Consider the following 40,816-nt stretch of genomic DNA (forward strand, 5'->3'; position numbering starts at 1 on the left):
GCGCGCTGCGGCACAGGTCCTCCTCCTGGGCGCGGGCGCCGCGCAGGTAGCCGCCGCCGGGGTTGCGCGCGGAGGCGAAGTTCAGCACCCCGACCGGCCCCGCCCCGGCCGCGACCAGCCGGCGGGCGGCCTGGATGCTCCCCTCGGCCGTCACCTCGATCCGCCCGGCCGCGGGCCCGGGACCGGCCTCCCCCGCGGCCAGCAGCGCCGCCAGCCCCTCGGGCGCGTACGACACCGTACCGGCCTTCGCCGCCGCCAACTCCTCCCCCACCTGCACGAGTTCGCCCCCGGTCGTCCGGTAGCTCCCCCGCTCGGCGATCCCCTCGTTCACCCGTGCCACTTCGTGCAGTCTGCTGCTCATGGCCGCGACGCTACGGGACCGCCGCGCCCGCGCGCCACAGGTTATTCTCACCCCCAGAACAACGCCTCGGGGCGCCCCGGGGAAACGCGAAGGGCCCGCTCCGGGGTACGGAGCGGGCCCTTCGTGCGTTTCAGCCGGGTCGGCGGTCGACTACCGCCGGTGCGGCGTCAGTTCTTCCAGCGCGGCTTGCGGTCGTCGCGGTCGAAGCCGCCCGAACGGCGGTCGTCGCGGTCACGGCCGGCGCCGAAGCCGCCACGGTCACGGTTGAAGCCACCGCGGTCGGACTGCGGACGGCCGCCGGAGCGGTGGTCGTCGCGGCGCGAGAACGGACGGCTGCTGCCGCCGCGCTCGTCGCGGTCCCGGCCGAAGGCCGGGCGGTCGCCGAAGGAGCGGGCCGGACGGTCGCCGAAGGAACGGCCGCCGCGGTCGTCGCGGTCACGGCCGCCACCGAAGCCACCGCGGTCGCGGTCGAAGCCGCCCGAGCGACGGTCGTCGCGGTCACGGCCGGCGCCGAAGCCGCCACGGTCACGGTTGAAGCCACCGCGGTCGCGGTCGAAACCACCCGAACGGCGGTCGTCGCGGTCACGGCCGGCGCCGAAGCCGCCACGGTCACGGTTGAAGCCACCGCGGTCGCGGTCGAAACCACCGGAACGGCGGTCGTCACGGTCGCGGTCGCGGCCGCCACCGAAGCCACCGGAACGGCGGTCGTCGCGGTCACGGTCGCGGTCCCGGCCGAAGCCGCCCGAACGGCGGTCGTCCCGGTCACGGTCACGGTCACGGTCGCGGTCACGACCGAAGGCCGGGCGCTCGCTGCGCGCCTCGCGGTACGACGGGGCGCGGTCCTCGGCCTGCGGCGCGGCGGCCTCGGCGGCGGCCGGAGCGGCCTCGGTCCGCTCACCGGACTCGGCCTCGGCCTCGGCGGCCGGCTCCTCGTCCTCGATGCCCAGCTCGGCCCGCTCGCGCGCCGCACGGGCGGCCAGACGGTCGGCCTCCTCGCGCAGCTCGGTGGCGCGGCGCTGCGCGCGCTCCAGCTGGCGGGTCATGTCGGCGAGCTCGCGCTCGGCGGCACCGGCGATGTTGGCGGCGCTCTCGGCCTGGACCTCGGTCAGCGAGCGGGCGCCGGTGATCTTGGCGACCTCCGCGTCGAAGGCGTGGTCCAGGATGTGGCGCGAGGCGTCGACGCCCGCGTCCTCCATCAGACGGAAGACGCCGCGGCGCTGGTGCGGCAGCACCAGGGTGACGACGGCGCCGGAGCGGCCGGCCCGGGCGGTGCGGCCGGAGCGGTGCAGGTAGTCCTTGTGGTCGCCGGCCGGGTCCACGTTCAGGACCAGGTCGATGCCGTCGACGTGGATGCCGCGGGCGGCGACGTCGGTGGCGACGACGACGTTGGTGTAGCCGTCCTTGAAGTCGCCGAGGACGCGGGTGCGGGCGCCCTGGGTCATGCCGCCGTGCAGCGCGTCGGCCTTCACACCGGCCTCGATCAGCTGCTCGGCGACGCGGTCGGCGCCCATCTGGGTGCGGACGAAGATGATCGTGCGGCCCTTGCGGGCGGCGATCGCGTTGGTGATCGGCGCCTTGTCCTTGGGCTTCACCACGAGGATGTGGTGGGTCATCGTGGTGACGGCGCCGGCCGACGGGTCGACCTCGTGGGTGACCGGGTTCTTCAGGTAGCGCTTGACCAGGGTGTCGATCTCGTTCTCCAGGGTGGCGGAGAACAGCAGGCGCTGGCCGCCGGCCGGCACCTTGTCGAGGATCTCGGTGACCTCGGGCAGGAAGCCCATGTCGGCCATCTGGTCGGCCTCGTCGAGCACGACGGTCTTGACGTCGTCCAGCTTGGCGGAGCCGCGGTTCAGCAGGTCGCGCAGACGGCCGGGGGTGGCGACGAGGATGTCGACGCCGCGCTCCAGCGCGTAGATCTGGTTCGACATCGAGGTGCCGCCGCAGACGACCTTGAGGCGCAGGCCGAGCACCGAGCCGAACGGCTCCAGGGCGTCGGCGACCTGCATGGCCAGCTCACGGGTCGGGACCAGGATCAGGCCGCGCGGGTGCTTCGGCTTGGTGCGCTCGCCGTCGGCGAGGCGGGTCAGCAGCGGCAGACCGAAGCTGAGGGTCTTGCCGGAGCCGGTGCGGCCGCGGCCCAGCACGTCCTTGCCGGCCAGGGCGTCCGGGATGGTCGCGGCCTGGATCGGGAACGGGGTGGTGACGCCGCGCTTGGCGAGGGCGCGCACGACGTCGTCGTGCAGGCCCAGGTCGCCGAAGGTGACGGTCGGCTCGGCGGCCGCCTCCTCGGTGGCCTCCACGGCCTCGGCGATCACCTCGTCCGCGGCGGTGTCGAGGGTGTCGGTGGCGTCGGTGACATCGGCGGCGGCCTCGTTCGCGGGCATGGCGAAGCGGGCGTCGTCAACGAGAGACATGCAAAACCTTCCGGAAGTGGCACGCGCCAAAGTCCGGGGTTCTGTTTCACAACCGCCTCTATGCGGTCAGCCACGGATCGCCGGAACGCGCCAAGGGCGCCAGATGGGAGTAGGGCGCCAGTCAAATGGATCAAACGAACGATCTACCACCATAGACGAGCCTGGGGATCGGAGGCAAACTCCCTGCTCAATCCGCTAATGCCCGAGCACGCGAGGGCTCGGGGCCGAGGAACCGGAGCTGCCGGAGGACGGGTCCGGAGCCGGCGGGACGGTCGCGGCGGGCGAGCTGTGCTCGGGCGCGGGAGTGCCCGACGGGCGGCTGCTGGGGGTGGACGAGGGCGACCCGGCCGAACCGCCGCCGGAACGGCCCTCGCCGGTGCCGCCCGCCCCGCCGGCACCGCCGGAGCCCGCCGCACCGCCGGACCCGCCGACGCCACCGCCCGGGTGCGGCGCGGGACTTGTGTTCGCACCGCCCGCCGCACCGCCGCCCGCACCGCCGTCGGGAGCGCCCGGCCCCGGCACCGGGACCACCCCGGCCCCCGCGCCGCTCGACCCGGGCGCCGAGTCGCCGGGCGCCGGGGCGGTGGCCCCGTTCGACCCGGCGTCGCCCTGGAGGCCCCCCGGCCGCTCGGGGTGGCCCGAGGCCCCGCCCGCACGCCCCGTCCCCGGGGAGGCCGAGGACCCGCCCGTCGCCCCCGGCCGGACCGCCGGACCTGCCTGCCCGACCGGCGCCACGCCGTGCTTCTCCTCCGCGGCCGGGCCGACCGACATGCACCCCGTCAGCCCGAGCCCGGCCATCGTCAGCAGCGCCGCCGCCCGTACCGCGCGCGAGCGCGGGACCGCCGCCGCCCGCACCGGAGCCGTACGGGCGGCGGCCAGCCGCACCCGCACCGCCCGTACCGCCCGCACCGTCCGCGCCGCCCGCACCGAAGCCACTGAGGTCCCTCTCTACCGCCCCACCCGGGCCGCCCACTCGCGCGCGGCCGCTTTCGGTGCCCAACGCGCGCCCGGCCCGGCGGGACACGGGCAGCGGGCAAGCTCGCCCGGCGGAGGCGGTGCGGGGCGCGCCCTCCGACGCCCGCTTCGGCTCCCGCTCCGGCGCCCGCGCCGCCGGCCGCCTCGGCGCACGCTCCGGCGCCCCGTCAGCCCCAGAGCGCCGAGGCCAGCTCCGCGCCCGCGAAGACCGCGGCCAGCCCCGCCGCCACGCTGCCGGCCACGTTGGCCAGCGCGTACCGCCCGGCGCCGGTCTCGGCCAGCCGCAGGGTCTCGTACGAGAAGGTCGAGTAGGTGGTCAGTGCCCCGCAGAGCCCCGTCCCCAGCAGCAGCTGGACCTGCGAGGAGGCCGCGCCCGCCGCCACCGCGCCGGTCACCAGCCCGAGGATCAGGCAGCCGACCACGTTCACCGTGAACGTGCCCCACGGGAACACCGAGTCGTGCCGGGACTGCACCGCCCGGTCGGTCAGGTACCGCAGCGGCGCGCCGACCACCGCGCCCGCCACCACCAGCAGCCAGTTCACTCCGCCGTCTCCCCGGGGCCCGCCGTCCCCCCGCGGCCCGGTCCCCTGCCCGGGTCCCGGCCCGGGTCCCGGCCCGCGTAGGTGACCACCTCGCAGCGGTCCAGCAGCACCAGGCCCTCCGCCACCATCCCGTCCAGCTGCGGCAGGAACGCCCGCACCCGCTCCTCCTCGTCCACGATCACCACCGCCACCGGCAGGTCCTCGCTCAGCGACAGCAGCCGCGTGGTGTGCACCAGCGACGACGCCCCGAACCCCTCGATCCCCCGGAACACGCTCGCCCCGGCCAGCCCGGCCGCCCTGGCCCGGTGCACGATCTCGCTGTACAGCGGGCGGTGGTGCCACCGGTCGCTCTCCCCGACCAGCACCGTCAGCCGCAGCGCGGGCCCGCCCAGCCGGCTCACCGCGCACCCCGCCCGGCCCCGCGGCGGACCGCCCGGTGGATCAGACGCCGGGTCAGCCCGGCCGCCGCCCACACCGCCACCAGCGCGCCCACCAGCGTCAGCCCGAGGTAGGCCAGGGCCGGCCCGGGCCTACCGCCCTCCAGCAACCGGCGGATGTCCACGGCGTACGTCGAGAAGGTGGTGAACCCGCCCAGCACGCCGGTGCCGAAGAACGGCCGCACCAGCGGATGCGGCTGGCGCCCCTCGGTGATCACCACCAGGAACACCCCGATCACCGCGCAGCCCACCACGTTGACCAGCAGCGTCGTCCACGGGAAGGCCGACGGCCCGGTCTGCCAGGCGAGCCCGGCCGCGTACCGCGCGGTCGCCCCGATCGCCCCGCCCGCGGCGACCACCGCCACCGCCCGCCCCTGCCCGCGCAGCACCGGCGGCCGGCCGGGACTGCGGCCAGCGCGGGCCCGCACCGCGGCGTCGTTCACGGCGCCCTCCGAGGTCGTCACAGCCCCATCAAACACCGGGCTCCGCCACCTGGCACACCGTCATCCGACACCGGACAATGATCCGGTGGAGATGACCCGGGAAGAGTTCGAAACGCTGGTCAGCGATGCCCTCGACCAGATCCCCCCGCAGCTCGCGGCCATGATGGACAACGTCGCGGTCTTCGTCGAGGACGAACCCGACCCGAGCGACCCGGAACTCCTCGGCCTCTACGAGGGCACCCCGCTCACCGAGCGCGGCGAGTGGTACGCGGGCGTGCTGCCCGACCGCATCCTGATCTACCGCGGCCCCGCCCTGCGCCACTGCGAGACCCGCGAGCAGGTGGTCGAGGAGGTCCGCACCACGGTCATCCACGAGGTCGCCCACCACTTCGGTTTCGACGACCACGAGCTCGACGAACTCGGCTGGTCCTGACCCCGCCACGGACCCGCACGCTCACCCGGGCGAAACCCGTTTTGGCGATCCGCCCCGAATCCCATATGCTTCTCGACGTCCCCGAACGCTGGGAAACAGCGGGACAGGCCACAAGCCCTCATCGTCTAGTGGCCCAGGACGCCGCCCTTTCAAGGCGGTAGCACGGGTTCGAATCCCGTTGGGGGCACGCAGTACCGTAGTAAAGTGCAGTGCGCAAGACCGCAAGACCCTGAGTGGTTCGCCACTTCTAGGTCCCGTGGAGCAGTTGGTTAGCTCGCCACCCTGTCAAGGTGGAGGTCGCGGGTTCAAGTCCCGTCGGGATCGCTCGTCTCGCAAGAGACGGTGCAGTACGGCCAGGTAGCTCAGTTGGTACGAGCGTCCGCCTGAAAAGCGGAAGGTCGCCGGTTCGACCCCGGCCCTGGCCACAACCGGGAAGCCCCCGTAGCGAGTTCGCTACGGGGGCTTCGCCGTTCACGCCCCTCGTCGCCGCGCCGGACCTCGACCGGCTCCGGACGCCGGCCGGGCCGCGCTCCGCCCGTGGAGGCCCGCCCGCGGGCGGCTCAGGAGGTCCGGAGCCAGTGGTCCGTGGTGCGCACCTCCGAACCGTCCGCCCGGTAGTAGGTGACGGTTGCGGCGTCGGTGCCCGGCTTCGCCGCGAGGCCGAAGTAGCGGAACGGGGAGTCCCCGACCGTGACCGTCGCCGCCTCGGTGGTGCCGCCGGTCTTCCAGGCGACCACGACCCTCGTGACCTCGGCCTGGACCCCTTCGATCACCACCGCCGGCACGCCCGCGTCGTGGTGGAGGCCGAGTGAAGCCCCTCCGACGGCTCCCGGGTACCCGCCCGGGGCGGAGACCGCGTGCAGGGAGTCGTCGACCTGCCGCCGGCCGTCGACGGTGAAGTAGTAGTTCACCAGGTCGGTGCCCGGGCCCCAGTTGCTCTCGACGTCCTTCGGGACGACCTGTTTCACGTCCGGGGAGGCGGCGGCCCGCTCCTCCCGGATCAGCCGGGCCTGCTTGACGGCGTCCTCCTTGGCGGCCGGGGTCGGCCACAGCGCGGCCCAGGCCTGCCAGGTGTGGCCGTTCGCCGTGCCCTCGGCGACCTTGACCCGGACGGGGGTGAACGGGTCCCGGGTCGCGGACGCGCTCGCCGCCGAAGGAGTGGCCGAGGCAGCGGCCGAAGCGGTGGCCGAACCCGCGGCCGGAGCGGCGGCCGAAGCAGTGGCCGGAGCGTCCGGGGAGCCGGGGGCGGCCGCCGCGGAGACCGAGGCCGTCGCCACCGCCACGGTCGAGACCGCCTGCCGACCGCGCTCGCCGAGCGCCGCCGTCCCCCCGGCGATGCCCGCGACCAGCACCGCCGCCGCCCCGGCGGTCAGCAGCCGCCGTCGCCGCAGCCGCCGCCGGCCGCCGGCGATCAGCCGGTCGTACGGCACCGCGCCGGTCTCGACGCTCCCGGCCAGTTCGCCCAGCGCCCGTACCGCCGCCGGCGCGTCGCCGCCCTGCGTGTCCCCGGGCAGGTACCCGTCGCTCATCTTGTCCCTCCGGTGCTCGTCAGTCCGATGAGTGAGGAGGCCCCGCGGAGTTTGGCCAGCCCTCTGGCGGCCTGGCTCTTCACCGTCCCGACCGTGCAGCCCATCGCCGCCGCGGTCTGGGTCTCGCTGAGGTCCTCCCAGTACCGCAGCACCACGGCCTGGCGCTGGCGCGGCGGCAGGGTGTCGAGCGCGGCGAGCAGCACGGCCCGGTCGTCGGGGTCGGCGCCGGCCGGCGCGGGCCGGTCCGGGAACGCGGTGACCGGGTGCTCGACCAGCCGCCGCCGGAACCGTCTGGCGTGCTCGTTGAAGACGATCCGGCGCACGTAGGCGTACGGGTCGTCGGCGGCACGAACCCTGTTCCAGGCCGCGTACGCCCGTTCCAGTGCCTGCTGGACCAGGTCCTCGGCGCCGTGGCGGTCCCCCGCGAGCAGGTACGCCGTCCTGAGCAGCCGTGACCACGTGCTGCCGACGAACGCCCGGAACTCCTCGTCCCGGGCGGTCTTGTGGGCTCCCATGAGCACCTCCTCACCCTTCCGGAGCCCGGGACGCCCGCGGACCGTTGCCCGTCGTTCGCGATTCGCCGCCGACGGCTGTGACACTGGAGGGGCTCGAAAACCGAGGTGCGCGCCGCCGTGCCTCCTTGCGAACCTAGAGGGATGCCCGCAGTGAGTTCTCCCGCAGTCCAGTCCGCCGCCGTACCCGCCGAGGGTCCCGGAATCGGCGAGCTGGCCGTCCGTCTGCCCGAGCTGACCCTGCGCGACCAGGTGCGGATCGGGCGCCGGCTGGAGGGGGCCCGTCGGGTCCGCAAGCCCGAGGCCCGGCAGAAGATCGCCACCGAAATCGCCGCCGACATCGACCGCGCCGAGCTGGTCGTCGAGCGCCGCCGGCAGGCCGTCCCGAAGATCGGCTATCCCGCCGAACTCCCGGTCAGCCAGAAGAAGGACGAGATCCTGGCCGCGATCCGGGACCACCAGGTGGTGATCGTCGCGGGCGAGACCGGTTCCGGCAAGACGACCCAGATCCCGAAGATCTGCCTGGAACTCGGCCGTGGCGTGCGCGGCCTGGTCGGCCACACCCAGCCGCGCCGGATCGCCGCCCGCACCGTGGCCGAGCGGGTCGCGGAGGAGCTGGACAGCCCGCTGGGCGAGGCGGTCGGCTGGAAGGTCCGGTTCACCGACCAGGTCGGCCCGGACACCCTGGTCAAGCTGATGACGGACGGCATCCTGCTCGCGGAGATCCAGACCGACCGCGACCTGCACCAGTACGACACCCTGATCATCGACGAGGCGCACGAGCGCAGCCTCAACATCGACTTCATCCTCGGCTACGTCAAGCAGCTGCTCCCCCGCCGGCCCGACCTCAAGGTCGTGATCACCTCGGCGACCATCGACCCGGAGCGCTTCGCCCGGCACTTCGGCGACGCCCCGATCATCGAGGTCTCCGGGCGCACCTACCCGGTCGAGGTCCGCTACCGGCCGCTCGTCGAGGACGGGGCCGAGGAGGACGAGGACACCACCGAGGCCGACCGCGACCGGGACCAGGTCCAGGCGATCTGCGACGCCGCCGAGGAGCTCCAGGCCGAGGGCCCCGGCGACATCCTGGTCTTCCTCTCCGGCGAGCGCGAGATCCGCGACACCGCCGACGCCCTCGGCAAGCTGAAGCTGAAGAACACCGAGATCCTGCCGCTGTACGCCCGGCTCAGCTCGGCCGAGCAGCACAAGGTCTTCCAGCGCTCGCGCAGCCGCCGGATCGTGCTGGCCACCAACGTGGCCGAGACCTCGCTGACCGTTCCCGGCATCAAGTACGTGATCGACCCGGGCACCGCCCGGATCTCCCGCTACAGCCACCGCACCAAGGTGCAGCGGCTGCCGATCGAGGCGATCAGCCAGGCCAGCGCCAACCAGCGCAAGGGCCGCTGCGGCCGCACCTCGGACGGCATCTGCATCCGGCTCTACTCGGAGGAGGACTTCCTCTCCCGCCCCGAGTTCACCGACGCCGAGATCCTGCGCACCAACCTGGCCTCGGTGATCCTCCAGATGACCGCGGCCGGCCTCGGCGACATCGCCGCCTTCCCGTTCCTGGACCCGCCGGACTCGCGCAACATCAAGGACGGCGTCCACCTGCTGCACGAGCTGGGGGCGCTCGACCCGGACGAGAAGGACCCGCGCAAGCGCCTGACCCCGCTGGGCCGCAAGCTCGCCCAGCTCCCGGTGGACCCGCGGATGGCCCGCATGGTGCTGGAGGCGGACCGCAACGGCTGCGTCCGCGACGTCATGGTGATCGCCGCCGCCCTCTCCATCCAGGACCCGCGCGAGCGCCCGGCCGAGAAGCGCCAGGCCGCCGACGAGCGGCACCGCCGGTTCAACTCGGAGACCTCCGACTTCCTCTCCTACCTGGCGATGTGGCGCTACGTCCGGGAGCAGCAGCGGGAGCTCTCCTCCTCGGCGTTCCGCCGGATGTGCAAGGCGGAGTTCCTCAACTACCTGCGGATACGGGAGTGGCAGGACATCTACGTCCAGCTGCGCACCGTCGCCAAGCAGTTGGGCGTCACGATCGAGGAGCCGCACCCGGACGCCGAGCCGGACGCCGACCGGATCCACCAGTCGCTGTTGGCCGGCCTGCTCTCCCACATCGGCCTGTACGACGTGGAGAAGCGCGAGTACGGCGGCGCGCGCGGCGCCCGCTTCGCGGTCTTCCCCGGCTCCGGCCTGTTCAAGAAGCCGCCGCGCTGGGTGATGTCGGCGGAGCTGGTGGAGACCTCCCGGCTGTGGGCGCGGATCAACGCGAAGATCGAGCCGGAGTGGGTCGAGCCGCTGGCCGGCCACCTGATCAAGCGCAGCTACAGCGAGCCGCACTGGGAGAAGAAGGCCGGCGCCGTGCTGGCGTACGAGAAGGTGACCCTCTACGGGATGCCGGTCGTCGCCCAGCGCAAGGTCAACTACGGGCGGATCGACCCGGAGCTCTGCCGCGAGCTGTTCATCCGCAACGCGCTGGTCGAGGGTGACTGGGAGACCCACCACCGGTTCTTCGCGGAGAACCGCAGGCTGCTCGGCGAGGTCGAGGAGCTGGAGAACCGGGCCCGCCGCCGGGACATCCTGGTGGACGACCAGACCCTGTTCGACTTCTACGACGCCCGGCTGCCCGAGGACGTCGTCTCCACCCGGCACTTCGACTCCTGGTGGAAGAAGGCCCGGCACGAGCAGCCGGACCTGCTGAACTTCGAGAAGTCGATGCTGATCAACGACGCCGCGGACGGCGTCACCGAGGCCGACTACCCGGACCACTGGCAGCAGGGCAAGCTCCGCTTCAGGCTGACCTACCAGTTCGAGCCGGGCAGCGACGCGGACGGCGTGACGGTGCACATCCCGCTGCCGGTGCTCAACCAGGTCACCGCGGAGGGCTTCGACTGGCAGATCCCCGGTCTGCGGGAGGAGCTGGTCACGGCGTACATCAAGTCGCTGCCGAAGGCCCTGCGGCGCAACTTCGTCCCCGCGCCGGACTTCGCCAGGGCGGCGCTGCGTGCCGTGAGGGACCGCCAGGCTGATGGCACGTTCGGCTCCGCCGAGGGGCTCCTCCCGGCCCTGGAGCACGCCCTGAAGCGCCTGACGGCGGTCACCGTGCCCCCGGAGGCCTGGGACGACGAACGGGTGCCCGAGCACCTCAAGGTGACCTTCCGGGTAGTGGACGGCAAGCGCCGGCTCGCCGAGTCCAAGGACCTGGAGGAGCTGCGGCTGAAGCTCAAGCCCAAGCTCAAGGAGACGCTCTCCTCGGCCGCTTCCGGCCAGGGCATCGAGCAGAGCGGACTGACCGCCTGGCCGGCCTCCCTGCCGGTGCTCCAGCGCACCTTCGAGCAGCGCTCGCGCGGCCACTCGATGCGCGCCTACCCGGCCCTGGTGGACGAGGGCCAGTCGGTCGCCGTGAAGCTGTTCGACACCCCGCAGGCGCAGGCCCAGTCGATGTGGGAGGGGACGCGGCGGCTGCTGATGCTGACCACCAACTCCCCGGCCAAGTCGATCCAGGGCCGGCTGGGCAACCAGGCGAAGCTGGCGCTCTCGCACAGCCCGCACGGCTCCATCGGCGCCCTGTTCGAGGACGTCGTGGCGGCGGCGACGGACCGGCTGATGACCCTGGCCGGCGGCCCGGCCTGGGACGAGGCGGCGTTCGGCAAGCTGCACGACAAGGTGCGCGCGGACCTGTACGAGCTGTCCGCGGACACCACGCTGAAGACGGCCACCGCGCTGATCGCCTTCCACAAGGCCTCGACCCGGCTGAAGACGGTGAGCAGCCCGGTGCTGCTGAACGCGGTGAACGACATCCGGCTGCACCTGGCCTCGCTGGTGCACCCGGGCTTCGTGACCGCCACCGGCTGGCAGCGGCTGCCGGACCTCAAGCGCTACCTGCTGGCGGTGGACCGCCGCCTGGAGGCGCTGCCCAACCACCCGCAGCGGGACGCCCAGCAGCTGCTGAAGGTGCAGCAGGTGCAGCAGGCGTACGGGGAGCTGCTGGCGGCCGTCCCGGCCGGGCACCAGCCCTCCGCGGAGGTGCGGGCGATCCGCTGGATGATCGAGGAGCTGCGGGTCAGCTTCTTCGCCCAGTCGCTGGGCACGCCGAGCCCGGTCTCGGAGAAGCGGATCGTGAAGGCGATGGAGGCGGCTCGGGCGACGCTCTGACCCGGGCGGTGCCGCGGCCTCCCCGGGCCGCGGCCGTGAGCTGCGGGTGGGCCTTCGGGAGCCGGTTCGACCTGGGGGCCCACCATGGGCTACAGTCTGTCTTGTTCGCAGCGCGGCAAGCGAGTGAACGAGATCAGGAAAACCTGGTCCCGTGGAGCAGTTGGTTAGCTCGCCACCCTGTCAAGGTGGAGGTCGCGGGTTCAAGTCCCGTCGGGATCGCCGCAACGCGAGAGGCCCGGAACCGTTCAGGTTCCGGGCCTCTCGCTTTTGGCCTTTCGGCCCTTTACCCCGGCCAGGTCTAGACCACAAGTGACAGACGGTGTGACAGTCGTCACGGTAACCCCTCCGGAGCCGGCCCTTCGAAGCCCCCTCCAGAACCTCACTAATTTAATATGTAAAATTGTACAGGTATTCACTGTAAATCCCCCCCGCCCCGGGCGCATCAAATCGTTATCCGGAGTTCAGGATTCCGACCACTTGACCGACGCCGAACACCCGCGCGCGGGCACGACAAAGGGGCCGCTTACCGGACCCGGCGGAGTCCGGTAAGCGGCCCCTTTAAAGAGCCTTTGGCCTATCAGGCCTCAGTGCGCTGGGCGGGAATCCCAGCAAGCAGAGCGCGCACCTCCGCCTCACGGTAACGGCGGTGACCACCGAGCGTGCGAATCGACGTCAGCTTGCCCGCCTTGGCCCAGCGGGTGACCGTCTTCGGGTCCACGCGGAACATGGTGGCAACCTCTGCCGGCGTCAGCAGCGGCTCAGCATCAGGGGTACGAGCGGTCATGAGCGGCCTCCTCGGGAGAACCGAACCAGGGCGGTTCTATCCTTCAAATTCTGCACCTTGGCCCGCGATGCCCGAAATGGCATAGACGGGCCGAGTCGGTTATAGGACGAACGGCTTGTCCTGGTGTCTACAACTACACCATCCGTCCAGCCCTATCGACCAAACCGCCAAAATTGACCCCTCACGGGTTCAAGGCCGACGGATGGCGATGGACCACCCCATAACGGACAGTCACATAGTGATGACATCCGGTTACGAGGGGACCAGACCCTCCGTTTCCCCGCAAAGCACGCATCGACTCCAGAACCACCCAAAAGTGGGCACGCTCACGTGAAGTTGGGCTGGTTGTCCCATTTTTGCACATAGGGGTAAGTTCGCGTCAACGGTGAGTAGTGTCACGTTCGGCAGCTATTGACCCGAACCAGGACCTTGGTCATCACCCTCGCAGTGCCAAGGACCCTTACAGTCATACACGCGCGGTCGGACGTCAGTTCGCGTGCCGAAGTGCCAGCACCCGACGCCAGCGCACCGTCAGTTCCCCGTACACGCGCAGTGCCTCGGCCGTGTCCCCCGCCCGCAGCGCGCGCAGCCCCTCCTCCAGTTCCCCCGCCGAACGGTCCGCCAACAACCGTTCCGGGCCCAGCAGATGCACCAGGCCCCCGTAGTCCAGCTCCACCAGCGAACGCGGGTGGAACTCCTCCAGCCAGCGCCCGACCCGCTCGGCCCCCCGCACCAGCTCCCCGTCCGGCACCGCCTCGCGCAGCGCCCGGAAGGCCCGTGCCACCCGCCGCCGCGCCTGCGCCATCGGCACCAGGTAGAACAGCGCCGCCGGCCGGCCCCCGTGCTCCCCTCCCCCCTCCCCCACCCCTTCCTTCCCACCCGGCGGACCGTCCACGCCCCCGTCCACCACCCCGTCCGCCGCCGCGCCCCCGCCCGGCACGAAGCAGCGGTCCTCGTCCCCGAACGGCAGGAACCAGCGCACCGGCACCTCCCAGCGGCTGGTCAGGATCCACGGCCGGGCGTCCGGGTGCTCGGCCCGCCAGCGCTCCCGGTCCGCCTCGGCGGCCGCCCGGGCCACCGGCGGCAGCGCGGTGTCCAGCAGCGCCACCGGCGCCCCGGCCCGCAGCTCCTCCAGCGCCTGCCAGCTGCGCAGCCTGGTCGCCCACGGGCAGACGTACAGTACGCCGTCCACCACCCGCAGGTACGCCCGCCCGCTCTCCCGCTCGGGCAGTGCCCGGGGCGTGCGGGCGGCCAGCCCGACGAGCGCCTCCCGCTGCTCCTCCAGCACCGCCGCCGCGACCGGCTGGGCCGCCTCCGCGGCGTCCGGCCCGTGCTCCGCCGCCCAGGCCTGCCAGTGCGCCCGCTCGGGCTCCGGATAGGCGGCCAGCGGCTCGTAGACCCGCAGGTGGGCGGCGTAGGGCGGCTGTACGGAAGTACGTACGACGGTCACGTCCTGCATGGTCGCACGCGCCGCCCGGCCCGGGGAGAGCGCGCCCTCGAACCGTTCGCGTCCGCACCCGCGCACCCCTTCCCGTCTCACCCCTCGGACGACCGGCCCCAGCTCGGACAAGACAGCGGATCGACGGCCTCCGCGCGGCTACGCTTCGCCCTAGGCGCCCGCACCACAGCAGCGGGCCTTCATTACTGGAGTCACCACAGTGACCGACGTACAGACCCCCGCCACGCACCCCGCACCCGGCGTGCTCAGCAGGATCTTCCGTACCGAACAGGACGGCGCCCCCGGCGACGGTCACGAGCAGGTCGTCCTCTGCCACGACCGCAGCTCGGGTCTGAAGGCGATCATCGCCATCCACTCGACCGCCCTGGGCCCGGCCCTCGGCGGCACCCGCTTCTTCCCGTACGCCTCCGAGGAGGCGGCGCTGGAGGACGCGCTCAACCTGTCCCGCGGAATGTCCTACAAGAACGCGCTGGCCGGACTGGACCTCGGCGGCGGCAAGGCCGTCATCATCGGCGACCCGAACAAGGACAAGAACGAGGCGATGCTCCGGGCCTACGGCCGCTTCGTCGAGTCCCTGCGCGGCCGCTACATCACCGCCTGCGACGTGGGCACCTACGTCCAGGACATGGACGTCATCGCCCGCGAGACCGAGTTCGTGACCGGCCGCTCGCCGGAGCACGGCGGCGCCGGCGACTCGTCCATCCTGACCGCCTTCGGCGTCTTCCAGGGCATGCGCGCCACCGCCCAGGCCCGCTGGGGCCAGCCGACCCTGCGCGGCAAGCGGGTCGGCGTCGCGGGCGTCGGCAAGGTCGGCCACTACCTGGTCGGCCACCTGGTCGCGGACGGTGCCACCGTCGTCGTCACAGACCCCTTCGAGGCCGCGGTCAACCGCGTGCGCGCCGCCCACCCCGAGGTGGAGGTGGTCGCCGACACCGCCGCCCTGCTCCAGGCCAAGCTGGACGTCTACGCCCCCTGCGCCCTCGGCGGCGCGCTGACCGACGACACGGTCGCCGCACTGGGCGAGTTCGGCACCTCGATCGTCTGCGGCGCGGCCAACAACCAGCTGGCCCACCCGGGCGTCGAGAAGGACCTGGCCGACCGCGGCATCCTCTACGCGCCGGACTACCTGGTGAACTCCGGCGGCGTCATCCAGGTCGCCGACGAGATCGACGGCTTCAACTTCGAGCGGGCCAAGAACAAGGCCACGAAGATCTTCGACACCACCCTGGAGATCTTCACCCGGGCCACCGCCGACGGCGTCCCGCCGGCCGTCGCCGCCGACCGCCTGGCCGAGAAGCGGATGCGCGAGATCAGCGCCCTGCGCACGGTGCTCCTGCCGAGCGCCCGCCGCGCCTGATCGGGCCGGCGACCGACCGCGTGATGCGCGGGGGGCAGTCACCACGGCCCCCCGCGCATCACGATGTGGAACCGGATTCTCACTTCTCCGCCCGAACGGGTGATCCGAGGTCCCCCTTGGGGGGATAATCGATCCCGGAACGACGGAGCCAAGCCACCACCGAACAGCGCGCAAACCGCCGCAAAACCTCCGCTGACCTGGGAAGACCCGGTCGCGGGCGCGGTCTGTGCGCGCCACGTCACACCGACGACGTACCGTCCGGCGGCGGAAACAGGTACCGTTAATGCTCCAGGGGACGGCTTCTCCACTTCGGGCAGGCCGATCCCGAACATGAACACGTGTCAGACTCGGGGCCGTGAGCCCCGCCGTTGAGGGGGTCGACCCATGGGGCGCGGCCGGGCCAAGGCCAAGCAGACGAAGGTCGCCCGCCAGCTGAAGTACAACAGCGGCGGCTTCGACGCTAACCGTCTGTCCAACGAGCTGGGCGTATCGCCGTCCACCGCTTCGATCGAGCCTGAGCCGATCGAGGAAGAGGACGACGACGACCCGTACGCGGAGTACGCAGCCCGCTACGGCGACCTCGACGACGAGGACGACAACGAGCCGGGCGCCGGGCCGTCGCGGGCCTCCCGCCGCTCGTAACCACAGCATTCCCGCAGGCCGGTCCGGACGCCCAAGGCGCCGGGCCGGTCTTCGGCGTTCCCTCGTCCGGGACCGGCCCCTGTCCCCCCGGTGGCCCCCACCGCACGCGAGAGGGCCCCTCCGGTGCTCCGGAGGGGCCCTCTCGTCGTCACGTGCGGGTCAGCTCGCCCGGAAGCCCTCGTAGGCGTTGTAGAGGGCAGCGCCGTCCTCGTGCTCGTCGGTGCGCTCGACGATGTCGCCGAGCAGCCAGGCCTCCACGCCGCGGTCCTCCAGGATCGACAGCACGACGTCCACCGAGTGCGGCGGGACGACCGCGACCATGCCGACGCCCATGTTCAGCGTCTTCTCGATCTCCAGGGTGGCCACCCGGCCGACCTCGGCGACGGTCTGGAAGACCGGCAGCGGGGTCCAGGTGCCGCGGTCCAGGCGGGCGTGCAGGCCGGCCGGGATGACCCGGGCCAGGTTGGCCGCCAGGCCGCCGCCGGTGACGTGCGAGAAGGCGTGCACCTCGGTGGCGCGGGTGAGCGCCAGGCAGTCCAGCGAGTAGATCCGGGTCGGCTCCAGCAGCTCCTCGCCGAGGGTGCGGCCGAACTCCTCGACCTTGCGGTCCAGCTTCCAGCCGGCCTCGTTCAGCAGCACGTGGCGAACCAGCGAGTAGCCGTTGGAGTGCAGGCCGGAGGCCGCCATCGCGATCACCACGTCGCCGGCCCGGACCCGGTCCGCGCCGAGCAGCGCGTCGGCCTCCACCACGCCGGTGCCGGCGCCCGCGACGTCGTACTCGTCCGGGCCCAGCAGGCCGGGGTGCTCGGCGGTCTCGCCACCGACCAGGGCGCAGCCGGCCAGCGCGCAGCCCTCGGCGATGCCCTTGACGATCGCGGCGACCCGCTCCGGGACGACCTTGCCGACGCAGATGTAGTCGGTCATGAACAGCGGCTCGGCGCCGCACACGACCAGGTCGTCGACGACCATGCCGACCAGGTCGTGGCCGATGGTGTCGTGCTTGTCCATGGCGGCGGCGATGGCCACCTTGGTCCCCACGCCGTCGGTGGCCGAAGCCAGCAGCGGCCGCTCGTAGTTCTTGAAGGCGGACGCGTCGAAGAGGCCGGCGAAGCCGCCGAGACCGCCGACCACCTCGGGGCGGTTGGCCTTCTTCACCCACTGCTTCATGAGCTCGACGGCGCGGTCGCCCGCCTCGATGTCGACACCGGCGGCGGCGTAGGTGGCGCCGTTCTGGTTGCTGGTCACTGCGTGCGGCCCTCTCGGGTCAGGTGGGGGTTGGAACAGCGGTGGGGCCCCGTTTCTCGGGACCCCACCGTGAGAACGCTTACGGCCGGCGCAGCGCGTCGGCCGCGCCCGCCCCGCCGAGCAGCGACTGGACGCCGTCCAGGTCGCTGCCGCTGGTCGGCTTGCCGCGGACGGCGGGCTGCGCCTGGCCGCCCTTGATCTCGGCCTCCAGCAGGAGCTTGCCGAGGAGCGCCGGGTCCGGCAGCTCCATCGGGTACTCGCCGTCGAAGCAGGCCCGGCAGAGCTTGTCCTTGGGCTGCTTGGTGGCCTCGATCATGCCGTCGATCGAGATGTAGGCGAGCGAGTCCGCGCCGAGGGTGCGGCCGATCTCCTCGATGGTCATGCCGTTGGCGATCAGCTCCGCGCGGGTGGCGAAGTCGATGCCGAAGAAGCAGGGCCACTTCACCGGCGGCGAGGAGATCCGGATGTGGACCTCGGCGGCGCCCGCCTCGCGCAGCATCTTCACCAGGGCGCGCTGGGTGTTGCCGCGCACGATCGAGTCGTCCACGACCACCAGGCGCTTGCCGGCGATGACCTCGCGCAGCGGGTTGAGCTTGAGCCGGATGCCGAGCTGACGGATGGTCTGGCTGGGCTGGATGAAGGTGCGGCCCACGTAGGCGTTCTTCACCAGGCCGGAGCCGTACGGGATGCCGCTGGCCTCGGCGTAGCCGATCGCGGCGGGAGTGCCGGACTCGGGCGTCGCTATCACCAGGTCGGCCTCGACGGGCGCCTCCTTCGCCAGCCGGCGGCCCATCTCCACGCGGGAGAGGTGCACGTTGCGGCCGGAGATGGAGGTGTCGGGGCGGGCCAGGTAGACGTACTCGAACACGCAGCCCTTGGGCTTGGCCTCGGCGAACCGGGAGCTGCGCATGCCGTTCTCGTCGATGGCGATGAGCTCGCCGGGCTCGACCTCGCGGATGAAGGACGCGCCGCAGATGTCCAGCGCCGCCGTCTCGGAGGCGACCACCCAGCCGCGCTCCAGCCGGCCGAGCACCAGCGGGCGGATGCCCTGCGGGTCGCGGGCGGCGTAGAGGGTGTGCTCGTCCATGAAGACGAGCGAGAAGGCGCCCTTGACCTTGGGCAGCACGACCTTGGCCGTCTCCTCGATGGAGAGGTCCGGGTGGCCGGCGAGCAGGGCCGTCACCAGGTCGGTGTCGTTGGTCGCGGCGGTCCGGCCGGAGCGCGAGACGTGCTCCTCGCCGGGCAGCTCGGCGACCATGGCCGCCAGTTCGGCGGTGTTCACCAGGTTTCCGTTGTGCCCGAGGGCCAGCGAACCGTTGACGGTCGCCCGGAAGGTCGGCTGGGCGTTCTCCCAGACCGAGGAACCGGTGGTCGAGTAGCGGGCGTGTCCGACGGCGATATGCCCGTGCAACGACCCCAGCGAGGCCTCGTCGAAGACCTGGGAGACGAGTCCCATGTCCTTGAAGACGAGAATCTGGGAGCCGTTGCTCACTGCGATGCCCGCGGATTCCTGACCGCGGTGCTGCAGGGCGTAAAGGCCGAAGAACGTGAGCTTGGCGACCTCCTCGCCGGGAGCCCAGACACCGAAGACGCCACAAGCGTCCTGGGGGCCTTTCTCACCGGGAAGAAGATCGTGGTTGAGTCTTCCGTCACCACGTGGCACGCCTTCGAGTCTAGGGCAGTTGACCAGGGCTTCCGGACCCCGGGACTGGGGGTTTGTCCGCCGACCCGGAGTTAACGCGCGTAGACAAAACCCCTTACAGGTCCGGGATTTCGGGTGGGGGGAATTCCGGCGGGTGGCGGTTGGCCTTGCGGTTCGCGCCTGTTGGGAGGTTCGGTGCGTGCGGCGGAGGGGTTCGGGGCACGGAGGAACGTGAGCCTGCTCACCCGGGCTTCCCCCGCCGGTCGCCTGCCGGTCACGTCTCCTTCGCCGCCGCCGTCACGCCGCCGGCAGCAGCAGGCCCCAGGCCCCCGGGTGCACCGTCCAGGTCCGGGCCCGGACCGGGCCGACCGGGCGGCCGTCCGCCTCGTAGCCGAAGCCGCGCCCGACCACCGAGACGCTCGCCGCCCGGGCGCGCACCAGGTCGCCGGAGGCGGCGACCACCACCTCCATCTCGCCCGTCCCGTCCGAGGCACCGGACGGGAGCGTGACCTGGACCAGCCGGACCGGCCGGTGGACGTCGGCGAGCAGCCGGCCGTCGGCCTCGACCCGGACCCGGGAGCCGTGGTCGGTGCCGTCCGGGGTGAGCACGTTCGCCTGCTCGGCCGCAGCCAGTTTCGCCCATAGCGAACGCCAACCGCCCGTACGGCCCACCAGCCGACGCGTGCCCCCGCCGGTGATCCGGACCCCGCCCAGGGCCACCCCGCCGCCGTCGTCCACCAACAGGTCCAGCCGGCGCGGCGCGCCCGACAGCACCGCCCGCGCGGCCCGGACCGGCTCCCCCGGCACGCCGAGCGCACGGGCCGCGACCAGCTCCTCCGAGCGCCCGACCGGAACCATCCCCACCGGTTCGGCGCCCAGCTCACGCTGGCGATGCAGGGCCTGGAGCACCCTCTGCAGCGCGAGGTCGGAACCGATCACGACCGGTCGCCTCCGACCCCGGTGCGAAAGCACCCGGTCGAGCTCCGACGGGTTCTCCGGAAAGGCCACCTTGGCGTCCGCACCCCCGCAGAGCACGTCCTTCGCGATCCGCACCGACTCGCCGTCGGTCTGCCGGGCCACCGGGTCGAGGAGCAGCAGGAGCGGCTCCGGGCCGCCGGTAGCAGGCGTGGACAGGGACGACACGACCGGTCCTTCCTCAGGTAATCTCTCGGTGCAAGAGCCCCTTGCGCCATTGCGCCAGGGGCTTCGTCTATCTCGGGGCAGACTGCGGCCTACGCAGGATGCCCCAACCGGAAGGGGTGTACGCCTGTGCCGGCACTCGTGCTCGTTGGCGCTCAGTGGGGAGACGAGGGCAAGGGGAAGGCCACCGACCTCCTCGGCGGCTCCGTCGACTACGTGGTCCGCTACCAGGGCGGCAACAACGCCGGTCACACGGTGGTCATCGGCGACCAGAAGTACGCCCTGCACCTGCTCCCTTCCGGAATCCTCAGCCCGAACGTCACGCCGGTCATCGGCAACGGCGTCGTGATCGACCCGGCCGTGCTGCTCTCCGAGCTGGCCGGCCTGAACGAGCGCGGCATCGACACCTCGAAGCTGCTGATCTCGGGCAACGCCCACCTGATCACGCCGTACCACCGCACCCTGGACAAGGTCACCGAGCGCTTCCTCGGCAAGCGCCGGATCGGCACCACCGGCCGCGGCATCGGCCCGACCTACGCGGACAAGATCAACCGCGTCGGCATCAGGGTCCAGGACCTGTTCGACGAGTCGATCCTGCGCCAGAAGATCGAGGCGGCGCTGCACGACAAGAACCAGATCCTGGTCAAGCTGTACAACCGCCGCACCATCCCGGCCGACCTCGTGGTCGAGGAGTACCTGGGCTACGCGGAGAAGATCAAGCCCTTCCTCTCCGACACCACCCTCGTCCTGGACGAGGCGCTGAAGGCGGACAAGGTCGTCCTGCTGGAGGGCGGCCAGGGCACCCTGCTCGACGTCGACCACGGCACGTACCCCTTCGTGACCTCGTCGAACCCGACGGCGGGCGGCGCCTGCACCGGCGCCGGCATCGGCCCGACCAAGATCGACCGGGTCATCGGCATCCTCAAGGCCTACACCACCCGCGTCGGCTCCGGCCCGTTCCCGACCGAGCTGCTCGACGAGGACGGCGAGGCGCTGCGCCGGATCGGCGGCGAGCGCGGTGTCACCACCGGCCGCGACCGCCGCTGCGGCTGGTTCGACGCCGTCATCGCGCGCTACGCGACCCGGGTCAACGGCCTCACCGACTTCTTCCTCACCAAGCTGGACGTGCTGACCGGCTGGGAGCAGATCCCGGTCTGCGTCGCGTACGAGATCGACGGCAAGCGGGTCGAGGAGCTCCCCTACAACCAGTCGGACTTCCACCACGCCAAGCCGATCTACGAGACGCTGCCGGGCTGGACCGAGGACATCAGCAAGGCGAAGTCCTTCGCCGAGCTGCCGAAGAACGCCCAGGCGTACGTGAAGGCGCTGGAGGAGATGTCGGGCGCCCCGATCTCGGCCATCGGCGTCGGCCCGGGCCGCGACGAGACGATCCAGATCAACTCGTTCATCTGAGCCCGAGCGCTTCGAGGGCCCCGCAGGGACGCACCGTCCCTGCGGGGCCCTTCGCTTCGCCCATCCTCCGAATTTTGCACTAGTTCAAACATCTATTGCCTCTAGTGCAGAGCCGGACTACTTTTGGATCATGACCGCGAAGCTGCCCTCACCCGTCGTCCTCACCGGCCGCCACATCCGCCTGGAGCCCCTGGAGCGCCGCCACCTCGCCGACCTCTGGGCCGCCGTCGGCTCCGAGCCCGAGGTCTGGCGCTGGACCATGCACCTCCCGCCGGCCTCGGAGGAGGAGCTCGGCGCGATCATCGACACCCGGATCGCGGAGGCGGCCGCGGGCGAGTCGGTGAACTTCGCCGCCGTCGACCTCGCGACCGGCCGGGCCGTCGGCGCCACCGGCTACCACGACTTCACCGCACAGGACGAGTTCGTGGAGATCGGCGGCACCTGGTACGCCCGCTCGGTCTGGCGCACGGCGGTCAACACCGAGGCCAAGCTGCTGCTGCTCGACCACGCCTTCGAGGACCTCGGCATGGGCCGCGTCTTCTGGAAGACCGACGCCCGCAACGAGCGCTCCCGCACGGCGATCCAGCGCCTCGGCGCCCAGTACGAGGGGACCTTCCGCCGCCACCGCCGGCGCCCCGACGGCACCTGGCGGGACAGCGCCTACTTCTCGATGCTCGCCGACGAGTGGCCGGCGGCCAAGTCCCGTCTGACCGAACGGCTCTCCCGGGGCTGAGGCGCGGCCCGGGCCGCGCCCCGGCGGCCCGGCCCGCAGCGGCTACTTCCGCTTGCCCCGCGCGGCATGGGCCGCGGCCAACTCGCGTTTCGCCGCGCGGAGTTCGTAGGGCTGGATGTTCACCAGCCAGACCAGCCAGCCGACGAACAGCACGGCGAGCAGGAGCGCCGACAGTCCGGCGACGAGAAGCGCATTCACCGGGATGCGGAAAAGCGCTGGGGAGGGTGGGGCCGGCGGGGAAGGCCTGGTGGCGAGGGGAGGGGCATGGCAGTCTCCGGTCGGTGATTTCGGGCGCCGCGACCATGCATCTGGTGTGTCATTACGGCCATCAAGGGCCGATTGACGACTGTTTAGACGGCAACAAGTCAGCGAGTGACACGGACGACCATAGGGTCAAGGTGCCAGAGTTGCTACCGAGCGCGAGGACGTTCACTCCATCGTGGGGTATCCCCCGTTTCAGTAGCTAGGGCCCTGTGTGCGCGGCACACTTCACCGGAAGCATCGACGCCAGCCGCGACCCGGAGAAGAGAGTCATGCCACCCCGCTTGTCGCCGACCGTGCGCCAGCAGCGCCTCGGGATCGAGTTGCGCAGGATGCGCGAACGCGTGGGCGTCACGCCCAAGAGCCTGGCCGCCACCATCGGCACCGACCTGCCCAAGATCTCCCAGATGGAGAACGGGAAGTCGGGGATCAGCGCCGAGCGGCTCCGGATCTGGGCCCACACCTGCGAATGCGAGGACGGCCCTTATCTGGAAGCCCTGTTGGCGATGACCCAGGACCGGCGCAAGTACTGGTGGGACGGCTACCGCGGCCGGCTGCCGAACGCGATCATCGACATCGCGGAGATGGAACACCACGCGGCCTCCCTGTCCATCCTGAACAGCACCTTCATCCCCGGACTGCTGCAGACCCCGGAGTACGCCGCCGCGGTGTTCGAGCGGCTGCCCCCGCAGTACCGGCAGGAGGCGGAGGTCCGGAAGGCGTTCAGGATCCGGCGCCAGCAGATCTTCGTCGACCACCCGAAGCCGTACAGCGCGTTCCTGCACGAGTCCGCACTGCGCATGCAGTTCGGCGGCCCTGACGTGCTGCGCGACCAGTTGCGGAGCCTGCTGGCGAATTCCGAGAGGCCCGGGGTGGAGATCCGGGTGATCCCCTTCAGCGTGCCCACCTACACCGGCTCCGGGGAGAGCCTGTACCTCGCCCGCGGTCCCGTCCCGGAACTCGACACCGTCCAGATCGATCTCTCCCACGGGCCCACGTTCGTGCACAACCAGGTCGAACTGGCCTCCTACCGCCGGATCAAGGAGGAGACCGCGGCGATCGCACTCGGCCCGGACGAGTCCCGGGACTTCATCCGGGCCTTGCTGAAAGACTTCGTATGAGTGGCTGGCGCAAGGCCTCGGCCAGCGGTGAGAGCACCGACTGCGTCGAGGTCAGGTCGGCGGGCGAGCTGGTGGAGATCCGCGAGTCGGACCGGCCCGAGGTCGTCGTAAGGACCACCCCGCGCAAGTGGGCCGCCTTCGTCCGCGGGGTGAAGTCCGGGGAGTTCGACCGGTACGGCGACTTCACCCGGCCCTGGCGTCCGGGCCCGGTGCCCGACGAGGGCTAGGCTTGCAGCCCACAGTGGATCCCTGCGCCTGGCACGGCACTCCGGGTGGGGGTGCGCGTGCGGGAGAAATCGGAGCATCCGAGGATGGCTCGGCACCTGATCACCAGCGCCCTTCCGTACATCAACGGGATCAAGCACCTGGGCAACATGGTCGGGTCCATGCTCCCGGCGGACGTCTACGCCCGCTACCTGCGCCGGCGCGGACACGAGGTGCTGTTCATCTGCGCCACCGACGAGCACGGCACGCCCGCCGAACTCGCCGCCCAGGAAGCCGGGTTGCCCGTCGCCGAGTTCTGCGCCCGGGCACACGACGCGCAGCGGGCGGTGTACGACGGCTTCGGGCTCTCCTTCGACCACTTCGGCCGCAGCTCCTCCCCGCAGAACCGGGAGATCACCCAGGAGATCGCCCGCGAACTCCAGCGCAACGGCTTCATCGAGGAGCGCGCGATCCGCCAGGTGTACTCCAACGCCGACGGCCGCTTCCTGCCGGACCGCTACATCGTCGGCACCTGCCCGCACTGCGGCTACGACAAGGCCCGCGGCGACCAGTGCGAGAACTGCACCCGGGTGCTGGACCCGACCGACCTGCTGGAGCCGCGCTCGGCGATCAGCGGCAGCTCCGACCTGGAGGTCCGGGAGACCCGCCACCTGTTCCTGCTCCAGTCCAAGCTCACCGAGGAGGTCGAGGACTGGGTCGCCGGCCACGCCGACGACTGGCCGGTGCTGGCCTCCTCGATCGCCCGCAAGTGGCTGACCGAGGGCCTCCAGGACCGCTCGATCACCCGCGACCTGGAGTGGGGCGTCCCGGTGCCGGCCGACGTGTGGCCCGAACTGGCCGCCGAGGGCAAGGTGTTCTACGTCTGGTTCGACGCCCCGATCGAGTACATCGGCGCCACCAAGGAGTGGGCGGACGCGGCCCCGGCCGGGCAGCTGCGGGACTGGAAGTCCTGGTGGTACGAGGCCGACGAGACCGTCCGGTACACCGAGTTCATGGGCAAGGACAACGTCCCGTTCCACACCGTGATGTTCCCGGCCACCCTGCTCGGCTCACGCCGCCCGTGGAAGAAGGTCGACTACGTCAAGGCCTTCAACTGGCTGACGTACTACGGCGGGAAGTTCTCCACCAGCCAGCGGCGCGGCGTCTTCGGCAACGACGCCCTGGACCTGCTGCCCGCCGACTACTGGCGCTACTTCATGATGGCGCAGGCACCCGAGTCGGACGACTCCAGCTTCACCTGGGACCTGTTCGCCTCGGTGGTCAACAAGGACCTCGCCGACACCCTCGGCAACTTCGTCAACCGGGTGCTCTCCTTCAGCCGCAAGCGCTTCGGCGACGACGTCCCCGGCGGGCACGCGCCGGGCGAGGCCGAGCAGCGCCTCGGCGAGCAGATCGCCGGCCTGCTCGCCGAGTACGAGGCCCAGCTGGACGCGCTCAACTTCCGCAAGGCGGCGCAGGCCCTGCGCGCGCTGTGGAGCGCGGGCAACGCCTACCTGGACGAGAAGGCGCCCTGGCTCCAGGTGAAGACCGACCCGGACGCGGCGGCGCTGACCCTGCGCACCGCGATGAACCTGATCCACCTGTACGCGGTGGTCTCCGAGCCGTTCGTCCCGACCACGGCCGCGGCGATGCGCGGGGCCTTCGCGCTGCCCGAGGACTCGCCGGCCGCCACCCGCGACTGGATCACCCCGCAGGAGGCCCGGGCGCTCGACCTGGTGCCGGCCGGGACGGCGTTCACGGTGCCGCCGGTGCTGTTCGCCAAGGTCACGGAGGACGACCTGGCGGCCTGGACGGAGCGCTTCGGCGGCTCGGCGGAGTAGCGGACGCACGGCCGCGGGGCCCGGGATCTCCATCGCGGGCCCCGCCGCCGTCATGCCCCCGCCGTCTCCCCGGCCACCCAGGCGAGGTAGCCCGGGCTGCCGTCCGTCACCGGCACGGCGATCAGCTCGGGCGTCTCGTAGGAGTGCCGCCCGGCCACGAACGCGCCCAGCCGGTCCACGAGTTCGGCCCTGGTCTTGAGGTCGATCCGCCACTCCCCGGCGTCCTGCACCTCGCCGTCCCACCAGTACACCGACCGTACGGGGTACACCTGGGCGCAGGCCGCCAGCCGCTCCCCCACCACGGCGGACGCCAGGGCCCTGGCCTGCTCCTCGCTCTCGTGGGTCGTGGTCACCACGACGAAGCGCTGCTCACTCGCTGCCATGCCCCGACGGTACCCGGTCCGTGTTCCCGTCGCCCGGGCCGCCGCCGGCCACTTCCCGTGGCCGGGCGCGCGGGTGCGGCGGCGCGCCGCCGGTCAGTCCCGGCGGGCCGTGTGGACGGTCATCGCGGAGAGGTAGAAGGCGTCCGGGCGGTGCAGGATGCCGGTCGGGGCGTCCTCGGCGAGCAGGGCCTCCAGGGTGGCCCGGTCCTCGGCGTCGAGCTGCTCGGCGAGTTGGTCGTACCGCCGGGTCAGCTGGGTGTGCAGGTAGCCGCGCACCGGTCCGCAGAGCGGGGCCGGGCGGTCGACCAGGAAGGTGCGGGTCCCGGTCGGGGTCAGCCCGGCCTGCCGCAGCATGGCCGGCCAGTCCTCGATCTCCCGGGTGCTGTCGGGCAGTTCGGCCCGCATGGCGCTGAAGCCGTCCTCGTGCGCGGCGTCCATCCGGGCCTGGAAGCCGGGCCGGCCGAGGCCGAAGTCGCGCGGCAGGTAGCGCGCCGACAGGCCGCCCTCGGCGACGGCGAGCAGACCGCCCGGCCGCAGCACCCCGGCGAGCGAGGTGAGCGCGGCCTGCTGGTCGCCCAGGTGGTGGATGGCGTTGCCGGACCAGATCAGGTCGGCCTCGCCGAGCTTGCCGAACTCGGCGGGCAGGTCGGCCTGTTGGGTGCCGAGCCGGCCGCCGGAGCGGGTCCGGGCGCGCTCCAGCAGGGCGGCCGACTGGTCGACGGCCACCACCTCGGCCGCCGGGAAGACCTCCGCCAGCAGTCCGGCGATCACCCCCGGGCCGCTGCCGACGTCGAGGACCCGCCGTACCGCGCCCTCCCCGTGCAGGCCGAGCAGCCACCGGCCGGCCTCGGTGACGGCGTCGGCCCGCAGGTCGGCCTCCAGCTCCAGGTGCGCGGCGAGCGCGTCCCAGTCGAAGTCGGCGGCGGGGACGTGCCCGTGGACGTGGCCGTGGGCGTGCCCGTGCGAGCGGGCGTGGTCGTGCTGGTGCGCTGACATCCGGATTCTCCGATCGTGGGTTGACGAAAGCTTCCCCGCTCAGGCGGGCACGGCGGCACCGGACGCGCGGTACCGCCGCACCGCCCGGTCGACCTCCTCCGCCACGAGGTCGTGGTCGAGCGCGAAGGCGGCCGCCGCGCCCGCCCCGGCGGCGGTGACCACCTGGGCGCGCGGGTCGGCGACGTTGCCGACGGCCCAGACACCCGGGAGGCTGGTGCGGCCGGTCCGGTCGGTGGTGACCCAGCCGTCGTCGTCCCGGGTGCAGTCGAGGCCGAAGAGCAGCGCGTCCCGGGGCACCGGCTGCGAGAAGACGAACACCGCCTCGCGCGGCACCACCAGCCCGTCGGCGAGTTCGACGCCGCGCAGCCGCCCGTCCTCGGACACCAGGCGGACGATCCGGCCCCCGACCACCCGGACGCCCCGGGCGGCGAGCCGCTCCCGCTCGGTGCCGGTCAGCCGGAGGGTGTGCGCGAGCAGCACCACGTCCGCCGACCACTGCCGCAGCAGCAACGCCTGGCCGACCGCGCCGGGACCGGTGCCGAGCACCCCGAGCGGCCGGTCGCGGACCTCCCAGGCGTGGCAGTACGGGCAGTGCAGCACGTCGCGGCCCCACCGCTCGACCAGGCCCGGCAGCTCCGGCAGCCCGTCCCGCAGCCCGGTGGCGACGACCACCCTGCGCGCGTGCAGCACCGGGCCGCCGGCCAGGTGGACCACGAAGCCCGGACCGTCCGACTCGCCCAGCCCGTCCGGCCCTTCCGGCCCTTCCGCCCGGATGGGCTCGATGTGCTCCACCCGGGCGTCGATCAGGTCCGCCCCGTACCGGGCGACCTCCTCCCGCCCGACCGCCAGCAGCGCCGCCGGGGGCAGGCCGTCCCGGCTGAGGTAGCCGTGCATGTGCGCGGCCGGCGCGTTGCGCGGCTCCCCCGCGTCCACCACCGCGACCCGGCGCCGGGCCCGGCCCAGCACCAGCGCGGCGTTCAGTCCCGCCGCTCCGGCGCCGACCACCACCGCGTCGTAGCGCTCGCTCTTCCCGATCCCGGCCGTCTCGCCCATGGCGCTCACCTCCACCGCCAGGCTGCGGCCCGCCTCACGGCACCGGCAAGCTTTGTTGCTGCCTCGGCAAACCCAGGCTCGGCGGAGCACGTCGGCTCACCCCCTCGTCCGCCGCCAGTACGACCGGGCGGCCACCACCAGCGCGACCCCGTACCCGGCGAACCCGCACATCCCGACCCAGCCGACCTCCAACGCGCTCCGCTCACTGGCGAAGGCGCCCAGCCTGATCCGCGTCACCCCGGCGGTGCACAGCGTCAGGTAGCCGATCCCGACCACCCCGTACGGCACCAGCGTGGCCGCGCCCAGCAGGGCCGGGGTGAGCGGCAGCCAGCGCGGCACCCGGCGGCCGCGCAGCGGCGGCGTCCAGCGCGGGAAGACCTGCCCCCACGGCCGGACCAGCCCCCAGAGCAGGAACACCCCGAGCAGTGCCAGCAGCATCGTGCCGTCGAGCCCCCAGCGCTCCAGGGCGAGCCAGAGCCCGGAGGACCCGTTGCGCACGTAGTCGGCGTACATCCGGTCGCCGCCGACTCCGGCGAAGGAACCGCCGAGCGCCCAGACCAGCTTCATCAGCACGTACGGCGCGAACGCCAGGGTCCCCGCCCAGGCGGCGAGTTGGACGAGCGGCGGAGCCGCCGTGGGAGCGGGAACGGTCCTACCGCCCCGGCCACCGCGGGCGCCGGGCCGCAGCCCCAGGGCGGTGCGGGCCAGCAGCACCGCCCCCACCGCCGCCAGCGCGCGCTCCACCGAGTCGGGGACGCTGTCCACCGACTGGCCGAACAGCAGCGTCACCCCGTCCATCAGCAGACCCCAGGCCCCCACCGCGGCCACCCCGCACAGCGCCCACAGCAGCCACCGGAGCCATCGGAGCCATCGGTGCCGGAGCACCGGCTGCCGCCGCACCACCGCCAGGCCGGCGGCGGCCGAGGCCACCCCCACCCCGGCCACCACCCACCCCGGCCACCCCGCCCCGAACAGCTCCGTCCCGCTCAGCGCGCACCCCAGCCCGAACCCGGCGGACCCGAGGCCCCAGCCGGTCACCGCCCACCCGTTTCTCACCATGCCGCCAGGCTCGCCCGCGCCGCCCGCACCGCCCCTCCCCCGACGCGGTGATCCGGCTCCCCCACCCGGGGGAACCGGGCGGCCCCCGAAGCGCGACACGGCGCTCCACGGCGCGAGACGGCGGCCCCATCGAGACGGCGGCGCCACGAGGACCATCACGCAGCGCGAACTCGCGGCGCGGTCCAAGGCCGTACTCGATGACGTCGAAGCCGGCGAGATCCACCGCATCACCCGCGACGGTGCGCAGATCGCCGGGATCCGGCCGATCGGCAACCGCCGACGCTTCGTTCCCGTGGCGGAGCTCCAACACAGGTGGCGGGGCGCTCCCGCGGTCGATGCCGCGCACATGCGGGCCGGGGCCGACGCCTTCCACGGCGACGAGGACCGATTCAGCGGCGCCCCCTGGGGGCGCGCGTGAACGAACGGACGGAGCCGGCCCGGCCGACTCGACGCCCACCCGGCGACCGGTCTTCCTCGGCTCCCACCGGTCGAGGCCGCTGTGGCTTCCGTCCTGCCGCCGAGTCCTCCCGGGACGTCGCCACGGCCGAGGCCCCGGTACGGACAGCCGCCGGGACCCGACGGCCGGCGGGCGTGGAGGCGGGTGCGCCGTCCTCCCGGCCGACCGTGAGGCCCGCCCGGCCGCGGCGGCCGGGCGGGCCCGGGCTCACCCCCTCGGCGCGGCGAAGCAGTGGACGGTGACGGTCCGCCCGGAGGCCCAGCGCTGGTCGCCGCCGCCGAGGTGGGTCCAGCCGAGGCGGCGGTAGAGGGCCACGGCGGCGGTGTCGGTGGCGAGCACGTCGAGCACCGGGTGCAGGCCGAGCGCCCGCGCGTGCGCCACGGCGCAGGCCAGCAGCCGGGCGCCGATGAGGCGGCCGCGCGCCCCGGGGGCGACGTACAGCCGGCCGATCACGGTGGCGAGTTCCGGGCGGCCGCCGGTGCGGTGGCTCCACAGGGCGGGGGCGAGGTCGCCCGGGGCGCTGCGGGCGACGCCCACGTGGCCGACGAGCCGCCCGTCCGACTCGGCGACCCAGGCGGCCAGCAGGCCGTCCGGGGTCAGCCAGGCGGCGGGCCGGTCGGGCCAGTCGGCGGGGTAGCCGTCGGCGGCGTGGACGTCGGCCAGCACCCGGACGCAGTCGGCGAGGTCGTCGGCGCGGCGCGGTCGGACCACCACCCCCGCCCCGGCCTGCCGTGGGTCGGACGCGACGACGGTGGCGCGTTCTTCTAGGTCTGCCATGCCGGTACGTTACCGGCCGGGCCTCACCGTCGCAGCAGGTCGACGACCCCGGACAGGTCCTCCTCGCCGCTGCCGATCTCCAGTCGACGCTCCATCAACCGGAAGTACGGCTCGATCAGTTCGGGGCTCACGCCCTGCTCCTCGGCGGTGCGCAGCAGCGTGCCCTTGGCGGCCACCTGCATCGCCAGGTTGGACACCACGCCCTTGGTGTAGTCGCCGCTCTCCAGCTGTTCCGCGGTCGCGCCCACCGAGTGGGACATCGCGGAGATCCAGCCGCCCAGTAGCGGCGCCAGCTCGCTCGGGGCCACGGACTCTCCCCGGATCAGCGCGAAGGCGTGCGCGACCCCGGCGAACATCCCGTACATCCCGCTGAGCAGCGCCACGTCGTACAGCGCCGCGTGCCCGGCGTCCGCGCCCACGTACCGGGTGCCGGCCGGGGCGGTGAGGGTGTCCCGGTGCTCCTCGAACAGCTCGGCCGAGCCGCCGTAGAACACGTACCCGCCGGAGGTCGGGACGCCGATCATCGGCGGGACGGCCATGATCGCGCCGTCCAGGTAGCGGGCGCCGTGCCGCTCGGCCCAGGCGGCGCGCAGGCGGGACTGCCCGGGGGTGGTGGTGACCAGGTTGACCAGGTCCTTGCCGGTCAGGTCGGCGCCGTCCAGCGTCTCCAGCACGGAGTCGTCGTCGAGCAGGCAGACGACGACCAGCCGGTTCGCGGCGACGGCCTCCGCGGCGGTGGCGGCGACGTTGGCGCCGCGGGCGGCGAGCGCTTCGGCGCGGGCGGCGGTGCGGTTCCAGACGGTCAGCGGGTGCCCGGCGGTGAGCCAGGCCTCGGCCAGCGCGGTGCCCATCGCACCGAGGCCGAGCAGGGTGAGCGGGGTCTTCGACGGGTTGTCAGCGGGGTTGGTTGCCATGGCAGACAGCCTCCGCGCGACCCCGGTAAACGATCAAGTACGCACTTCGAAGTGGGCGGTTACCCTGGGGTGAGCATCGAGCTCGCGGGGCCGGGAGGGGTGGGGATGGCGATCGTGCCGAGGCCGGGGGCGCACGTCTGCGGGACGGACGCCGCGATGGACGTGATCGCCGGCCGGTGGAAGGTGTCGATCCTCTGGGCCCTGGGCGAACGCCCGCGCTGCCGCTTCGGCGAGCTGCGCCGGCTGCTGCCGGGCGTCACCGAGAAGGTGCTGGCCGCGCACCTGCGCGAGATGGAGGCGGACGGCATCGTGCACCGGGAGGCGTACGAGGAGGTGCCGCCGCGGGTCGAGTACGAGCTGACCGAGGCGGGGCGCCGGCTCAACACGGCGCTGGGGCCACTGGGGGACTGGGGGGAGCAGCACCTCCTGAGCAAGGCGCCGCACCCGGCGTAGCGCCCCCGGAAGCCCGGTCCGGCGGCCGGAGGCCCGGTCCTGCCCCCCGGAGGCCCGGCCCGGCGCCCGGAGCGGCCGTCAGGCGATCGCGGCCGACACCACCGCCGCCACCGCGATGTTGCAGGCGGCGGAGACCCACACCGCCGGGTGCGGCTCCGGTTCGACCAGGATCGCGCCGAGCTTGCCCGGCGTCAGCAGGTCCACCAGCCAGAACGCGACGGCCATCAGCACCAGCCCGAGCAGGCCGTAACAGGCCGTCGAGACCAGGCCCTTGGCGAAGTCGGCGTAGGTGTACATGATCGCGGTGAAGACGATGCCGCCGATGCCGAGCAGCGCGGAGCTGAGCAGGACGGCGGCGTTGCGGTTGCGCTCGACCCAGATCTGGTGGCCGAGCCTGCCGGGCGTCAGCAGGTCGACCAGGCCGATGCCGAGGAGCAGCAGCACCACGCCGAGGGCGCCGTAGGCGGCCGCCGCGCCGAGCCCGTGCAGGATGTCGTTCATCGTGGTTCCAGCCCCCGGTCCGCTCACGCCGTACCCCTCGACCGCGTCGGTCAGGGCCCCGACCGACACGGTCAAGGGTTGGCAAAAGATACCCCACCCGGGTGAGGGACGGACCGGGATCCGGAAACCGGGGACGGGTCAGTCCTCCTCCCCCACCAGGTGGTCGACGCAGGCCGCGACGGCCAGCAGCAGCCCGGTGTCGGCGCCGTCGGCGATCTCCACCCCGTAGGTGTCCCGGATCCGGAACCACTTGCGGCTGATCCTGGCCAGCTCGTCGCCGTGCTGGTTCTCGATCCGGTAGTCCTTGTCGATCAGGTTGCCGTGGATCTTCAGCTCGCCGCCGGAGGCCAGCTCCACCAGGTACTTGTCCCGGAACGGGGTGAACAGCTTCTCCCGGACGGTGGCCACCACCTCGCCGTCGGCGTCCTCGATCTTCATCGCGTCGCGGACGGTGAGCATCTTCTCCTTCACCACCGCGACCACCCGCCCGTGCGCGTCCTTCAGTTCGAAGGTGTCCCGCAGCCGCAGCACCTTGCCGTCCACCAGGTACGCCTTGTGGCCCCGGTCGTCCTCGATCCAGTAGTCCTCGCCGACCGCGAACAGCTTCTCCCTGACCAGATACCGCACCGTACGACCTCCTCCGTGTCGACGTCCGTCGACGTCGTCCCATTCGACCCCGGGCCCCCGGCCGCGGAGAAGCACCGCCACGGGGACACCGGCCAAAAACCGCGTCGCGCGGCGGCCCCCGATCCCCTTCAATACCGCCATGCACCCTCGCCTCACCACCGCCGAGCTGCGCAGCGAGCGCCTCGACCTGCTGCCGATCGCCCCCGCGCACGCCGATGAGCTGGCGGCCGCGCTCGCCGACCCGGCCCTGCACACCCACACCGGCGGCCGCCCGGCCACCGTCGAGGAACAGCGCGCCCGCTGCGCGCGGCTCGCCGCGGGCTCCCCCGACCCGGCCGAGGCCTGGGGCAACTGGGTGCTGCGGCTGCGCGCCGACGGCGCCCTCACCGGCTACGTGCAGACCACCGTCCGCCCCGACGAGGCCGAACTCGCCTGGGTGGTCGGCACCCCCTGGCAGCGCCGCGGCCTGGCCACCGAGGCCGCCCGCGCCCTGCTCGCCCACCTCGCCGCCGCCGGCGTCCCCACCGCCGTCGCCCACATCCACCCCGACCACCACGCCTCCGCCGGGGTCGCCCGCGCCCTCGGCCTGCACCCCACCACCCGCACCCGGGACGGCGAGACCCGCTGGCAGGCCGACCTCACCCGGAATGCGGGCCCCCGCCGTGCGGTTTGATTGACGCATGGCATCTCGTGCACGTGTACGCGCCCCCGAACTCGTCGGGGCAGGCGGTTGGCTGAACACCGGCGGCAAGGAGCTCACCCTCGCCGACTTCCGCGGCAAGATCACCATCCTGGACTTCTGGACCTTCTGCTGCATCAACTGTCTGCACGTCCTGGACGAGCTGCGGGAGCTGGAGGAGAAGCACCGCGACACCGTGGTGATCGTCGGGGTGCACTCGCCGAAGTTCGTGCACGAGGCCGACCACGAGGCCGTCGTCGACGCCGTCGCCCGCTACGAGGTGCACCACCCCGTGCTGGACGACCCGGCGCTGGCCACCTGGAAGCAGTACGCCGTACGGGCCTGGCCGACGCTGGTGGTGATCGACCCGGAGGGCTACGTGGTCGCCCAGCACGCCGGCGAGGGCCACGCCCACGCGCTCGCCCGGCTGGTCGAGGAGCTGGAGGCCGAGCACGCCGCGAAGGGCACGCTGCGCCGCGGCGACGGCCCGTACGTGGCGCCGGAGCCGACCGCCGGGGACCTCAAGTTCCCTGGCAAGGCGCTCCGGCTGCCGGACGGCCACTTCCTGGTCGCCGACTCCGGCCACCACTCGCTGGTCGAGCTGGCCGAGGACGGCGAGACGGTGGTGCGCCGGATCGGCGACGGGCGGCGCGGTCTGGTGGACGGCGACGGCGCGGACGGCGTCGGCCCGCGGTTCAGCGAGCCGCAGGGCCTCGCGCTGCTGCCGGAGGGCTCGGAGTACGACGTGGTCGTCGCCGACACCGTCAACCACGCCCTGCGCGGCGTCCGACTCGCCGACGGCCTGGTGACCACCCTGGCCGGCACCGGCCGGCAGTGGTGGCAGGGCTCGGCCACCGAGGGCCCGGCCCGCGAGGTGGACCTCTCCTCGCCGTGGGACGTCGCCTGGTTCGACGGCCGGGTGTGGATCGCGATGGCCGGCGTGCACCAGCTGTGGTCGTACGACCCGGCCGCCGGCACGGTCGCGGTCGCGGCCGGCACCACCAACGAGGGCTTGGTGGACGGGCCCGTCGCCGAGGCCTGGTTCGCCCAGCCCTCCGGCCTCGCGGTCTCGGCGGACGGCGAGCGGCTCTGGGTGGCGGACTCCGAGACCTCCGCGCTGCGCTGGGTTTCACGTGAAACACGAACGGTCCACACCGCCGTCGGCACCGGGCTGTTCGACTTCGGCCACCGCGACGGCGCGGCCGACCAGGCGCTGTTCCAGCACCCGCTGGGCGTCACCGTGCTGCCGGACGGCTCGGTGGCCGTCGCCGACACCTACAACCACGCGCTGCGCCGCTACGACCCGGCGAGCGGCGAGGTCGGAACGCTGGCCACCGACCTGCGCGAGCCCTCCGGCGCGGTGCTGGTGGACGGCGACGTGGTGGTGGTCGAGTCGGCCCGGCACCGGCTGACCAGGCTGCGGCTGCCGGAGGAGGCGGTGCGGGTCGAGTCGGTGGCGCACCGCACCCAGCGCGCGGCCACCGAGGTCGCCCCGGGCGCCTTCCGGCTGGACGTGGTCTTCGAGGCGCCGAACGGCCAGAAGCTGGACGAGCGCTACGGCCCGTCCACCCGGCTGCTGGTCAGCGCGACCCCGCCCGAGCTGCTGGTCTCCGGAGCCGGCGCGGACAGCGACCTCTCCCGCGAGCTGGTGCTCTCCGCCGAGGTCACCGAGGGCGTGCTGCACGTCTCGGCGATGGCCGCCTCCTGCGACGACGACCCGGAGATCGAGTACCCGGCCTGCCACGTGCACCAGCAGGACTGGGGCGTGCCGGTGAAGCTGGTCGCCGACGGCGCCCGTCGCCTCCCGCTGGTCCTGGCCGGGATGGAGTAGACCCCCGGGGCCCACGGAGCGGAGCAGGCGGGAAGGGGCCCGGCGAACGAACGCCGGGCCCCTTCCGCGAACCGTGCTCAGCTTGCGCGAACCGTGCTCAGCCCTCCAGGAAGGCCTTGAGCGCGCTCGCCAGCAGGTACGGGTCCTCCGCCCCGCACAGCTCGCGCGCCGAGTGCATGGAGAGCGCCGCGATGCCGCAGTCCACCGTCCTGATGCCCAGCCGCGCCGCCGTGATCGGGCCGATCGTCGTCCCGCAGGGCATGGCGTTGTTGGAGACGAAGGACTGCCACGGCACGCCCGCCTTCTCACAGGCGGCCGCGAACACCGCCCGGCCGACGCCGTCGGTCGCATAGCGGTTGTTGACGTTGACCTTGAGGATCGGCCCGCCGTTCGGCATCGGGTGGTGGCCCGGCTCGTGCCGCTCGCTGTAGTTCGGGTGGACGGCGTGGCCCATGTCCGAGGAGAGGCAGACGGTGCCGGCGAGCGCCCGGGCCCGGTCCTCGGTGGTGCCGCCGCGCGCGTGGATCGTCCGGTCCAGCACGTTGCCGAGCAGCGGGCTCTGCGCGCCGGTGTCGGACTCGCTGCCGGTCTCCTCGTGGTCGAAGGCGGCCAGCACCGGGATGTACGGCAGCCGGGCGGCGCCGTCGGCGGTGGCGACCGCGGCGAGCGCGGCGGTCGCCGCGTGCACCGAGAGCAGGTTGTCCAGGCGCGGGGCGGCCAGCAGCTCGCGGTCGCGGCCCAGGTAGGAGGCGGGCTGGACGTCGTGGGTCATGAGGTCCCAGCCGACCACGTCGGCGGCGGCCAGGCCGGCCCGCTCGGCGACGTAGGAGATCAGCGCGCCCTCGTCGACCGGGCCGAGGCCCCAGATCGGGGTGAGGTGGCGCTGCTTGTCGAGCTTCATGCCCTCGTTGACCTGGCGGTCCAGGTGGATGGCGAGCTGCGGCACGCGCAGCAGCGGCTCGTCCAGTTGGACCAGCCGGGCGGTGCCGTCCTTGAGCGCGAGCCGGCCGGACAGGCCGAGGTCGCGGTCCAGCCAGGTGTTCAGCGGGACGCCGCCGTAGATCTCCACGGCGACCTGCCGCCAGCCCTCCGAACCGGTGTCCGGGACCGGCTTGACCCGCAGGTTGGGCGAGTCGGTGTGGGTGCCGACGATCCGGAACGGCGTCTCGGGGCCCGCTCCCTCCGGCAGGTACCAGGCGATCAGCGCGCCCCCGCGGATCAGGTAGCGCCCGCCGGCCGCGGTGTCCCACGCGTCCGTCTCGGCGACCTGCCGGAAGCCCGCCTTCTCCAGCCGCTCGGCGGCGCTCGCCACCGCGTGGTACGGAGACGGCGAGGTGCCGAGGAACGCGATCAGGTCGTCGCTGTGCGTCCGGTCGAAGAATGCCTGGCGGGCGGCGGTCGACATACTGCTCCTGGGTCGAGTGAGGGCCGAAGCCGGATGGGGGGGTCGACTTCGCACCTGAGCATATGCCCGTACACAGACAGGGCATTCGGAACACCTCGTTCGAGATGTGCCCCGGACGTGCCCGCGAACCGCCCTGCGCGACCGGGGGGTTCCGCCCCGGGGCGGAACGGCTCATCAGCAGCTCGACGCCACGGCACCTCGGCACCGACACACCGAAGGGCCCGGTGGCAGCCGGGCCCTTCGGTGTGAGGGTGTGTCAGGCGGTCCGATCAGCGACCGAGGCTCAGAAGGCCTCCTCCGCCAGCTCCATGATCTCGTTGTCGATGCCCTCGGCGATCAGGCGCTGCGGGGCGACGGTCGGCAGGACGTTCTTGGCGAAGAAGCGGGCCGCCGCGACCTTGCCCTGGTAGAAGGGGACGTCCTTCTCCGAGGCGCCGGCCTCCAGCTTGGCCAGGGCCACCGCGGCCTGGCGCAGCAGCAGCCAGCCGACCACGACGTCGCCGGAGACCATCAGCAGGCGGGTGGTGTTGAGGCCCACCTTGTACATGTTCTTGACGTCCTGCTCGACCGAGGAGAGGTCGGCCAGGAGCTTGCCGATGATGGCCTCGAGGTCGCCCGCGGCCTTGGCGAGCAGGTCGCGCTCGGCGGCCAGGGCGTCGCCGCCGGCGGCGGAGCCGATGAACTTCTGGATCTGCTCGGACAGCGCGGTGAGCGCCTGGCCGCCGTCCTTGACGATCTTGCGGAAGAAGAAGTCCTGGCCCTGGATCGCGGTGGTGCCCTCGTACAGGGTGTCGATCTTGGCGTCCCGGATGTACTGCTCGATCGGGTACTCCTGCAGGTAGCCGGAGCCACCGAAGGTCTGCAGGGACTGGGCGAGCTGCTCGTAGGACTTCTCCGAGCCGTAGCCCTTGACGATCGGCAGCAGCAGGTCGTTGAGGCGCTCGGCGGCCTCGTCGCGCTCGCCGCGCAGCTTGGCGGCCATCATGTCGTCCTGGGTGGACGCGGTGAACAGCACCAGCGCGCGCATGCCCTCGGCGTAGGCCTTCTGGGTCAGCAGCGAGCGGCGCACGTCCGGGTGGTGGGTGATGGTGACGCGCGGAGCGGTCTTGTCCAGGAACTGCGAGATGTCGGCGCCCTGCACGCGCTCCTTGGCGTACTCCAGGGCGTTCAGGTAGCCGGTGGAGAGGGTGGCGATGGCCTTCGTGCCGACCATCATCCGGGCGAACTCGATGATCTTGAACATCTGGCGGATGCCGTCGACCTTCTCGCCGAGCAGCCAGCCCTTGGCCGGGTGCTTGGCACCGAAGGTCATCTCGCAGGTGTTCGAGGCCTTGAGGCCCATCTTGTGCTCGACGTTGGTGGCGTAGACGCCGTTGCGCTCGCCCAGCTCGCCGGTCTCCCAGTCGAAGTCGAACTTGGGGACGATGAACAGGCCCAGGCCCTTGGTGCCCGGCTTGCCGCCCTCGGGGCGGGCCAGCACCATGTGGATGATGTTCTCGGACATGTCGTGCTCGCCCGAGGTGATGAAGCGCTTCACGCCCTCGATGTGCCAGGAGCCGTCCTCCTGCTGGATCGCTTTGGTGCGGCCGGCGCCCACGTCGGAGCCCGCGTCGGGCTCGGTGAGGACCATGGTGGAGCCCCACAGGCGGTCGGTCATCCGCTTGGCGATCTCGAGCTGCTCCTCGGTGCCCTCCTCGGCGATGACGCCGGCGAAGGCCGGGCCGGAGGAGTACATCCAGATGGCCGGGTTGGAGCCCAGGATCTGCTCGGCGAAGGCCCAGATCAGCGAGTTCGGGGTGACCTGGCCACCGATCGACTCCGGGATGCCCAGACGCCACCACTCGGCGTCCATGAAGGTCTGGTAGCTCTTCTTGAAGGCGGCCGGGATCGGCGCGGTGTTGGTCTCCGGGTCGAAGACCGGCGGGTTGCGGTCGGTGTCGGCGAAGGACGCCGCCAGGTCGTTCTCGGCGAGGCGCGAGATCTCGCTGAGGATGTTCTTCGCGGTCTCGACGTCCATGTCCGCGAACGGTCCGGTGCCGTACACCTGCTCGCGGCCGAACACCTCGAAGAGGTTGAACTCCACGTCCCGCAGGTTGGACTTGTAGTGACCCATCGCCGTTATCTCCGGTTCGTCGCTTCCGGGAGACCGCCGCGTTCCGGCGTCCCGTACCCACCAGTAGGCATCATGATGCTACCCAGCGGTAACTTGGGCAAGCCCCCGCCGGGGAATCCGCCGCTATGAACGTGGTCACGTCCCACAGCCGGGACGGCCACTCCTTGTCAGGATCGGCGCCAGCGGAGGAGGGTGCGCGACCGCTAGCCTGTCCGTGTGTACGGATATGACCAGAACACATACCCGGGCGACCCCTACCAGCAGCAGGCGGGACCGCAGCAGGGCATGAACGGCATGCCCGGACCGGACGCCTACGGCGGGCAGGCGCAGGCCCCCCAGCAGTCCCTGTACCCCGAACCCTCGCCGCCCTCACTCGCGGACGCCGTGCGGGCCTTCACCACCGGCTCGATGGCGGTCGAGGACTTCCAGGCGATCTTCATCACCTCGAAGGTGCACTGCCCCCGCGGCGACCGCCCCGGCTTCCTGGCGCTGCACAACACCCCGACGCCGGTGATCCCGATGTTCAGCTCGCTGAAGGAGCTGCGCCGCTACGCGGGCAAGGACTCCAAGCACTTCACCGTCACCGGTGCCGAGGTCCTGGACCTGCTGCCGACCGGCTACGGCTTCGCGCTGGACATGGAGGGCGAGCACCGGATGGTGTTCGACGCCAAGGCCGTCGAGCAGATGGTCGACTTCACGATGCGCCGGATGTACGGCTGATCCATGCTGGACGAGGAGCCCCGCGCTCCTTCGTCACTACATAGTTCAACATTCAACTTGCCTGTTGTTGAGAATTGAACTAACCTCGTGCACGTAGGCCAGACACCCCCCGAAGGAGGCCGACATGCCCGCCGTGACCGTCGACAACCCGCTGACCCTCCCGCGCGTCACCACGCCGAACCCCGCCGTCACGAGCGCCCGGCCGGTCCTCACCGTGGCGACCGCCCCCGAAGGCTTCGAAGGCGAGGGCTTCCCCGTCCGCCGCGCCTTCGCCAAGATCAACACCAAGTACCTCGACCCGTTCATCATGATGGACCAGATGGGCGAGGTGGACTACGCGGCCGGCGAGCCCAAGGGCACCCCCTGGCACCCGCACCGCGGCTTCGAGACCGTCACCTACATCATTGACGGAACGTTCATCCACCGGGACTCGCACGGCGGTGGCGGCACCATCACCGACGGCGACACCCAGTGGATGACGGCCGGCTCCGGCCTGCTGCACATCGAGACCCCGCCGGAGTCCCTGGTGCAGTCGGGCGGCCTCTTCCACGGCCTCCAGCTGTGGGTGAACCTGCCCGCCTCGGACAAGATGATCACCCCGAAGTACCAGGACATCCGCGGCGGCAGCGTCAAGCTGCTCAGCACCGAGGACGGCGGCGCACTCCTGCGCGTCATCGCCGGTGAGCTCGACGGCCACCAGGGCCCGGGCACCACCTTCACCCCGATCACCATGATCCACGCCTCGATCAACCCCGGCGCCCAGATCACCCTGCCCTGGCGCTCCGACTTCAACGCCCTCGCCTACGGCCTCGCCGGCAACGGCTCGGCCGGCACCGAGCACCGCCCCTTCCACCGGGGCCAGGCCGTCGTCTTCGGCGACGGCGACTCCATCACCCTGCGCGCCGACGCGAAGCAGGACTCCCGCGACAACAACTTCGAGGTCGTCCTCCTCGGCGGCCTCCCGATCCGCGAACCCGTCGCCCACTACGGCCCGTTCGTGATGAACAGCCACCGCGAACTCCAGCAGGCCATGGAGGACTTCCACGCCGGCCGCCTCGGCACCATCCCCGCCGACGGTCACTGAGGGCTCCGGAGCCGGAACGGGGGGGGGGGGGGGGGGGGGGGGGGGGGGGGGGGGGGGGGGGGGGGGGGGCGTCCCCTGATGCCGCACCACCGAGGGGGGGGGGGGGGAGGGGGGGGTT

37 protein-coding genes and 4 tRNA genes (1 of these 41 only partly in view) are annotated in these 40,816 nt (G+C 72.5%); 18 read left to right on the forward strand and 23 right to left on the reverse strand.

The features are described 5' to 3' along the window. The 5 genes from ACZ5OX_RS06060 to crcB (ACZ5OX_RS06080) form a co-directional block, all read right to left on the reverse strand. Positions 1–361 carry the start of a TIGR02452 family protein gene (locus ACZ5OX_RS06060; protein ID WP_465628938.1) on the reverse strand. Its footprint begins 473 nt before the window's first position, so only the first 361 of its 834 coding nucleotides appear in the window; it begins with the start codon at positions 359–361; the stop codon falls past the left edge of the window. A gap of 167 nt (positions 362–528) precedes the next feature. Next, the gene (locus ACZ5OX_RS06065) at positions 529–2,775 is read right to left on the reverse strand and encodes a DEAD/DEAH box helicase (protein WP_465628939.1); all 2,247 of its coding nucleotides are present in this window, start codon (positions 2,773–2,775) and stop codon (positions 529–531) included. A gap of 1,142 nt (positions 2,776–3,917) precedes the next feature. Further along, the gene (crcB, locus tag ACZ5OX_RS06070; RefSeq protein WP_392919057.1) at positions 3,918–4,292 is read right to left on the reverse strand and encodes a fluoride efflux transporter CrcB; all 375 of its coding nucleotides are present in this window, start codon (positions 4,290–4,292) and stop codon (positions 3,918–3,920) included. Continuing rightward, positions 4,289–4,693 (reverse strand): DUF190 domain-containing protein, encoded by a 405-nt coding sequence (locus ACZ5OX_RS06075; RefSeq protein WP_465628940.1) that lies wholly within the window; start codon positions 4,691–4,693, stop codon positions 4,289–4,291. Before ACZ5OX_RS06075 ends, crcB (ACZ5OX_RS06070) begins: the two co-directional genes overlap by 4 nt. Further along, a complete protein-coding gene (gene crcB, locus ACZ5OX_RS06080) occupies positions 4,690–5,193 on the reverse strand; it encodes a fluoride efflux transporter CrcB (RefSeq protein ID WP_465628941.1) in 504 nt (167 codons plus the stop codon). The genes ACZ5OX_RS06075 and crcB (ACZ5OX_RS06080) overlap by 4 nt, the downstream gene beginning before the upstream one ends. Positions 5,194–5,263: 70 nt before the next feature. Between crcB (ACZ5OX_RS06080) and ACZ5OX_RS06085 the strand changes: the two genes are divergently transcribed. The 4 genes from ACZ5OX_RS06085 to ACZ5OX_RS06100 all read left to right on the forward strand — a co-directional run bounded on the left by ACZ5OX_RS06085 (position 5,264) and on the right by ACZ5OX_RS06100 (position 6,030). Next, positions 5,264–5,605: a metallopeptidase family protein gene (locus ACZ5OX_RS06085; protein ID WP_465628942.1), complete on the forward strand. Its 342-nt coding sequence runs from the start codon at positions 5,264–5,266 to the stop codon at positions 5,603–5,605. 114 nt (positions 5,606–5,719) lie between these two features. Continuing rightward, positions 5,720–5,792, forward strand: a tRNA-Glu gene (locus ACZ5OX_RS06090). A 63-nt stretch (positions 5,793–5,855) separates the two neighbouring features. Further along, a tRNA-Asp gene (locus ACZ5OX_RS06095) sits at positions 5,856–5,929 on the forward strand. 27 nt (positions 5,930–5,956) lie between these two features. After that, positions 5,957–6,030: transfer RNA gene (locus ACZ5OX_RS06100), tRNA-Phe, on the forward strand. Positions 6,031–6,165: 135 nt separating this feature from the next. Here ACZ5OX_RS06100 and ACZ5OX_RS06105 read toward each other — a convergent pair. Both ACZ5OX_RS06105 and ACZ5OX_RS06110 read right to left on the reverse strand, forming a co-directional pair. Then, complete coding sequence (locus ACZ5OX_RS06105; RefSeq protein ID WP_465628943.1) at positions 6,166–7,134, reverse strand: hypothetical protein; 969 nt, start codon at positions 7,132–7,134, stop codon at positions 6,166–6,168. Further along, entirely contained in the window at positions 7,131–7,649 is a 519-nt protein-coding gene (locus tag ACZ5OX_RS06110) for a SigE family RNA polymerase sigma factor (RefSeq protein ID WP_465628944.1), read from the reverse strand. The genes ACZ5OX_RS06105 and ACZ5OX_RS06110 overlap by 4 nt, the downstream gene beginning before the upstream one ends. Positions 7,650–7,790: 141 nt before the next feature. Between ACZ5OX_RS06110 and hrpA the strand changes: the two genes are divergently transcribed. Both hrpA and ACZ5OX_RS06120 read left to right on the forward strand, forming a co-directional pair. Continuing rightward, positions 7,791–11,804, forward strand: coding sequence for an ATP-dependent RNA helicase HrpA (gene hrpA / locus ACZ5OX_RS06115; protein WP_465628945.1), 4,014 nt, complete (start codon positions 7,791–7,793; stop codon positions 11,802–11,804). A gap of 145 nt (positions 11,805–11,949) precedes the next feature. Further along, positions 11,950–12,023, forward strand: a tRNA-Asp gene (locus tag ACZ5OX_RS06120). Positions 12,024–12,381: 358 nt separating this feature from the next. On the opposite strand, the gene bldC is transcribed toward ACZ5OX_RS06120, so the two are convergent. Both bldC and ACZ5OX_RS06130 read right to left on the reverse strand, forming a co-directional pair. Continuing rightward, entirely contained in the window at positions 12,382–12,588 is a 207-nt protein-coding gene (gene bldC / locus ACZ5OX_RS06125; protein ID WP_014137253.1) for a developmental transcriptional regulator BldC, read from the reverse strand. A gap of 487 nt (positions 12,589–13,075) precedes the next feature. Then, entirely contained in the window at positions 13,076–14,038 is a 963-nt protein-coding gene (locus ACZ5OX_RS06130; protein ID WP_465628946.1) for a DUF8083 family protein, read from the reverse strand. Positions 14,039–14,246: 208 nt separating this feature from the next. On the opposite strand from ACZ5OX_RS06130, the gene ACZ5OX_RS06135 reads away from it, so the two are divergent. Together ACZ5OX_RS06135 and ACZ5OX_RS06140 are read left to right on the forward strand one after the other, a co-directional pair. Beyond that, entirely contained in the window at positions 14,247–15,404 is a 1,158-nt protein-coding gene (locus ACZ5OX_RS06135; RefSeq protein ID WP_392881775.1) for a Glu/Leu/Phe/Val dehydrogenase dimerization domain-containing protein, read from the forward strand. Between the two features lie 384 nt (positions 15,405–15,788). Further along, a complete protein-coding gene (locus tag ACZ5OX_RS06140) occupies positions 15,789–16,046 on the forward strand; it encodes a DUF3073 domain-containing protein (RefSeq protein WP_449788042.1) in 258 nt (85 codons plus the stop codon). A 159-nt stretch (positions 16,047–16,205) separates the two neighbouring features. On the opposite strand, the gene purM is transcribed toward ACZ5OX_RS06140, so the two are convergent. The 3 genes from purM to ACZ5OX_RS06155 form a co-directional block, all read right to left on the reverse strand. Next, on the reverse strand, positions 16,206–17,291 hold the full coding sequence (gene purM / locus ACZ5OX_RS06145) for a phosphoribosylformylglycinamidine cyclo-ligase (protein ID WP_449788041.1): 1,086 nt from the start codon (positions 17,289–17,291) through the stop codon (positions 16,206–16,208). 79 nt (positions 17,292–17,370) lie between these two features. After that, positions 17,371–18,954, reverse strand: coding sequence for an amidophosphoribosyltransferase (purF, locus tag ACZ5OX_RS06150; protein ID WP_392881767.1), 1,584 nt, complete (start codon positions 18,952–18,954; stop codon positions 17,371–17,373). 276 nt (positions 18,955–19,230) lie between these two features. Next, positions 19,231–20,076 (reverse strand): diacylglycerol kinase family protein, encoded by an 846-nt coding sequence (locus ACZ5OX_RS06155; RefSeq protein WP_465628947.1) that lies wholly within the window; start codon positions 20,074–20,076, stop codon positions 19,231–19,233. Between the two features lie 126 nt (positions 20,077–20,202). Here ACZ5OX_RS06155 and ACZ5OX_RS06160 point away from each other — a divergent pair, with 126 nt between their 5' ends. Both ACZ5OX_RS06160 and ACZ5OX_RS06165 read left to right on the forward strand, forming a co-directional pair. Beyond that, on the forward strand, positions 20,203–21,486 hold the full coding sequence (locus ACZ5OX_RS06160; RefSeq protein WP_465628948.1) for an adenylosuccinate synthase: 1,284 nt from the start codon (positions 20,203–20,205) through the stop codon (positions 21,484–21,486). Positions 21,487–21,616: 130 nt separating this feature from the next. Next, the gene (locus tag ACZ5OX_RS06165; protein ID WP_465628949.1) at positions 21,617–22,219 is read left to right on the forward strand and encodes a GNAT family N-acetyltransferase; all 603 of its coding nucleotides are present in this window, start codon (positions 21,617–21,619) and stop codon (positions 22,217–22,219) included. A 42-nt stretch (positions 22,220–22,261) separates the two neighbouring features. Here ACZ5OX_RS06165 and ACZ5OX_RS06170 read toward each other — a convergent pair whose 3' ends face one another. Beyond that, the gene (locus tag ACZ5OX_RS06170) at positions 22,262–22,417 is read right to left on the reverse strand and encodes a hypothetical protein (RefSeq protein ID WP_402414140.1); all 156 of its coding nucleotides are present in this window, start codon (positions 22,415–22,417) and stop codon (positions 22,262–22,264) included. A gap of 335 nt (positions 22,418–22,752) precedes the next feature. Here ACZ5OX_RS06170 and ACZ5OX_RS06175 point away from each other — a divergent pair, with 335 nt between their 5' ends. The 3 genes from ACZ5OX_RS06175 (at position 22,753) to metG (ending at position 25,646) form a co-directional block, all read left to right on the forward strand. After that, complete coding sequence (locus ACZ5OX_RS06175) at positions 22,753–23,601, forward strand: helix-turn-helix domain-containing protein (RefSeq protein WP_465628950.1); 849 nt, start codon at positions 22,753–22,755, stop codon at positions 23,599–23,601. Next, entirely contained in the window at positions 23,598–23,828 is a 231-nt protein-coding gene (locus ACZ5OX_RS06180) for a DUF397 domain-containing protein (RefSeq protein ID WP_465628951.1), read from the forward strand. Before ACZ5OX_RS06175 ends, ACZ5OX_RS06180 begins: the two co-directional genes overlap by 4 nt. Positions 23,829–23,912: 84 nt before the next feature. Beyond that, positions 23,913–25,646, forward strand: coding sequence for a methionine--tRNA ligase (gene metG, locus ACZ5OX_RS06185; protein ID WP_465628952.1), 1,734 nt, complete (start codon positions 23,913–23,915; stop codon positions 25,644–25,646). 50 nt (positions 25,647–25,696) lie between these two features. Here metG and cutA read toward each other — a convergent pair whose 3' ends face one another. The 6 genes from cutA to ACZ5OX_RS06215 form a co-directional block, all read right to left on the reverse strand. Beyond that, positions 25,697–26,029 (reverse strand): divalent-cation tolerance protein CutA, encoded by a 333-nt coding sequence (gene cutA / locus ACZ5OX_RS06190; protein ID WP_465628953.1) that lies wholly within the window; start codon positions 26,027–26,029, stop codon positions 25,697–25,699. Between the two features lie 93 nt (positions 26,030–26,122). Continuing rightward, on the reverse strand, positions 26,123–27,025 hold the full coding sequence (locus tag ACZ5OX_RS06195; protein ID WP_465628954.1) for a class I SAM-dependent methyltransferase: 903 nt from the start codon (positions 27,023–27,025) through the stop codon (positions 26,123–26,125). Positions 27,026–27,064: 39 nt separating this feature from the next. Then, a complete protein-coding gene (locus ACZ5OX_RS06200; RefSeq protein WP_465628955.1) occupies positions 27,065–28,078 on the reverse strand; it encodes an NAD(P)/FAD-dependent oxidoreductase in 1,014 nt (337 codons plus the stop codon). 96 nt (positions 28,079–28,174) lie between these two features. Further along, positions 28,175–29,137 (reverse strand): hypothetical protein, encoded by a 963-nt coding sequence (locus ACZ5OX_RS06205; RefSeq protein WP_465628956.1) that lies wholly within the window; start codon positions 29,135–29,137, stop codon positions 28,175–28,177. A gap of 664 nt (positions 29,138–29,801) precedes the next feature. Next, positions 29,802–30,371 (reverse strand): GNAT family N-acetyltransferase, encoded by a 570-nt coding sequence (locus ACZ5OX_RS06210; RefSeq protein ID WP_449788031.1) that lies wholly within the window; start codon positions 30,369–30,371, stop codon positions 29,802–29,804. A 23-nt stretch (positions 30,372–30,394) separates the two neighbouring features. Then, positions 30,395–31,285: an NAD(P)-dependent oxidoreductase gene (locus ACZ5OX_RS06215; protein ID WP_465628957.1), complete on the reverse strand. Its 891-nt coding sequence runs from the start codon at positions 31,283–31,285 to the stop codon at positions 30,395–30,397. A gap of 105 nt (positions 31,286–31,390) precedes the next feature. On the opposite strand from ACZ5OX_RS06215, the gene ACZ5OX_RS06220 reads away from it, so the two are divergent. Next, positions 31,391–31,738 carry a winged helix-turn-helix transcriptional regulator gene (locus ACZ5OX_RS06220; protein ID WP_465628958.1) on the forward strand — a complete coding sequence of 116 codons (348 nt, stop codon included), beginning with the start codon at positions 31,391–31,393 and terminating at the stop codon, positions 31,736–31,738. 78 nt (positions 31,739–31,816) lie between these two features. On the opposite strand, the gene ACZ5OX_RS06225 is transcribed toward ACZ5OX_RS06220, so the two are convergent. Both ACZ5OX_RS06225 and ACZ5OX_RS06230 read right to left on the reverse strand, forming a co-directional pair. Beyond that, a complete protein-coding gene (locus tag ACZ5OX_RS06225; RefSeq protein WP_392881730.1) occupies positions 31,817–32,239 on the reverse strand; it encodes a DUF350 domain-containing protein in 423 nt (140 codons plus the stop codon). A gap of 138 nt (positions 32,240–32,377) precedes the next feature. Next, entirely contained in the window at positions 32,378–32,866 is a 489-nt protein-coding gene (locus ACZ5OX_RS06230; RefSeq protein ID WP_465628959.1) for an LURP-one-related/scramblase family protein, read from the reverse strand. 139 nt (positions 32,867–33,005) lie between these two features. Here ACZ5OX_RS06230 and ACZ5OX_RS06235 point away from each other — a divergent pair, with 139 nt between their 5' ends. Both ACZ5OX_RS06235 and ACZ5OX_RS06240 read left to right on the forward strand, forming a co-directional pair. Beyond that, positions 33,006–33,539, forward strand: coding sequence for a GNAT family N-acetyltransferase (locus tag ACZ5OX_RS06235; RefSeq protein WP_465628960.1), 534 nt, complete (start codon positions 33,006–33,008; stop codon positions 33,537–33,539). A gap of 7 nt (positions 33,540–33,546) precedes the next feature. Beyond that, on the forward strand, positions 33,547–35,376 hold the full coding sequence (locus tag ACZ5OX_RS06240; protein ID WP_465628961.1) for an NHL domain-containing thioredoxin family protein: 1,830 nt from the start codon (positions 33,547–33,549) through the stop codon (positions 35,374–35,376). Between the two features lie 97 nt (positions 35,377–35,473). Here ACZ5OX_RS06240 and ACZ5OX_RS06245 read toward each other — a convergent pair whose 3' ends face one another. Together ACZ5OX_RS06245 and ACZ5OX_RS06250 are read right to left on the reverse strand one after the other, a co-directional pair. Beyond that, a complete protein-coding gene (locus ACZ5OX_RS06245; protein ID WP_465628962.1) occupies positions 35,474–36,781 on the reverse strand; it encodes a M18 family aminopeptidase in 1,308 nt (435 codons plus the stop codon). 283 nt (positions 36,782–37,064) lie between these two features. Further along, positions 37,065–38,894 carry an acyl-CoA dehydrogenase gene (locus ACZ5OX_RS06250; RefSeq protein ID WP_465628963.1) on the reverse strand — a complete coding sequence of 610 codons (1,830 nt, stop codon included), beginning with the start codon at positions 38,892–38,894 and terminating at the stop codon, positions 37,065–37,067. 216 nt (positions 38,895–39,110) lie between these two features. Here ACZ5OX_RS06250 and ACZ5OX_RS06255 point away from each other — a divergent pair, with 216 nt between their 5' ends. Next, on the forward strand, positions 39,111–39,614 hold the full coding sequence (locus tag ACZ5OX_RS06255) for an SseB family protein (protein WP_392881702.1): 504 nt from the start codon (positions 39,111–39,113) through the stop codon (positions 39,612–39,614). Between the two features lie 124 nt (positions 39,615–39,738). Further along, positions 39,739–40,698 carry a pirin family protein gene (locus ACZ5OX_RS06260; RefSeq protein ID WP_465628964.1) on the forward strand — a complete coding sequence of 320 codons (960 nt, stop codon included), beginning with the start codon at positions 39,739–39,741 and terminating at the stop codon, positions 40,696–40,698. Positions 40,699–40,816 lie beyond the last annotated feature (118 nt).

This window comes from Kitasatospora sp. NPDC032121 (genome assembly GCF_055580145.1).

Excerpts from the sequence above, each read along its gene's own strand:
- ACZ5OX_RS06065 (WP_465628939.1), bottom strand. The coding sequence starts at position 2,775 with ATGTCTCTCGTTGACGACGCCCGCTTCGCCATGCCCGCGAACGAGGCC.
- ACZ5OX_RS06085 (WP_465628942.1), top strand. The coding sequence starts at position 5,264 with ATGACCCGGGAAGAGTTCGAAACGCTGGTCAGCGATGCCCTCGACCAG.
- ACZ5OX_RS06105 (WP_465628943.1), bottom strand. The coding sequence starts at position 7,134 with ATGAGCGACGGGTACCTGCCCGGGGACACGCAGGGCGGCGACGCGCCG.
- ACZ5OX_RS06110 (WP_465628944.1), bottom strand. The coding sequence starts at position 7,649 with ATGGGAGCCCACAAGACCGCCCGGGACGAGGAGTTCCGGGCGTTCGTC.
- hrpA (WP_465628945.1), top strand. The coding sequence starts at position 7,791 with ATGCCCGCAGTGAGTTCTCCCGCAGTCCAGTCCGCCGCCGTACCCGCC.
- bldC (WP_014137253.1), bottom strand. The coding sequence starts at position 12,588 with ATGACCGCTCGTACCCCTGATGCTGAGCCGCTGCTGACGCCGGCAGAG.
- ACZ5OX_RS06140 (WP_449788042.1), top strand. The coding sequence starts at position 15,789 with ATGGGGCGCGGCCGGGCCAAGGCCAAGCAGACGAAGGTCGCCCGCCAG.
- ACZ5OX_RS06165 (WP_465628949.1), top strand. The coding sequence starts at position 21,617 with ATGACCGCGAAGCTGCCCTCACCCGTCGTCCTCACCGGCCGCCACATC.
- ACZ5OX_RS06175 (WP_465628950.1), top strand. The coding sequence starts at position 22,753 with ATGCCACCCCGCTTGTCGCCGACCGTGCGCCAGCAGCGCCTCGGGATC.
- ACZ5OX_RS06180 (WP_465628951.1), top strand. The coding sequence starts at position 23,598 with ATGAGTGGCTGGCGCAAGGCCTCGGCCAGCGGTGAGAGCACCGACTGC.
- metG (WP_465628952.1), top strand. The coding sequence starts at position 23,913 with ATGGCTCGGCACCTGATCACCAGCGCCCTTCCGTACATCAACGGGATC.
- cutA (WP_465628953.1), bottom strand. The coding sequence starts at position 26,029 with ATGGCAGCGAGTGAGCAGCGCTTCGTCGTGGTGACCACGACCCACGAG.
- ACZ5OX_RS06195 (WP_465628954.1), bottom strand. The coding sequence starts at position 27,025 with ATGTCAGCGCACCAGCACGACCACGCCCGCTCGCACGGGCACGCCCAC.
- ACZ5OX_RS06200 (WP_465628955.1), bottom strand. The coding sequence starts at position 28,078 with ATGGGCGAGACGGCCGGGATCGGGAAGAGCGAGCGCTACGACGCGGTG.
- ACZ5OX_RS06205 (WP_465628956.1), bottom strand. The coding sequence starts at position 29,137 with ATGGTGAGAAACGGGTGGGCGGTGACCGGCTGGGGCCTCGGGTCCGCC.
- ACZ5OX_RS06210 (WP_449788031.1), bottom strand. The coding sequence starts at position 30,371 with ATGGCAGACCTAGAAGAACGCGCCACCGTCGTCGCGTCCGACCCACGG.
- ACZ5OX_RS06215 (WP_465628957.1), bottom strand. The coding sequence starts at position 31,285 with ATGGCAACCAACCCCGCTGACAACCCGTCGAAGACCCCGCTCACCCTG.
- ACZ5OX_RS06220 (WP_465628958.1), top strand. The coding sequence starts at position 31,391 with ATGGCGATCGTGCCGAGGCCGGGGGCGCACGTCTGCGGGACGGACGCC.
- ACZ5OX_RS06225 (WP_392881730.1), bottom strand. The coding sequence starts at position 32,239 with ATGAACGACATCCTGCACGGGCTCGGCGCGGCGGCCGCCTACGGCGCC.
- ACZ5OX_RS06235 (WP_465628960.1), top strand. The coding sequence starts at position 33,006 with ATGCACCCTCGCCTCACCACCGCCGAGCTGCGCAGCGAGCGCCTCGAC.
- ACZ5OX_RS06240 (WP_465628961.1), top strand. The coding sequence starts at position 33,547 with ATGGCATCTCGTGCACGTGTACGCGCCCCCGAACTCGTCGGGGCAGGC.
- ACZ5OX_RS06245 (WP_465628962.1), bottom strand. The coding sequence starts at position 36,781 with ATGTCGACCGCCGCCCGCCAGGCATTCTTCGACCGGACGCACAGCGAC.
- ACZ5OX_RS06250 (WP_465628963.1), bottom strand. The coding sequence starts at position 38,894 with ATGGGTCACTACAAGTCCAACCTGCGGGACGTGGAGTTCAACCTCTTC.
- ACZ5OX_RS06260 (WP_465628964.1), top strand. The coding sequence starts at position 39,739 with ATGCCCGCCGTGACCGTCGACAACCCGCTGACCCTCCCGCGCGTCACC.